Source organism: Afipia clevelandensis ATCC 49720, assembly GCF_000336555.1.
In the GTDB taxonomy this organism is placed as follows: Bacteria; Pseudomonadota; Alphaproteobacteria; order Rhizobiales; family Xanthobacteraceae; genus Afipia; species Afipia clevelandensis.
Map to the genome: position 1 here is coordinate 507,815 of NZ_KB375281.1, position 56,906 is coordinate 564,720.

The window sequence follows — 56,906 nt, forward strand, 5'->3', positions numbered from 1 at the left end:
GCAGAGCGGCGAGATCGATCTCCATGACGAGGAAGATTAACCGACTCGCGCCGCTCTCGCCGCACTGATTGTCTCATCGAGTCAATCAGCCGCAGACGCACGGCATGGCGGCGTGTCCGGCCTCGCACGCGTCTCACATGACCTGCTGCTTCGTCCCTATCTCGATACCGATGAAAGCCACGAGCTTTCGGCTTCTTTCGGTGAGCGTCGCAAGCCCGACACCAGCAAGTTCGGGAAGTGATGGCAGCCGCTCAGGCTTTAGGAAAGTAAAGTCATGTCTGTCGAACTGACGAAACTCGATGACTGTGCGTTGCTCCGGCTAAACCGGCCGGAAGCTCTGAACGCGTTGTCTTTCACCGTGCTGAACGAAATCGCGGCCGCGCTGGATGAGGTTGCTGGCTGGAAGGTCCGCGCGCTCATCGTGACTGGGGCAGGAAAAAAAGCGTTCTGCGCTGGTGCCGATATCAAGGAGCTGCGCGGCAGGTCGATGACAGCCCGAAAGCGCGGGGCAGAACTCGGGCAGGCGACATTCGCGAAGCTTGAGCGACTTCCGTTTCCCTCCGTTGCAGCCATCAATGGTTTTGCATTCGGAGGCGGGCTGGAATTTGCGCTTGCGTGCACGTTCCGGCTGGCGACGCGCAATGCAAAGTTGGGACTTCCGGAGATCAAGCTTGGCCTCATCCCCGGCTACGGCGGGACCCAGCGTCTGCCCCGAATTGTCGGCGAGGCAAGAGCCCTCGAAATGATCATGTTGGGGCGCACCGTAGCGGCCGAGGAGGCCGAGCGCATCGGGCTGGTCCATCGCCTCGTCGATGACAGCGCCGTGGATGGAGCTGTTAGCTTCGTCAAAGAGTTCTCAGCCTACAGCTTGCTTGCCTTGGGTCTGGCACGCGAGGCCGTCACACGTGCGCTCGATGTTCCAATTCATGAAGGACTGAAAATCGAGACAGACTTGTCGACGCTCGCATTCAGCACGGCGGATGCGGAAGAAGGCATGGCCGCATTTACGGAAAAACGGAAGGCGATGTTCAAAGATGAGTAATGGACAGATCATTGTCACCGGCGCGAGCCGGGGTATCGGTGAAGCGATTGCGATCGAATTGGACCGCCGGGGGTTTCAGGTCGCAGGCCTGTCGCGGAGTGGGTCGTGTTCGGTCGGGATCGGCATCGTTTGCGACATGACCGACGAGAGCTCGATCGCCAAAGCCATCGCCAAGGTCGCTGCAAACGGTCCGATCGTCGGATTGGTCAATAACGCCGGCGCGCATGAAGCGAAGCCGAGCGCTGAATTGTCGTTGTCCGAATTCGAGGCCGCCATGAGGTTGAATGCTTCGGCGGTTTTGGTGGGGTGCCGGGAAGCGTATCCTCATCTGAAGGAAACCGGTGACAGCCTCATCGTCAACATTGGATCGTTCTTCGACAAGCTCGCAGTCGCCGAGAATCTGGCGTACTGCGCCTCGAAAGCCGCCGTCGGTGCGATCACGCGCTGCCTTGCATCCGAGTGGGCAAAAGACGGTATCAAGGTGCTCGACATCGCGCCGGGCTACATCGAAACCGAACTGAATCGTGATTTCCTTGCCAATGAGAAAGTGAGGAGCTGGCTGAAGCGACGCATCCCGATGGGGCGACCGGGCACGGCCAGTGAAGTCGCCCGATTGGTAGGTGCTTTGTATTCCGAGAAGATCGGCTTCCTGACAGGGGAGACGATCTACATGGACGGTGGTCAAGGAGCCAACCTCTGATGAAGGTTTTCGAACAACTCGAACGCCGCCGGACATGGGAGCCTGATGAGCGTCTCCTGCTCGATCAGATCGACCGGCTGGCCGCGGATGTCATCGCGCCGAATGCCGCACGTATCGACGAGACCGGAGAATTTCCCTGGGCGAATGTCGAGGCGATCAACAAGCTTGGCCTGAATGCGATTTTCATTCCCGAATCCTATGGTGGAGCGCCGATGTCGTTCCGCCTCTATCTCGCGGTTGTAAGGCGGATCTCAGAGGCCTGCGCGTCGACAGGCATCATCTACGCCACGAACTTTCACGCCATGAAGCCTCTGATCGAGTTTGGTTCGGAAGAGCAAAAAGCCCGGCTGCTGCCTTGCATCGCGGAGGGAGGCCTCGCTTCGCTGGCGATCACGGAAGAAGCAGCTGGCTCCGACGCCACCGGTATGAAAACAAAATTTCGTCCGGACGGCGACGATATTGTCGTTGATGGTTCAAAGTTGTTTATCACGAGCGGTGACGTTGCCGATCGCATTTTGCTGTTCGGAAAGTACTCTGAAATCGACGATGCCAAGAAGGCGATCTCGGTGCTGGTTCTCGAGAAGGGTACGCCCGGCTTTGAAGTTGTCCGGCTTGAGGACAAGATGGGCCACCGGGGATCATCGACGGCGTCGCTGAGATTCAATGGCTGCCGTGTTCCGCGTGCAAACGTGATCGGAAATCCCGGTGACGGTCTCAGCATTCTGCTTGGGTCGTTGAACAGGTCGCGCCCGAGTGTGGCCGCGCACGCCATGGGCATCGCGATGGCGGCGTTCAAGGACATGACATCGTACATGAATGAGCGGCGGCAGTCCGACCGCAGGATTGTCGATTTTCAGGCCAATCAGTTCATGATTGCCGATCTGGCCACTGATCTTGCCATGGCCGATTGCTGGCTCGATTACCTCGCCGATCTGATCGAGGCCGGCGAGGATGACTTCGGGCTCGAGGCATCCATGGCCAAAATGCGCGCGTCGGATCTTGCGATGCGAGCCGCGACCGAAGCCGTTCAGATGCACGGCGGCTACGGCTATTGCCGCGACTACCGCGTTGAACGCCTGATGCGCGATGCAAAAATTACCCAGATCTGGGAAGGCACAAATCAGGTGCACCGCCAGCTCATCGGACGGAGTTTTGCGACAAAATGAAAAAGCAGATCAACACTGTCGGCGTCTGCGGCGCAGGCGGAACCATGGGAGCGGGCATCGCGCTCGTCGCAGCGCGCGCCGGCTTCCGCACCATCTCCTACGACATGAAAAACGACCCCCTCGAGCGAGCGGCAAACCAATCCGCTGCCTTTCTGGGCAAGTCCGTCGAGCGGGGAAAATTGAAAGCGGAGGAGCGCGACACGATCCTCTCCGCCATGAGCCACACCACGAAGATCGAGGATCTCTCGGTGTGCGACCTCGTGATCGAGGCCGTGTTTGAGGACCTCACGACCAAGCGCGATCTATTGAAGCGCCTCGATGCGGTCTGCGCCAAGGATACCATTTTCGCGTCGAACACATCGACCTTGTCGATCACCGAAATCGCTTCGGGGTCGAGCCATCCTGAGCGCGTTGTCGGGATGCACTTTTGCCTGCCGGCGCAGTTGATGAAGTTGATCGAGATGTCGCCCGGTATCCTGACATCGGATGAGACATTTCAGACCGCGTGGCAATGGACCGAAGCCTGCAAGCAGATCCCGGTGAAAACGCAGGACAAGCCCGGCTTCATTCTCAACGCACTGCTTGTTCCGTTCAACAACGATGCGATCCGCGCCGTCGAAGCGGGGGTTGCGGATGCCGAGAATGTCGATCGGGCGATCAAGGCCGCACTCGGTTACAAGATGGGACCGCTTGAGTTGATCGATCTTGTCGGCCTCGACACCCAAATCCGCCTCTGTGAGGCGTTTTATCCGATCACGTTGGATCCTCGCGCGGCGACGCCGCCGTTGCTCAGGCGGATGGTCGCCGCCGGATTGTTGGGACGCAAATCCGGCCGTGGCTTTTTCAGGTATGAAGGCAACGCAATGTTTGGAGCTTGAAGCCGATGCAATATGCGATCATCAAAAATGGGCAAAGTCTGTCATTTCCGGATGCAGACGGCTTCCACGCAAAAGCGTCGACTGCTGAAAATTCCGCCGTCGTCATCTACAGTGGCGTTGCTGTGAGACCGGATCAGGCGAAGACGGCCATTCTGGTCGAACTTGGCAACGAGTGTCTGGCCGAACATCTCGGCGGTATTGAGGAGAATGGTCAGATAAATATTCTCGGGTTTGCCAGATATCGCAACGGCAACGATTCGCCGTCCAATCTGGTCGAAGTGGTACGGCAGCCGAACGCCGGCGATGCTGCAATTGCGGCAGCGAAGAATTTATTTGAAAATGCCGGACTTCAGGTCGCCATTTCGGCTGACCAGATCGGTCGCATCATCAACCGTCTGGTCTTGCCGAAATACAATGCGGCTCTTCGGTTCCTGGACGAGGGGCTCGCCAGCCAGGCCGACATGGATTTAACGTGCAAGCTCGGTCTGGGCTATCCGGACGGTCCGATTGAGCGCGTGCTCAAAGGCGGTCTCGAACATCATTATGCGGTTACGAAAGCTCTGTTCGACACTTACGGCACGCCAGCTTATGCGCCGCCGCGTCGTGCAGTTGTCGCTTTCAATCGCGAGCACGCGGATGCCAAAAAACGCAGGTAACACGTTCTTCAGCGGAAGCGTGCCCCTGACTGTGGGGACGACTATCGAAAAATAAACACCGGATATGGTCCATGCTCGGATTCAAGGCGACCGTTCAGGTAGCTAGCTAGTATTCATTGCGGAATCTCAAAAAGGGCAGAGTCGAGCAAGTGAATTTTGATACTTTCCCGGTCATCCGCATGGATGATCCTCCTCGGTGACAGACGTCTACATCGTGCCGTCACTGCCGACACATTCCCACGCCGTGTCGGCAAGTCCAGCGTGCCACCGTTCGTACTGGCATTGACGAAGGAGATCTTTGCGGCAACTGGCAAGCGGGAATGTACTTCAGATCAGAAGGCAGCGGGAGAGCTGAGCAATTAGAGACGCAGTGACGCTTGGAGACGTCGCCGGAGTATTATCGATGTGACTGTCGTCATCCGCAGGGGAGCGAAGGTTGGCGGTATGCTGATTTTACTTGATCTTTTTGTCGTCAAACTGTCGGCTAGTTCTTCCCGCCGAGCATTGGGATCACCTGCGCACGACCAATCCCATCGAGAGCGTGTTCGCGAACGTGCGGACGATCACTGTCGTCAACAACCGCCAAGCTGATGGTATTCAAGCTGGTCATCGCCGCATCGAAAACCTGGCGACTGCTCAAAGCACAAATCAGTTGCTGATGGTGATTGCAGGTGTCAGATTCAACTACGGCATCGGGGTCATCCAAATGCCTGCAAACCGCGCCGCCCGCCTCGTCACCCAAAATCCCGCGTAGCTCGCCGCACCAATCATTCACGATCAGCGCCGTTGATCAAAATCCGTTCGATCTTCCTCATCGGCACAGAATCTCAGATTTGTGAACGTCCGTAAGCATCGGAACACTAGAGTATAGCACGCTGCTTGGCAGCCAATCGGTAAATGGAAGAAAGTTCGGGTTCTTGGGACGAGGTGGAAGTTTCATGAGCTTCCGTCCTCCCGTGGCGAGCTGAGCTATTCGATATCGTGATAATTTGTGATTTCTAGGCCGCGTCAGGTTTGTAGTGCCTTGTATCCGAGGGAAGCAGATAGGCGTTGCGCTGCTGTTGCAACGAGGCGGCCAAGCGCTCCATTCGGGCCCGCATCAATTCTGCCGGCTCTTCCGAAAATGGTCACAGCCATCCGAAGCGTGCCTGTCATGTCGAGGACTGGCGCGCTCACCGCACTGATGCCATCTCCACCGCCATTGCCAACAGAGGATAACCCCCGAGTCCGAGTTTGGTGAATAAGCTCAGCGAGTGCGGTGCGATTGTAGGGTGCGTTTGGACGCCCAACGACCCGGTTCTGCTCAAGTTCGCGCTTTATGGCATTGGCCGTCCTCGCCGGATCCTCAAATGTGCAGAATAGCAGACCGGTTGCAGAGTACGTGAGGGGGCAGGCGTGAGACGGGGCGACTGTCGCTGCGAATTCGTGACGTGCCTCTATAACACGGATCATCACAGGGCCACGCTCGCTCCATACGGCTAAGGCAACTGTTTCCCCCACTTCATCGACTAGCTGACGCATCATAGTCTCGGCCAGCCGTAGTGGTTCAAACCGCGTAAAGCCCTTTAATCCTAGCTGAAACGCAAATGAGCCTAAGTCATAGAGACCTGTTGTCGGATCCTGCGTAGCTAAGCCAATTCGGATGAGACTGACAAGATAGCGATGGGCCTTTGCCGACGGCATTCCCGCAGATCGGGCAAGCTCCGCAAGCTTAACTGGACCTTCTGATCTTAGCATTGCCTCGAGGAGGCCGCCTGCCACCTCCACTGACTGAATGCCAAACTGCTCGGTCCGTTCGAGTTCTTGAGCGGGCGATTTGATAGGCATCCTGATCCTTTATGCTTCCCTTAGAATATGTAGCGCCCATCGCACTTGACATTGATCGAAGAAGATGAATTTTGTTTACTACAGTGTAGCGCGTTATGCAATATATAACACGCTTACATGGGAACGCTACGCAGAACGGGAACGCCTATGGTTGCCTGGTAGGCCTATTCTGCGCAGCACTAAGTAAGGCAGCGTAGCTATGAATTTCAAAGCCCTTGAAGGACTTCTGGACGGAGACATCGCCGTCGTGACGGGCGCTGCCCAAGGAAACGGTGCCGCAATTGCGAGAGGTCTTGCCGCCTGCGGAGCTATCGTTGCCGTATCCGACCTGAATGGTGCCGGTGCCGAGGCGGTAGCCATGGAGATCAACGCAAGCGGAGGACGTGCCGTCGGTTTCCGGGTTGATGTAACCGACCGCGCTTACTGCAAGCAGGCTGCTGACGATATCCGCAGCCGTTTGGGACACGCATCGATCCTCGTTAACAACGCGGGCATCACACGCCGCACCCCGCCCGACGATAATGCTTTCCTTGACCACCTCGATGCACAGTTGCAGGTGAACCTGACCGGCACCGCAAACATGGTCGTCGCCTTTCTGCCGCATCTTCGCGAGACGAAAGGACGGATTGTCAATATTGGCTCAATTGCCTCATTTGTAGCCTATCGCAACTCATCAGCATATGCCGCGAGCAAGGGTGGTGTCCGCCAACTCACCAAGGGTCTCGCGGCAGATCTCGCGGAAACCGGCATTAGGGTCAACGCGATTGCTCCCGGTGTAATCGCTACACCTATGACAGAAACAACGCGCTCAAATCCTGACGCGATTGGCAGATTCCTCAGCCACACTCCTATGGGAAGGGTCGGCGAGCCAGACGAACTGATCGGGCCGGTCGTATTCCTTGCATCACGTCTGTCCAGTTATGTCACCGGTGTGACCGTACCCGTTGACGGCGGATATCTCACGGTTTGAATGGAGCATGTACTATTGACTGAGAATAAATCAGATCAAGCGGACATCGAAACGATCGAGTGCGATCTCCTGGTCGCCGGCTCCGGAGCTGCGGGCATGACAGCCGCTATTGTCGCTCGAAAGCAAGGCAAGCTCAAGGTCATTGTCGCCGAGAAAGAACCGGTATTCGGAGGAACGACCGCGCTGTCAGGGGGATATCTATGGATCCCCAACAATCCTTTGAGCCAGGCTGCAGGAATCAAGGATAGCGCCGACACTGCCCGCTCGTATATCCGTCATGAAGCAGGCAACCATTTTGACAAAAAACGCGTCGACGCATTTTTGCGCGATGGACCACATATGGTGACCTTCATGCACGAGCATACGGCGGTGCGCTTCGAGGCATCGCCCGCGTTCTCCGACTATCATCCCGATGCTCCAGGCGGACTTCCAGGGGGGCGGTCCATCCTGACACAGCCGACGGATGCGTCGATCCTTGGCCAAGATCTCGCGAAGCTCCGCCCACCGCGGCCAGAACTTACATTGTATGGTCTCGCCATCGGTTCGGGAAAGGAGTTGTGGCATTTCTACCGCGCAACCAAGCGCGTTGGATCTTTCGCTTACGTTGCGAAGCGTCTTGCCAAGCACGGCCTCGATGTGGCTTTACACGGTCGCGGAATGCTGCTGACCAACGGCAATGCCTTAGCCGCGCGCCTCTACCGGACTGCGAAAGATTCGGACATTCCGGTTTGGCTCGATAGCCCAGTCAAGCGCTTACTCGCCCGCGATGATGGCTCAGTTATTGGGGCAATTGTTCAAACACCATACGGTCTGAGGCGGGTCCTCACACGAAAGGGTGTTGTCCTCGCGTGCGGCGGCTTTTCGCATGATTTCGCCCGCCGCCAAGAGATTTACACGCATAACGCGAGCCCAAGCGAACACCACTCTGCTGCAAGCCCCGGTAACGTCGGTGATGGCATCAGGCTAGGCGAGGCCGTCGGAGCGCGCATCGCAGAAGGATATCCGAACGCGGGCGCATGGGCGCCGACGAGCCTTGTTCCCCGCAAGGATGGAACGAAGGGACCATTCCCTCACTTCATCGATCGGGGTAAGCCAGGTGTCATTGCGGTTACTCGCAGCGGACAACGCTTCGTAAACGAGGCCAACAGTTACCACGACTTCGTTCAAGGGATGATCCGAGCCTGCCCGAAGGGCGAGGCGGCCGAGGCTTTTCTTATCGCTGATCACCGGACCATCCGCCGCTACGGGCTCGGCCATGTGAAGCCTGCTCCGCTGCCGCTGAAATCATCACTCGAGTCCGGTTATCTGATCAAGGGTGGCACGATCGCTGAACTGGCCCGGAATGTGGGGATTGATCCTGCGGGCTTGGAGGCGACGATCCAGAAATGGAATGCGGACGTCGCCAAAGGTGAGGATAGTGCGTTCGGAAAGGGAAGCACAGCCTACAACCGCTTCCACGGCGACGCGGAGGTCAAGCCAAACCCGTGCCTCGCACCAATCAACAATGGACCTTTCTACGGGGTCCGCGTGGTGCCCGGTGACATTGGGACATTCGCCGGATTGCGTACCGATGAGAGCTCCCGCGTCCTTGACAGCTCCGGCGAGCCAATTCCCGGTCTCTATGCCGCCGGTAACGACATGGCGAGCATTCTGGGCGGGAACTACTCCGGCGGAGGTATTACGCTCGGGCCCGGAATGACCTTTGGCTTCATTGCGGGGCGCCATGCCGCCGGAGTGAATAACTGACCCTGACATTCAGGGGACAATCAAGGAGGAACATACCAATGAAGATGACACGCCGTTTAGTTGTGATGGCCGTCGGCTCGACTCTAAGTCTCGCAGCCGCCGCACCGGGCTGGACCCAAACGAAAGAAATCCGGATCGGAGCATTGATCGCTGCCTCCGGCCCGACAGCCTTTATTGGCGCGTCGCAAAAGAATGCCTTTGAGATGCTTGTCGAGCAAATCAATGCTCGCGGCGGAATTGAAGGGCACCAGATCAAGGCTGTTCTCTACGATACCGAAGGGAACAGCACCCTGGCTGCGCAGCAGTTCCAGCGTCTGGTGCAGTCGGACAATGTTGATGTTGTCATCGGCCCATCCTCGACTGGCGAGAGTTTGGCGCTACGCCCGCTTGCGAACGAGCTGAAGGTCCCACTCATCTCCTTTGCAGGAGCGGAGGTCGTCACCAATCCGCCCACACCGTACGTATTCAAGACCCCGCCGACGGACCGCATTGTCGCGGAGCATATACTCGGATTCATGAAATACAAAAACATCAAGTCGGTCGGTATACTCTCGTCCGCCGATGGTTTTGGTCAGGCTGGTGCCAGCACGGTCAAGCAGGTGGCTGAACAACTCGGTGTCAAGGTTGCGGCCGCCGAGGAGTTCGGTCCGCGTGATACGGACATGACGCCTCAACTCCTGAAGATCCGCGGGAGCGGTGCTGAGGCGCTTTTGATCTGGAGCGTCAATCCTGGTCCGACTATTATTCTCCGTAACGCCACAGCTATCGGCTTCAACAAGCCAATCTTCAATAGCTATGGTGCAGCGAGCAACCAGTTGATCCAACAGGCCGGCGCCGCTGCAGAGAAAACGTACGTTTCGTCGATGCGTTTGCTCGCGCCTGACAGCCTGCCAGCTGACGATCCCATGCGCGAGGTGGTGACGCGCTTGGCTAAGGACTACAAAGAGCGATTCAAGGCTGATGCTACAACGTTCGTCGCGCATCCCTATGATGCAATGGTCCTCGTTGAGAAGGCTGTGCAGAAGGCTGGCGGCAAGGTCGACCGTGAGGAAATCGCCAAGGCGATTAGGAGCGGGATTAGCTTTCCTGGTGCAAATGGCCTTTTCCGTTTCACTGAGCAGAACCACAATGGGCTCGACGGCTCGTCTCAATCGATGGTGATGCTTCAAGTACAGGGCGGACGTTTCACTGTAGCGAAGTAACCATACGTTAGCCGAGGACGTTCCATGGATTCCTTTCTACAGATCATCATCAGTGGCGTGGTAGTGGGCTGTATCTACGGCATGGCCGCCCTCGGCTTCACGATCGTCTTCAATGCCACAAAGCTCATCAATTTCGCTAATGGTGAGTTTCTCATGCTTGGTGGGGTAATTCTTGCTGGTCTGGCTACGGGGAGCGGCTTCCCGCTCCCCGTAGCCCTGCTTCTGGCAGTCGGCGCAACTTCTCTTGTCGGGTCCGTTCTACAAGGTCTTATTCTAGACCAAGCGAAGAGCCGCGATCCATTGACGCTGGTCATGCTCACCATTGGCGCTGCTCTTGCTCTGAGGGGCATGGCGTCGCTCATCTTTGGACGGGATGTGAACTTCGTGCCTGAATTTGGGGTGATGCCGATCATTTTGATCGGCAACGTTTACGTTCCCAGCCAAGGCCTCTGGATCATGCTCGTTCTGGCGGCCGTAAGTCTGGCTCTTTGGTTTCTCTACTCGAAGACGGCATTCGGAAAGGCAATGCGTGCTGCCAGTCAGGAGCCAAGAGCAGCCGCCCTGTGCGGTATTGAGCCGAGAACGACAGGCATCATCGCCTTTGCGCTTGCCGCGGGCATTGGTGGCCTAGCAGGAGCGCTCGTCGCCCCTATAGCGGCGGCGTTCTACGAGAACGGCATTTTCCTTGGTTTAAAGGGATTCGCTGCGGCTGTCGTCGGCGGGCTGGGTAATCCTCTCGGCGCGGTTGTGGGAGGTCTGCTCATCGGCGTGATCGAGAGTATCTCTGCCGGATATATTTCGTCCGGCTACAAGGATGCCATCTCGTTCCTCACGTTGATCATAGTACTCATCGTACGGCCTGCAGGCCTGATCGGCCGCGCCGTCGTAACTCGGGTATGATCCAATGAAATCTGTCAACATTGGTCTTCGACGGGATGCCTTTCTGATTTGTGGATTGGCGACTGTGCTTATCCTGGCCGAACTCGTTATCACAAGCCAATTCCACCGCAGCATTCTGACGCTCTCCGTAATCTATAGCATTGCTGCGATCGGACTGAGCCTTTTGCTCGGCTATGCTGGCCAAGTGTCAATCGGGCAAGGCGCCTTCATGGGGTTGGGAGCATATGCGGCCGCCTTCTGTATCCAAAAGATTGGATTGCCGGTCCCTTTGACGATCATCGTCGCAACCTTGCTCTCGGCGACGTTCGGCTACTTCTTGGCGCGCCCCATCCTGCGCCTTTCAGGGCATAACCTGGCCCTTGCAACACTTGCTTTAGGCGCGGTCTTTTTCGTCTTCGCCTCGCAATGGCGGGAGGTCACTGGCGGCTTGGATCCCGGCATTATCGACTTGCCGTCCTTGGAAATTGGAGGTTTTACGCACGGTCGCGTTGTCCTCTGGCTTGCCGAAACTTTCCTGGTCGTGTGTGCCGCGTTGGCGGTGACGGTCGTTGGCGGACGCTTCGGACGAGCGTTGAAGACGTTGAGAACGTCTGAAGTCGTGGCCGCATGCATGGGTATCGACGTTGCTCGAACGAAGGCTGCCGTATTTGCGATTGCCGCCGGCTTCGCGGGGCTGTCTGGCTGCCTGTTTGCCCTGTACCTTCGATCGTTCAATGCCGGGGCATTTGGCGTTGGTCTGTCGATCGAGCTCCTGATGATGGTCATCATAGGATCCCTTTCGACAATCTGGGGCGCCATTTTCGGCGCCTTTGCCATTGTCCTCCTCCCGAACCTGCTCGAGGGATTCGATCACGCCAAGCACCTGATCTACGGACTGACAATGGTCGGGATCATGATGTTTGCCCCCAACGGTCTTGGTGAGGCCATTGCTCGGCTTCTACTGCGCCGCAGGAGGTCTGCATGAAGGTCACTCCAGTTCTGTCCACGAACGGCCTCTGTAAGCAGTTTGGCGGCGTCGCTGCAGTCTCCGGCGTCGGCCTAAACCTTCTGCCAGGCACCGTGACCGCTCTGATCGGACCAAACGGCGCGGGGAAGACGACGCTGATCAATCTGCTGACCGGCGTGCTTCGGCCCGACGGAGGCACGATCACCCTCAAGGGAGAGGAGATTACGAGAGCGCCGATACACACCCGGGCCCGTCTCGGGATGGCGCGAACCTACCAGACCCCGCAGATGATTCACAGCTTGTCGGCGATGGCCAACGTCATGGCCGGCGCGTATCGCTTCGGGGTCGGCGGCTTGTTCAAATCGATCCTCCGGCCATGGACGGTCGCCATTGAGAACGAAGCCTTGGCCGAACGTGCGGCAATGGCTCTGCGCCAGGCTGATGTGCCGGAGAAATGGTGGGATCGCTCCGCGTTGGAGCTTCCTTACGGAATTCAACGTCGTGTCGAAATCGCACGGGCGCTGGCCCAGGATCCTGAGGTCCTGCTCCTTGACGAACCGGCAGCTGGCTTGAACCCTAGCGAAACAACAGAACTCGCTGCATTGTTGCAATCGATTGCTCGCGACGGCCGCGCCGTTCTGCTTGTGGAGCACGATATGCCAATGGTGATGTCGATCTCATCCCACATCGTTGTGGTGAACTTTGGCAAAAAGATCGCGGATGGGAGCCCAGCCGAGATTTCGTCAAACCCGGACGTAATTGCCGCTTATCTCGGAACCGACGCGGATCACGTTGAGGAGTGTTAGATGATCAAGCCGTTGCTCCTCGTAAAAAACCTATCTGCGGGATATGGAACGGTTGAGGTTCTTCATGGTCTATCGCTTGCGGTCGGCCGTGGTGAGATCGTCGCTCTTGTTGGCGCAAACGGCGCTGGGAAGTCGACGCTCCTGAACACGATTTCAGGCTTCGTGAAAGCTCGATCAGGAGAAATCAACTTCAACGCGCAGCCGATCGTGGGACAACGGCCGGCCTCAATCTCCAGAGCTGGGCTGTCGCATGTGCCGGAGGGGCGGCGTGTGTTCGCTGAACTGAGCGTCGACGACAACCTCCATCTCGGAGGGTATGGCCGCCCCCGCGCCCAGGTTGAAGAAAGACTGCAGCGAATGAGGCACCTATTTCCTCGGCTTGCGGAGCGCCGCTGGCAGGCTGCGGGGACGATGTCAGGAGGCGAGCAGCAAATGCTCGCGATCGGCCGTGCCATCGCATCAGGACCAAGCTTGCTCATGATGGATGAGCCCTCAATGGGTCTGGCACCACTGGTGGTCGCGGAGGTTTTCCGGTTGATCGGTCGCTTACGGGATGAATTTGGAATGGGAATCCTTCTCGTTGAACAGAATGCTCGTGCGGCGCTGCGCATCGCGGATCGTGCATACGTTCTCTCCCTCGGCAGGGTCGAACTTGAGGGAACAGGGACGGAATTGCTGAATGATCCCGCAGTCACCGAAGCCTTCCTCGGTGGTGCAAGTCACGTATCTCCCCTCCGTCGCCCATAAGCTCGGTTGATGCTGAAGGATCAACAACAATGAGCCGATATTATCAATCACTCATCATGCCGTATCGTGCCTCCCCCCGACCAGTGGAGTGTGCATCCCGTCCGTCATCCTGTCGTGGTTGTCGGAGCCGGACCAGTGGTTGTAATGTAAGCGCACTTATGAGACACCTCGGCGTTCTGGGTTTTCTGGCCTTTGATATTCTGGACCGGAATTTCTTCATCCTCATCGTGCAGATCGAGCAATTGCGTGGGGGTGATGGCCTATGCGATGATGGGTGGCATCATCGTCGGTCCGGTTCTCACCCTGCTGTCCTTGCCCGCGCTCTACGTGGCTTGGTTCCGCATCGCCACAATCCGCATCAACCTGACCGGCAACGTTGGTAAATCGACGCTGCCGGCCAGAGGCAATTTATTTTTGTGATTCAGACTTTGCGTAATCCGCTGATTGTTCTTTTACGACGCTCCAGACGTCGTCTTGAAAGCCTGCTATCCAGTCAGTTTGCGGTACCCATTTGCTGCCGTCCCACATCTCAATACGGGTTTTTCCGCCGCCCCCATGATCTTCGGCCGTGACCGTGATAGGAGCGATCAAGCCGTTAGCATCGTAATTCTTCAGACTCTCAAGACCAATCCTAATTTTGTCGGGTGTGAGCGGCCAGCCGTTATTCTTGATCGCGAGGCGGGCGCCTTCGAATGCGATCGAGTAGATCGCAAGGCCGGTGTTGTAATAGACGTCCTCGGTGAATTTGCGGTCACCATTGCCTTTTCCCTTGTCGTAAAGCTCTTTGATAATCTGCTGAACCAGTGGTTGATTTGAACCGCCGGCAACGTTGGTGCCGCGTTTCAATCCCTTGGCAACATCAGGTCCAATATTCTTTATATCGACTTCGTTGAGCCAGTTAACGGCTATATATTTTTCAATCGGGATCCCATTGCGCTTCATCTCGCGCGACGCGATCACATGCATGTTCGACAGGCTCCAACTGATGATCCAGTCAGGGTTAAAGCGGCGCATTTGCGTCCATGCCGACGCCTGATCGTTGCCGGGCAGTGGATACGGAAACAGCTGCAGATCAAAACCTTCCTTAGCCGCCAGCGTCTTGATGATGCCAAGTGGCTCCTGTCCGAAAGGGTAATCAACGTAAAGGAATGCGACTTTAACGCCTTTCAACTTACCGCCGGATTTCTGCTTGATGTACTCGATGTCGTTGGCGGCCTGACCCCAATAGGTTGGACCGACCGGGAACACCCATTTGAACACGTTGCCGTCAACCGCGTCCCCGCGGCCGACTAGTGATTGGATTAGGATGTTGCCATCCTTCATAATGCGCGGAAGGATGGCGCGCGACACGGGAGTCGACAAGGTGTCGAACACCATCACACCTTCACGCTTTAGCCGCTCATAGCATTCGATACCGCGCTGAGGCTCGTTGCCATGATCCTGGACGATAATTTCGATCGGATGGCCTTCAAGTCCGCCCTTCAAATTTAGCAGGTCGGCATAGTCTTTGGCGGCCTGAGCGATCTGCGGAGTGACGAACGTATAGGCCTTGGAAAGATCGTAGCAGAGCCCGAAACGCACCGGATCGGCAGCTGCCGCGGGCAAGATACTGAGCGCCGTCCATGCCAGACCGGCAATGATAGAAAGTTGCTTCATTTTCATTTTAGGTTCTCCCTTGATTGAGCTAGGTTGTCATCAACTGTCGTTAAATTCTTTTGTCGCGAGCACCTTTTTTATTGCTTAGGTCAGCCAGCGCTTCCTTCGCCTGTAATGTTTGATGTCATGGAAATTCTGGCCTTTCGTTCCTCCCAGATAAAATTCCTGGATGTCCGGGTTTTTCTTCAATGCATCTGCCGTATCGTGCATCACGATGCGGCCACTCTCGATTAAATAGCCGTGGGAGACGATCTCTAGCGCTGCGACCGCGTTTTGCTCCACCAAGAGAACCGATAATCCTTCGTCCCGGTTGATCTGGCGGATAATCTGGAAAATTTCCGCCACCAAGAATGGCGCAAGGCCGAGACTTGGTTCATCCAACATCAAGAGTTTAGGTTGGGTCATCAAGGCGCGCCCAATCGCGAGCATTTGCTGTTCGCCGCCGGAGAGATAACCAGACGAAACGGCACGGCGTTCGTAAAGGCGAGGGAAATAACCGTAAACTCGGTCTTTGTTGCGGGCGACATCGTGACGGCTGCGCACCGCAGACGCGGCGATTAGATTTTCATCGGGTGTGAGATGCTCGAACACCCGTCGCCCCTCAAGCACATGGGCAATTCCTAGCTTGACCCGGTCCTGCGGCGGTAGCTCGCTTATGCTGCGGCCCAGAAAGTGTAACTCACCTCGCCTGACTTCACCGCGTTCGGCGACCAACAGGCCGCTTATCGATTTCAGCGTCGTGCTCTTGCCAGAGCCGTTGGCGCCCAGCAGCGCCACCATTCCGCCCACGGGAACGTCGAGCGACACGCCCTTAATCGCGAGCGAAACGTGGTCGTACACCACCTCGATATTATTCAGCGATAACGCGTTTTCATCGGTGCGCGCGTTCATGGCATCCATCTTCCACTATTTCTTGACGTAGCCGAAAGGCCAGACCAGAAGGTAGTCGCGTATGTTGTTGTAGATTTTCCCCAACCCCAACGGCTCGACCAGTAGAAAGCCGATGATCAGTGCGCCATAGAGCGCTTGGGGAAGATGAGCCAGCGTCTCTATGCCGAGCGAAAATCCAAACTTTGCCGCCGCCCATGAAATGAAGGTGTTCATGGCGCCCGGCATCAACAGAATGAACGCGGCGCCAAAATAGCTACCAATGATGCTGCCGAGCCCCCCCACAATCACCATGGCCAACGCCTGGATTGAGACATCGACGGAAAACTGCTCCGGCGTGACGGCATGGTAGAAGGTGCCGATAAGTATCGCACCGCTTACGCCGCCGATGAACGACGACGTCGCGAACGCCACCAGCTTGAAATAGAAACTGTTCACGCCGATCACAGCAGCGGCGTAGTCTTTTTCCCGAACCGCGATAAGTGCACGGCCAAGCGCGGTGCGGTTGAGATTGAGCATGAAGGACGTCACCATGACGCACCAGACCAAGGCGATATAGTATAATCCGCCATCGGAGGTGATCGGCCAGCCCAAGAGCCGAATGTCTGGAGCCTGCAAAGTCGCCTGAGTGCCGCCGCTGATCGCCGGGACGTGCGAGATGGTCCAATCCATGACGAACTGCAAGGCGAGGGTGCTCAGCGCCAGATAGAGTCCCTTCACGCGCAACGCGGCAAAAGCAAAGCCAACACCAATGATCGCGGCCATCAGTCCGCCTAGAACTACGGCAATTTCCCAGGGAACGCCGGCCCGTGTTGCATGAACTGCCGCATAAGCGCCAATACCCATCACCGCGGCGTAGCCGAGATGGAATTGTCCGGCCCATCCGAGAATCAGATTGAGGCCCAGGGCGCCTGCGGTCCATACCAACCAGGGCAGTAGATAACTACTGAGATAAAGCGAATTCAGATAAAGCGGCGCAGTGAAACCGAATAACAGCAAGATCCCAATCATCCAACGGTCGGCATTGATCGGAAACAATGCCCGGTCGGCGGAGTAGTCCGTATGAAAGATACCGGCCTGCCGGAACAGCATGTGCTCAAATCCTCTCGATGTCGTGACGCCCGAACAAGCCGTGCGGTCGAACCAGAATGGTCAGTATCAACATCGCGGCGTCGACGAGTTCGCGGCTGGCTCCGCCCAGCAGCGGATCGAGATAGCTGGATGCGACGCCTTCCACCACACCGAGCAGTATGCCGGCGAGCAATGCACCGCCGATGCTGTCTAGTCCGCCAAGAACGGCGACGGTCACTCCCTTAAGAAGCAATTGCGCCAGCGACTGGTCGACGCCCTGCACCGATCCCCACAGCACGCCGGCGACAGTTGCCACCACTGCAGCCATCGCCCAAGACAACGCCACGCCGCGTTCGACGGAAATTCCGACCGACCATGCTGCGGTGTAGTCGTCGGAAATGGCGCGCAACACCACGCCCATCCGGGTGCGAAAGAAAAGCACGAACAGGCCGAACATGACGACCGCAACGGCGGCACCGATCGCATAGGCCCGATTGATCAGCATTGGGCCTATGAACAGCGGAGCATCGCTGATGCCGAGTGGCATCGGCCGTCCGGTACCGCCCGAGATGGTCATGGAGCCGGCACGGAGGAATATTTCCAGACCCAGCGTCATCATGAGGATCATGACGATTGGTCGGCCGGCAAGCCGGCGCAGCGCGATCCGCTCGATCCCCATGCCGACGCCGAACATCGTCACGACCCCGAGCGCGATCGCAAGCCAAATCGGCGCGCCGGCATTGTTGGCAAATGCCAACACCACATAGGCACCCACCATCGTCATAGCGCCCTGCGCCAGATTGGGCACCGAGGAGGATTTGTAGATCAGCACGATGCCCATCGCGACCAGCGAATACATTAGGCCGACGAGGGCGCCATTGACGGCGGATTCGGACAGCAACTCCCAATCCATCGGTCAGGTCTCCTGTACCGACAGAGTACGCTCGATCACGCCGACTTCACCCGACTCGTAACTGATCTGCGCTTTCATCAGCACCGTGCTCTGGCGATCGTAGATGGCGTCGATGATCGGCTTGTAGCGCTCCTCGACCACGTTGCGTCGAATCTTGCGCGTGCGCGTGATCTCGCCGTCGTCGGCATCGAATTCCTTGTGAAGGCACACAAATTGTCGCAATTGCAATCCTTCGGGCAGCGTGGTGTTGACGTGCTTTACCGCCGCGGTCACGAGATCGATGACTTCCTGCTTCTGCGATAGATCGGCATAGGAGATATAAGAGATGCCGCGCAGCTCGGCCCACAGGCCGACCGCCTCCTTGTCGATGCAGACGATGGCCGCCAGCGTATCGCGCTCGCGTCCGAGCACCGCAGCGTCCTTGACATAAGGGCTGAACTTTAGGCGGTTCTCGATGTAGTTGGGAATATAGCGTTCGCCCTTGGCGGTGTGCACCACATCGGACAGGCGCCCCAGCACCACCAGATGACCGTCGGGTTCGACGTAACCGGCGTCGCCAGTATGCAACCAGCCGTCTTCGAGACTCTCGCGCGTCGCCTCTTCCTGGTTGAAGTATCCGCTGAACACGCTGCCGGAGCGAACCAGGATTTCGCCGGCGTCGCTGATACTGAGCTCTACGCCTGGCAGTGGGCGACCGACTGTGTGCAGCCGCACCTCGTCGAGGCTCTGGATCGCGTTATAAGCGCTGCTTTCGGTCTGGCCGTAGAGTTGGCGCAGTTTGATTCCGAGCGCGCGGTAGAACACGAAGGTATCCTCGCCCATCGCTTCGCCGCCGGTGAAAGCGCCGTACAATCGGGTCAGGCCGAGCTGGTCCTTAATCGGCCCGTAAACAAGCCACTCGCCGAGCGGGCTCAACAGCCGCTGCTTGAGAGTGGGCGGCTTGCCTTCGAGCTTTCGTTTCTCGGCGGCAATGGCCGACGCCATGAAAAAGCGGTAGGTCAGTTTTTTCAGCCAGGAGGAGTCTTCGATCCGCACCTGTATAGTTGTTAGGAGATTGTCCCAGCTGCGCGGCGCAGCGAGATAGAATGTTGGCGCGATCTCGCGCAGGTTTTGCAGGACGGTCTCCTGGCGTTCGGGAATATTGATGGTGAAGTGCAGGGCTATTGCCGCACCCATCGTCACAGCGAAGTCGCCGACCCAGGCCATCGGCAAATAGGCCAGAATGCTTTCGCCGAACCGAAACGCGTCGCCCTGATAGGCGTTGCGCACGCCAGCCAACAGATTGCTGTGCGAAAGCACCACCCCCTTGGGTTTCCCGGTACTGCCGGATGAATGCACGAACACCGCCGGCCCTTCGGGCTGGGCGCGGTCGATCAAACGCTGCCGTGCCGCGTTGTCTGTGGCAAAGGATTGGGCACCCTTGGCCTGAAGCGCGTCCCATGAAATCTGTCCGGGACTGCCGTAGGCCGCCAATCCGCGCGGATCGTCGTAGATGATGTGGTCGATCACCGCGCCCTGCTCACGCAACTCAAGCATCTTGTCGACCTGCTCCTGGTCTTCGGCCAACATGAAGCGCGCACCCGCCTCATGAACGAAGTGCCTGATTTCATCGAGCGTCGCATCCGGATAGGCCGGCATCGCGTATCCACCGAGTGCACCGGCGGCCAGCATCCCCGCATAAAGCCGCGGCCGGTTGTCGCCTAGCACCAGCATGACTTCGCCCGCCTTGAAGCCCAACGCTTCGAGGCCCGCGGAGCAGCACATCACGCTGTCCAGCAGTTGCCGCCAGGTGGTTTCTTTCCAGATGCCCTTGCTCTTCTCCCGCATCGCCACGCGGTCGGGGAACACTTCGGCGTTCCGCGCCAGCACGCGGATCAGCGTGGTATCGGTTTCGAAATTCCAGGCCGAGGTCGGCTCAGCGGACGGCATGCGTCCCCCCGATATAGGCCTCGACGACCTTGGGATCGGCGACGACGTCGGCCGGAATACCGCTGCCGATCATGGCGCCGTAATTCAGCGCCAGCATGCGATCGCAAATGCCGGTGATGACGTCCATGTGGTGTTCGATCAGCAGCACGGTCACTCCACGCTCGTCGCGTGCATCGAGGATGAAACGCGCCATGTATTCCTTCTCCTCCTGGTTCATTCCCGCCATCGGCTCGTCGAGAACGAGGAAGCTTGGCTCGGCAGCCAGCGCGCGCGCCAATTCGACCCTTTTCTTAAGGCCGATCGGAATCCCATCGACCATTTCGTCGCGCACGCTTTCAAGCTGCAGGAAATCAATCACATCTTCGACTGCGGCGCGATTCAACGTCTCGTCGCTGCGTGCAAGCCACCAGTAAAGTGCAGTGCGCGCCACACTGGGTTTCATATGGATGTGACGACCGAGAAGAATGTTGTCGAGCACGGTCATGCCGTTGAAGAGTGCCAAGTTCTGGAAAGTACGCGCGACGCCCAGGGTTGCGATATAATGAGGTGCTAAGCCTGTGATATCCCGCCCGTTGAGCAAGATGCGCCCGCGCTGAGGCGGATAAAAACCGGTAATCGCGTTGGTCAGGGTGGTCTTCCCGCACCCGTTAGGCCCGACTAGCCCGAATATCTCGCCACGCTGAATCTGCATATCGATGCCGTTCAACGCGACGATGCCGCCAAAACGACGCTCGACTGATCGGCATTCGAGTACTGGGGCGTCGCCGCCACGATCCTTCAAGGTCACCTTCGCTCCCATCTAGGCGCATTTTACTGTGCAGGTTATTTTTGCGTGAAACCTAACAGGTGTTAGGTAGTAGCTGCAAGTGCCGAAACGACCGTACGAGCGTCACTGCGCGAGATAGGCGCCCCGCCCACTGGCTACGAGAACATGGCCACCATCGGTCACGCGTACGTCGGCAGTACTTATCCGGCGCCCCAGTTTAACCACAGTACCGCGCGCATGAACCGTCCCGCGTGTGGCTGGTCGATGATAATCGACGCGAAGATCTGCCGTGGCATTTACAATACCTCCGGCCGCGCGAATCGCATAAAGGCCCGTCAAATCGATTAGGGCAGCCAGGACACCACCGTGAGTTGCTTCGATCGCGGTATTCGCAACAAATTCCTCGCGCCAAGGCAGGGCAATTTCGATCTGTTCACGAGTGACCATGATGGCTTTCAATCCCAGCCATCGATGGAAAGGCGAGATCATCAAAGCCTTTTGAAATTCGGCGATAAAATCTTCGTTGTAGGGTCCGATCATTCGCTCGTTCTTTTACTGCATATTCTTTCAGATCTTATTGACCAACTACCATCTGATTTCATCGGCTCAGTTCCTACGACAAAGCTCTCGTAAATCGGTCGGCCATGATCGCGCGACTAAACGTCGCGCGGAGAACCGTTACGTGATGGTATTTGCGGCCCTCGAAAGAAATTGACGACGGCTTCGCTAAATGCATCATTTCGATCGCCAACGACCATATGACCTGCGCCAGCAATATCGGTGTATGCAGAGTGGGGAGCAAGTCGAAGAAACGATTGCGCAGCATCCACGCTTACCAAATTGCTTGAGCCACCGCGTATCAGGTGGACCGGCAGCTCAAGTTTTTCGGCGGCGTCCGTCAGTCGGCTGTCTGACTGGCCAACTTTATCATTTGTCATGGAACTTATAAATCGTGGATCCCAGTGCCAGCGAAGACGTCCGTCATCGCATCGTCTCAAATAGCGGTCGAGACCCTCCGAACGTTTCCGCCGCTCACGATCGGGCAAATAGTTGGCGATCGCATCGGCAGCTTCATCAGGCGAGGCGAAGCCGTCTGCTAAGTGCGCCCTCATGAAATCCAAGACATGCGCAACGCCGGCTGGCTCCATATTTGGCGTAATATCTACAAGCGTAAGCGAAGTGAAAGATCCCAATCGAAGTTCGCCTTCGGCTATCAAGCCTGCAAGGCCGCCAAGGGAGGCGCCGACGAGAGCTGGTTTCTCGCCAAGTTGATCAGATATCGCAAGGAGATCCATCGCAAAGTCGTCGAGTTGGTAAGAGCCGGACGAGGACCATGCGCTCTCTCCGTGGCCACGCAGATCCATCGCAATCGCACTATACCCTGCCTCCTCTAGTGCTTTTGCAGTACGCGTCCACGCCAAGCGGGTTTGGCCTCCACCATGCGCCAGCAAGATTGGAGGACCCTCACCAAACACATCGGCTATAATTGTGTGGCCCTGGTCGCCAGAAAAAGTCTTTTGTCTTTTCACTTCGGTCCTCAACTATCTTCACGCCGTGTTCAAGTTGTTCCTCATTGAAAACGGCGTTGTTAATACCGCCCCACGCTCGGCGACCGCAAAATCCTGTTTAAGAGTTTTCGGATTTGACTGAGGCGCGATCAAAAGCACCGTTTTCGGTCTTCGGCAGTTGATCGACGAAAACAACGTGCTTTGGTTTCTTGTAGCGTGCGATTAGTCCAGCGACGAAGTCGATTATCTCGTCTGCGGTAACATTTGAGCCTGGTCGTCGCACGCAGATCGCTTTGATGGCTTCGCTCCACTGGGGATCTGGCACGCCTATAACCGCGACATCGGCAATATCCGCATGTTGCCGAATCGCGTTTTCGACTTCTGCCGGATAAACATTCTCGCCACCCGTCTTAATCAATTCTTTCTCTGGAGCACGACCGGTGTACCAGAGATATCCATCGGCATCGAAATAACCGATGTCACCGGTATGATGCCAGCCATTGCGGAAGGTGTGCGCGGTCTCGCCGTCGTTATCCCAATAACCTAAGAATACAGTGGGGCCGCGCACTACGATCTCGCCGACTTGTCCGGTCGGCTTTTCCTTGTCGGCGCCATCGACGACCGCAACGGTGTGCCAGAAAAGGGGGCGCCCGGCGGATCCTGGCCTGTCGCGGTAGGGCGATAGCGTTGCAAAGCCTGAAGTCTCGGACTGTCCAAACGCTGTCCAGAAAACAGAATGGGGGCAGTCCTTCTCGAAGCGTTCAATTGTTACCGGGGTATCCAGTCCCGTCACAGCGCGCAACGTCGTCAACTCGCCGCCTTTGGCCTGATCCATCAAACTTGCAAGCATCGGCGCGAATTCCGCCATCACCGTCACGCTTTCTGCGGCGATATCGCGAACCGCTTCCTGCGGATCAAATTTAGAAGTGATGACACTAGCGCCGCCGGCCTGCTGCACGGTCAGCATCAGGCCAAGGCCGGCGACGTGAAACAGCGGCAACACACCAAGATTGACGTCACGCTCGGTCAGGCTCCAAGCCAGCATTAGCGAGCTGTGTGCCGCTAAAAGGTTAGTTTGCGACAACAGCGCGCCGCGCGGCCGCCCACCCACAGCGGCGGTGTAAATAATTATGAAACCATCATTGCCACTGAAATGAACGTGAGACATCGACGCGTCCGAAGCCGGAAGAGCTGCGTAAGGCGCAAATGGCGCCGTGTGCTTGCTAATGCCGAAATAGCTACGGACCGAAGGGAGTGACTTTGTTAGGGCTGCAATAACTTCCTGGTATTCCGCACCCGCGACAATTAGAACTGGCGCGCCATCGGCGAGGACGTAGCCGATCTCTTCGGCATTAAGTCGGAAGTTGACCGGCAGCAAAACGGCGCCAAGCCACGCGACTGCACCGATCAAATCGATCATTTCGAGAGAGTTTTGCGAAAGGATGGCGACGCGATCACCGGATTTTACACCTTCGCGTGCAAGGCCGGCCGCCAACCGCTCGACCCTTTCAAGATATTCACGATGGGTGACGCGCTGACTTCCAAAAATGAACGCGGTGCGGTCTGGGAAAAACTCCGCATTTCGGCGATACACGTCGATTAATGTAAATTCTCTGAGGGACATCGATTCCTCGATATTATGCACAATCCACGATTGCGAAGTGCTCTTTCAAATATTGTTCTTTGACACCGAGGTTGGGGCGTTTATTAGCTCTCAAACTTTGCCTCGCGTTTTTCGAGGAAAGCAGCGATCCCTTCCTTTGCGTCTTGATGCATGAATAGAAGCGGAAAGCCATCGATTGCGTGCCGCATCTCGTCACCGCCGAGGCCGCGATTGTAGAACGATTTGGCCATCTGCACTGCGAGCTTCGGTTTCGATGCAATTCGTTCGGCGAATTCCAAAGCGGCCTTGAGAAGATCGCCATGTGAAACTACTTTTAGTACGAGGCCTAGTCTCAATGCTTCATCCGCGGTGATTGGATCGCCAAGAACACTCATCTCTTTAGCTTTGGCGCGGCCGACAATATCGTGCAGACGCACGACAGCGAAACCCGGTAGCAGTCCGAGATTGATCTCTGGCACCGCAAAGCGCGCGCGGTCAGATGCAATGATAAAGTCCGAAGCGATCGCGAGTTCAAAGCCACCGCCGAAAGCAATACCATTGACGGCGGAGATGACCGGTTTGCGGCAATTTTCCGGTGCGGCTAGTACCGCTAAAACCTCGATCATGAACTGGCGTACTTTGTGTGGATCGAAATTAAATCCACTAATGTCGGCGCCGGCGCAAAATGCCTTGTCGCCATTGCCGGTGATGATGGCAACGCGAATATTGTCGTCTTCATTTACTTTCTGTAGGCCATCCAGAATACCGTCGCGGATGCCCGTGCTGAGCGCGTTGAGCTTGCCCGGATCGTCCAGCGTGAGGATGGCGATCTTTCCCTTAGTTTCATAGTTGACGCTGCCCAGTCTCATCGCGGTCTTCCTTACCCTATTGCGTCAGACCTTTAGTGAACGCTCAAATCTGAATTTCGATTTTCGCAGAATCTTTTATCGCCGGCGGCTCCAATGACGCGCTTCTGACGCCGAATGCTCGCTCGCCGATTGGCGGTGATGGTCGCGACGAAGTCTTTGGCGTCATGAATGATCTCTTCTTAGGTACGATCAAACGGAGCTCCGTTTTGGCGAAATTGACAGCTGATTTCAGCCAATCATGGTGTACCCGCCCGAGACCGACAGAACTTGGCCGGTGACATGACCGGCAGCGGCGGACGAGAGGAACGTCACGGCGTTGGCGATATCGTTCGGGCGACCGAGCTTGCGCAGAGGCAGCGCCTTGGCAACTTTCTCGAATTGCTCGGCTGTGAACATTGAATCGGGCTTTGTCCACATGCTGTTGGTACCAACTTCTTCCGTATCTACGGGCACAGTGACACCAGGGCAAACGACGTTGCAGCGGATCCCGTATCGGCCGTTCTCTTTAGCAATGGTCTTCATAAAAGAATTGATAGCGGCCTTCACCCCACCATAAACCGCCTCGCGCGGTTCGCCAGAGCGGCTTGCGTCGGAACTGATTGACACGATAGCACCGGTGTTCTTCGGAATCATGATATCTAGCGCGCACTTGGTGCAGTTGAGCACGCCAACATAATTGATCTGGATGATCTTCTGCCAGAACTCGGGCGTTGTCTGAGTGAAGAACATTAGTTGATCCCAGCCAACGTTGTTGACGAGCACATCGACCGTGCCATGCTTCTCCGTCGCGGCCTTGAACATGGCTTTCACCTGATCGAAATCGGTCACGTCGGTTTTGACCACCTGAACGCTGGCGGCGCCATTCTTCCGCGCAAGTTCGGCAACTTTTTCAGCCTGCGACTGGTCGAGATCGCCAATTGTAATATTGGCACCCTCGGCCGCAAACCCGAGCACAATAGCTCTGCCGATGTTCGAACCACCGCCAGTGACGACGACCGATTTTCCCTTAAGGTCAAGAATCATATCAATCACTCCCAATTTTATACTGATTACAGCTGCTGTTCCGGTTCTACGACCACGACGACCGCGTTGCGCTCGACGGTCTCGCCCGGCCGGCAGTCGACTGCCCTCACCACGCCGTCAACTTCGCTGACGATACGTAGTTCCATCTTCATGGATTCCAGAATCGCCGCAACATCGCCTGCCTTGACCTTGTCACCAACCGAGACATTTACCTTGAGAATCATGCCCATCATCGGCGCTCGTAGTTCACCGCTGGTTGCGACGGACGCGCTGATGTAGCTGAGATAGGGGATCGCCTTCAATGTGTGAACGCCACGATGATCGTGGACGAAGATCGTCTGGTCCGCCTGATAAATCCGCACCACCTCGCGGCGCCCGCCGATAATAGCCGTAAAGCGTTCATCACTGATTGGGATTAGCTTGACAGGCAGTTGCTCGTCATTGATGCCGACAATCATCGTGTCATCGGGCTTCAGCGGCGCGAACCTGATCCCAGCGCTCGCCTTGTCAGTTTCGAGGTGCAAGATCGGAATCGGCGACAATCCTTCGCCGCCTGCAGACATCTGCCATCCGGTCGTGGCGAGCGACTGCCATGGACCGTTCACGGCGGGCTGGCGTTGCCTGATCATCCAGTAGTAGGCGCCGAGCGCCAGCGCTTCAGTGTCCGTATCGGTGCCCTTGTCGAGCAACTCTTTCATCTGCTCATCAATCAGTCGGGTGTAGAAGGTAGCGCTCCGCGTCGCGGGGAGCGCTATCAATCGCTTGAGAAATTTCAGATTGGTAGTGATTCCGAAAATCGAGGTTTCGTCGAGCGCGCGGTCAAGCTTGTCGAGCGCCTCGTCGCGCGTCTCGGCATAAGCGATGAGTTTTGCCAGCATGGAGTCGTAATACGGCGTGACGGTGGAGCCGCTCTCGATTCCAGTTTCGACGCGAACGCCGTCAGCCGGAAATCGCACGTAAACAATGTCACCCGTGCAGGGTAGAAAATCATTAACGGGGTCTTCGGCGCAAATGCGCGCTTCGACCGCATGGCCGCTGCATGTCACGTCCTTCTGGGCAACAGGCAATCCCTCGCCGGCGGCGATGCGCAGCATCAACTCCACGATATCGATACCTGTGATCATCTCGGTGACGGGATGCTCGACCTGGAGGCGCGGGTTCACCTCCAGAAAATAGTAGGTTTCGCCGCGCAAGATGAATTCGACGGTGCCGACGCCACGATAATTCAACTGCTTGCCGAGCCGGACCGCATCGGCAGCGATCTTGTCGCGAAGCGCTGCGGGGAGATTGGCTGCTGGAGCTTCTTCAATAATCTTTTGATGCCGTCGCTGCAGCGAACATTCGCGCTCGAACAGATGAATCACGTTCCCTTTGCCATCGCCGACGATCTGAACTTCGATGTGGCGACCGTGCTCGATTAACTTCTCGACGATTAATCCCGCATAACCAAACGAATTCTTAGCCTCGCGCATGGCTGCTTCGATTTCGCCCACAAGACCGTCGAACGATGAGACTGCGCGCATACCCTTACCACCGCCGCCTGCCGCAGCCTTCAGCATCACCGGGAGCCCGACATCTTGGACGATCCGGGCGATCTCTGCGGCATCCTCGGTCGGCGTCTTACTGCCGGGTACGATCGGCACATTGGCGGCTTCGGCTTCATTTTTTGCAGAGGCCTTGTCGCCAAGTCTTTCGATCACTTCGGGCGTCGGTCCGATGAAAACCAGACCGGCGCCCTCGACGGCGCGAGCGAAAGTTGCATTCTCAGCGAGAAAGCCGAATCCGGGATGGATAGCCTGCGCGTTGCTCGCCTTCGCCGCGGCTATGACCGCGTCGATCCGCAGATAGCTATCCGATGCAGTCGCGCCGCCGATCTCGATGGATTCGCCGATCGTCTTCACGTGCAGTGCATCGGCATCGGCCGAGGAGTGGACGCCAGCGACTGCGACGCCGAGGCGCTGGCAGGTTCGCGCGATCCGACAGGCTATCTCTCCGCGATTGGCGATCAGAATTTTCTTGAACACTTAACGCTTTCCTCCGCCATCACATCCTGAATACGCCGAAATCCGTATCCTGCTGCGGCAGACGACCGGCAAGGTCAAATAGCAACGCCATCACATTGCGGGTCTCGAGCGGATCGATCACCATGTCGCACCAAGTATTGCGTGCGAAGCTGTAGGCGTTGGCAAACTCTTCGAACGTCTTGCGTACAGGCGATCGGTAAGCCTCGCGCTCTTCGTCGGTCCAAGTGGTGCCATCCCGTTTGTGGATATCGTCCCTGACCATGGCGAGCGTGTTTGCGGCTTGATCCGGCCCCATGATCGCCGACCGGCCGTGCGGCCACATCATCATCGCATTTGGCTTGAAAGCGCGGCCGCACATCGCAAGGTAGCCGGCGCCATATGAGTTGCCGATGATCAAGGTGTATTTGGGCACGTTGGCGCTCGCCATCGCTGTGATCATCTTAGCACCGTGCTTGGCGATGCCACCTTCTTCGGCCTCGCGCCCGACCATGAACCCAGTGACATCGGCCATAAACAGGAGGGGAATATTTCGCTTGCAGCAAAGGTCGATGAAGTGGGTCGCCTTCAGCGCGCATTCGGAAAACAGGACGCCGTTGTTACAAAGAATTCCGATTTCAAACCCCATGATACGCGCAAACCCGGTGATCAGGGTCTCGCCATATAGCGGCTTGAACTCGTGAAACTCGCTGCCATCGACCAGCCGCGCAACAATCTCTCGATTGTTGGTCGGAATACGTGGGTCCGCGCTAATCAGCCCATAAATGTCCTTGGGGTCGAAGAGCGGCTCACGCGGTGACGCCAAGTTCCACCGTTGTACGGGAATGTCGCCGAGATTAGCGACGATATCGCGGGTAATCGCAATCGCGTGGCTGTCACTTTCCGCCAGATGGTCAGTAACACCGCTGACGCGACTATGCATTTCACCGCCGCCGAGCGCTTCTACGCCGACCTCTTCCTTGGTCGCGGCATAGACGAGTTGCGGCCCGCCCAGAAACATCGCGCCCTGATTGCGAACAATGACGGTCTCGTCGCAGAGCGCCGGCATGTAAGCGCCGCCTGCGGTCGAGGGGCCGTGAACGATTGCGATCTGTGCGATACCCTCGCTCGACATCCGGACCTGATTGTAAAAGATCGATCCGAACTGGCCGTCGTCGGGAAAAATGTTGGGTTGATCCGGCAGGTTCGCACCGCCTGATTGCACCATGGTGACGCAAGGCAGTCGATGCTGCCAGGCGAACTTCTGTGCACGAACGTGTTTCTTGCAGGTTATGCCGTAATAAGTGCCGCCTTTCACCGTGGCGTCGTTGGCGATTATCATGCAGGCCCGGCCCGATATCATCCCGACGCCAGTGATAATGCCGCCGCCGGGCGGCACGCCTTCGTACATGCCTTCGCCCGCAAGTTGGCAAAATTCAAGGAACGGCGAGCCGGGATCGAGCAAAGCGGCGATACGTTCGCGCGGCAGCAACTGCTTGCGCTCCTTGTGCAATTGACGCGCACGTTCGGGCCCGCCCAACCGTGCCGCTGCGCGGCGCTCGTGCAAATCGGCGATTCTCACGCCGTAGGCGTCGCGGTTGCGGCGATAATCTTCGCTCGCAACAGACACATCGGACTTCATAAGAGACATCGCAGACAACTTTCCTGATTGAGCGCTCTCGGTTTTCTGGGTCGTACCTCAATAGCTGCGCGGCAACCCCATCACATGCTCGCCGATGTAATTGAGAATCATTTCGCGGTTGAGCGGGGCGGTCTTCAGCAGTCGCACCAACGGATAAATATCGAAGATACCGTACTCTTTGGTAAAGCCGTTGCCGCCGAAGCACTGCAGCGCAGTATCAACGGCCTTGATACCAGCATCAGCGGCAGCAAGCTTAGCCATGTTGGAAAATTCACCGGCTTCGCGACCCTGATCGAAGATCCAAGCGGCCTTCAACGTCATCAGCGACGCCAACTCAACATCGGTGCGAGCGCTTGCAAGCGGATGTTGCAAGCCCTGGTAAGATCCGATCGGTACATTGTTAAAAACCCGTCGTTCTTTAGTGTATTCGACTGCACGGTTCAGGGCATAGCGGCCGAGACCGCAGGAAATCGAACCGACCAGAATGCGCTCAGGATTGAGGCTTTTGAACAAAATGCCGAATCCCTTGTCGACTTCGCCGACAATGTCGTCTGGCCCAAGATCGACGTCATCGAAGAAAATCTGCCATTGTGTTTCCGGCGCCGGGATACTTACTGGAATGTATTGCTTCTGCACTCCCTTGGCTTTCAGATCGACCACAAACAGGGTGAAGCCATCGGTCTTCTTTTGAACCTCGGTATGTGCCGTTGTTCGCGTTACCACCAATGCGAAATCGGCGCCGTCCGCATCGGTAATAAATGTCTTCTGACCGCTCATGGCGAAGCGATTGCCGCGTTTCTTTGCAATCGTAGAAGTGCGGATCGTGTTTGTCCCGGCGTCAGGCTCAGTAATTGCAAAGCAGAAGCGCGTCTTGCCGCCGCACGCGTCGGGAAGATAGCGCATCTTCTGCGCCTCACTGCCGTATTTGGCAATAAACCCCAAACTCATCGCGGCGCCCACAACAAGATTGAGCAGGGGGATGCCGTTGTTCGACAATCCTTCAAGGAACAGGTGCATCTCGACCATGCCCTGTCCCGAGCCGCCGTACTCTTCAGGCACCATCGTTCCGACGAAGCCATCCTCCGCAACCTTGCTGTAAAGGGCTTGAGGGAATACGTGCTTGTCAGCGCACTCCATCCAGTATTTGCGATCAAATTGCTTCGCAACCATATCGCCATATTCGTAAATCTGCCGCTGCTCGTGCGTAAGATCAAAGTCCATGTCGGAACTCCGTCGCCGGTTGAAACCTGCGTTGTCCGTGTTGATGTGAGACTGCTAGCGGTAAGCAGCATCAATTTCGTTCTATCTTTTAAGCAGGGGTGCCCAACATTTCAACCTAACATTTGTTCGAAAATGAACAAATGTTACAAATCTTGGAAACAACGAAGTCAGAGCTTCTTAATCTGCGTTCAGTTTTGGGGACAACTAATTGGCTGAGATAAAATTCGATCTTGGCAATCGCGTTGCGCTTCACATGTTGCCCGGCCAAAAGGTGCCGTGGCAGTTTCATTATTTCGCTCGCCGTTTCTCTAGTTCGGGCAGCTTGAGGCGAGAGATGTCGGACTGCACCGGGCGCGACGATGTTTACGGGTTTTGGAGAATTCCGCGGACGCGGGCGCAGGCTCACTGTCAGTAAAGCCACTGTTAGCCGGATCATGAGTCAGGTCTGTCTGAAGCGGGGCAGTGTGATCTCGTCATTGACCTTTTCGCACACGAGCATGACCTCCATGTCGAACACGACATCATCGGGCTTGCCGCCTGTGTAGGTACTGATTATTCGCGGTCCTTCTTCAAGTTCGACCAACAAGACCGCATAAGGAACGTCGGCTTTGAATGCCGGTCCTGGCGCTCGATGCACGACGCTGAAGGAATGCACTTTGCCGCGCCCGCTCGCCCCGCGATGCGCAAGATTTTCACCGCCACATTTGCGGCAAATCGCTTGCTGATAATATTGCACGTTGCCGCAATCGCCGCAGTGTTGAAGCAGTAATTCGCCGTCGCGCATGCCGCGCCAGAAGGTCGCAGAATCAGCGTCGGGCGCGGGCATCGGTTTCTTCATGGCGTCTTCAGGCGAGATCACAGCGTCTTCTCCGTCCCTAGGATGGTAGTGGCGTTAGTAGCAAAACCTGCACCCAGGCTATGAACCAGCCCGAGTTGGGCATCCGGCACCTGACGCTCGCCACACTCGCCGCGTAGCTGCGCGATCACCTCATGAAAATGAAACAGCGATCCGGGCATCCCCGAATGCGCGAATGACAACAATCCGCCATGGGTGTTCGACGGTATTTGGCCGCCATAGGTCATCTGTCCGTCTTCGACGAAGCGGCCGCCTTCGCCCTTGGGGCAGAAGCCGAGATCTTCGAGCATCATCACAACTGTGCCGGTGAAGCAGTCGTAAATGCCAGCAACGTTCATATCTTTCGGGCCATATCCCGCCATTTGGTAGGCCCTGCGGCTCGACTCGACCGCGCCGGTAGTCGTCAGCGATGGCATCAGGAAAATATGTTCGTGCGTGTAACATTCGCCACCGCCAAGAATATAGATCGGCGCCGCGATTCCGAGTGCTACTGCACGTTCTGCTGACGTGAGAATGAATGCAGCGCCACCATCCGAAATCAACGAGCAGTCAAGCTTGTGGTAGGGTGTCGTGACCATGCCGGAATTGAGCACATCTTCCACAGTGATCGGCCTGGTTTGTTGTGCTCCCGGGGTGCGCATCGCGTGACGCCGCTGGATTACAGCGACCTCCGCCAACTGTTCCGGTGTGGTGCCGAAATCCTTCATATGCCGATGTGCGGTCATGGCAAAGGTGTTCGCGACCGGAATGCCGAACGGCATCTCGTATTGCTGATCACGGCTTTCCGTCATCGAGCGCAGCGCGAGATCCGGTGTCAAACCGGTCAGTAGGCTGTCGCCGCCAACCACGAGTACGACCTCGGCGAGCCCGCCATGAATGGCAGCAGCGCCGATGTTGAACATCGTTGCCGCCGTGGCACCGGACACCTGAAGCGTGTTCGAAAAGGTTGGCTGAATACCAAAATATTCGCTGAACGCGACGCTGAATCGGTGGAAGGGAGAGGCGAAGGCATGGCTCGACAGCACGCCATCGATCTCGTTTTTCTTAATGCCGGCATCGGCCAACGCCTGCTTGGCCGCGTCGGCGGCGAGCCATAGCGGGCTCTTTCCCGGCACCTTGCCGACCGGCGACATTCCGATCCCGATCACCGCGACCTTACCGCGTAGCGAATCTTTGCGAATTGAAGGCATTTAGTCTCCGCTCAAGGTATTAAGTGAAGTTAGTTTTCGACCGCCGCGCGTTAGTCGGTGGACGTGCGACTGTTGGAAAGCCCCAGGAACTTGGCTTGGTTGTCGAAAGGCACCAGTCTGGTGACGGGTTTGTTCTCGCTCGCCGCCGTATGCTTTTCACCCGCGACGCATTTGTTCTCCCATTGGCAAGCACTCACATCCTTTCGCCTGCCAGCCTAGATTCGAGTACATGGCGCTGAACCTTGCCGCTGGTGGACCGGGGAAACTCCAAAAAATCGATAAAGCGAAACTGCCGGGGACATTTATATGCGGCAAGATCGCGCCGGCACAGGGCCAGCAAATCGGCCTCGGTGACTGAGCTGTCACCGCGTGACACGAATGCCACTGGGACTTCGCCCCATTTCGCGTCTGGGACACGCACGATCGCGGCCTCGGTGATCCGCATGTCGCTCATCAAAACTCGTTCTATCTCGGCGGGGTACACATTTTCACCGCCAGTCTTGATCATGTATTTGGCGCGATCTACGAAATCGAGGGAGCCGTCATCATTGCGTCGAAAAACGTCGCCCATGTGAAACCATCCGCCGCGAAAATCGCGCGCGTTGGTGTCATCAGCTTTCCAATAACCGGAGAACAAAGTCGGACTGCGAATGGCGAGTTCTCCCGGTGTCCCCGTTGCGACCTCGTTGTCGGCAGAATCGACAAGCTTGATTTCACAGAATGCGCTCTGTCGTTTCGCTAGGCTGCTGGGGACCTCGCCCACCGGGATTAATGATCTGGTTGCCGGAGGTAAACCGGTTTCGGTCGAACCAAAACTGTTGAGGTAAGGAGCCTGCAGCAGGCCAGTTACCTCGGCGATGACGTGCGGAGGAACGAGGTCTGCCATAGCTCCACAAAGACCAACGCCTTTTAAGGTCATTTTCTGCGCCTTAAAAGCCGTGATGAATAATTCAATCATACCCGGGATCAGAACAAGCCAGCCAATCCGATGACACTTCAAAGCGGACAATAACGACTCAATCTGAAAACCATCGATGATGACGACTGTTCCGCCGCGTAACAATGTCGCAAGACTGTGATCTGTGGATGCCATGTGAAACAGCGGCGCCCAAGCCACAAAGGTATCGTGATGAGCGATGTTCAGCTCGGAACTGAACACCAGTGCCCGCATGATCATCGCCCGATGAGATATCACGGCGCCTTTGGGGAGGCCGGTCGTTCCGCTGGTGTAAAGAATGACTAGACCGTCTTCAGGGTCCGCAGCAATAGGAAGCGCGCGATTGCTATGTTCCTTCAAGAGATTTTCATATTCCAAACCGATCTCGATCACTTCGCGGCCTTCAACTGGAAGACTTACAGAATTGCCAACGAGTTCCTTCTCAATGATCAAGAGCTTCGGCGAAACCAGTTCGATGCAATAGGAGAGTTCACGTTGCGACAACCGCCAGTTCAGGCAAGCCGTCATGACACCGAGATTGGCTGCCGCTAGTTCTATTTCGAGATACTCCGGTCTGTTACGCGAGAGTAGTGCTACGCGGTCGCCTCGGCGCAGGCCCTTGCTTGCCAGCATCGAAGTCGCACGATGCACACGGTCAAGGAGTTGCCCATAGCTGACATGTCTTCCCTGATATTCGATCGCGATCGACGATTTATTCATTAGCGCGCTCGCGCAAAACACTTCGCCAATCGTGGGGCTCGCGCCCGCCCTCGTTGCCAGAGCGTTTTTGTGCCCGTGCGTCACTGCAAATCCTCCGAGTCTTGCTTTCGCCAGCCCCGCCAGCGAACTCAATTAAAAAGTATGAGCTTGCAGCGGGTCCCGATCGGCCTTAAAATTCTAACATCCGTTCGAATGAATTCATAGGGAGGTTCGCTGCGAAGCTTATCGGAAGCAAGAGAATCTTCCGATTGCGATATGCAGCGTGATCGCCGTAAGGATCAATCCGACCAATCGAGTCAACCAAGCGTTCAGAAGGGAAGCCGATGTCCAATCGTTATGCTGCTTATACTAAATTGAAGCTCGACTATCCGGCCAAGCGGGTTCTCCGGCTCACCTTTGACCGGCCCGAAACCTACAATTCGGTCGACGCTGAGACCCACACTCAGCTCACGAATATCTGGCGTGACATCAACGACGACCCTGACATTAACGCAATCATCGTCACCGGGGCGGGAAAAGCATTTTCGGCCGGCGGAGATTTTGAGCTGATCAAGAGTATTCTCGACAATCCTGTCTCACGTATGTCGACGTGGAAGGAGGCCAAGGACCTCGTTTATAATGTTATCAATTGCAACAAGCCGATTATCTCGGCCATCAACGGTGTCGCCGTCGGCGCAGGCTTGGTCGTCGGAATTCTTGCCGATATATCGATATGTGGAAAGTCCGCGCGTATTGTCGATGGTCACACAAGGCTTGGCGTAGCGGCGGGCGACGTCGCTTGTATCATTTGGCCTTTGTTGTGCGGCCTTGCCAAAGCGAAATATTACCTGCTCACCTGCAAGCCGCTGTCCGGCGAGGAAGCTGAGCGGATAGGCCTTGTGTCGCTGTGCGTCGAAGATGCAGAGTTGCAGAGGGTTGCGCTTGAGACGGCGGAGGAGCTTTCTAACGGGGCGCAAAGCGCGATCCGTTGGACCAAATACGCTCTCAATAACTGGCTGCGTGTTAATGGTCCGCTGTTCGATACCTCAACTGCGCTTGAGATTTTGGGTTTCACCGGCGCCGAGGCACGCGAGGGATTGGCATCGCATCTTGAAAAACGAAAGCCGGTTTTTCCACAAGATTGCCCAATCTAAGCATTGCGAGCGATGGCCTTTCCGAGATGGCGGCCGGGATTGCGTCCGACCTCCTTCTTGAGAAGGGCCGTCGGCTTCTGCTTCGATTAAGTGGCACCGAGTTTCTCGCGAAGCTTGTCAACTATTTCGGGATTGGCGAGTGCGGAAATATCGCCGGGATCGCGGCTTTCGAAGACTGCCCGCAATACCCGGCGCATGATCTTCATGTTGCGGGTTCGAGGCAGATCATCCACGAAAATTATCTTCTCCGGCCGATATGATGCGCCCATACCATTCACGATAGCGGCGGAGAGCTCGTTCGCAACATCACTCTCGATGTGCGCACCTGGCATGAGCACGCAGGCACAAACGATCGCTGAACCCTTTACTGGGTGCGGAATACCAAACACCGCCGCCTCGGAGACCTTGCCAGTATCTATCAAAAGACCTTCAAGCTCGGACGGCCCGGTTCGCTTGCCGGAAATCTTGATGGTGTCGTCGGAGCGCCCAAGGATATAGTAAAGACCATCACGGCCGCGCATCGCAAAATCGCCATGCACCCAAAGACCGTCAAGCGTGCTCCAGTAGCTCTCGATATAGCGCGCATCGGCTTTCCATAAGCTCTTGGTCAGTCCGATCGAAGCATGACGCAGCACCAGTTCACCGACTTCGCCCGGCGGCAAACTCTTGCCTGAAATATCCACGATGTCCGCGCCGACGCCGAGCGCCGGACGCGAGAACGAACCGGGGTTCATTGGATGGTTCGGCGTCCCCGTGAAGATGCAGCCTCCAACTTCGGTGCCACCGGAAATATTTATAATCGGAATTTTTCTCTTGCAGACATGGTCAAAGAACCACTGCCATGGTGCGCTGGTCCATGCCTCGCCGCCCGACACTGTCATACGCAGGGTCGACAGGTCGTAGCGCTTCACGTCCTGCGTTCCGTAGCGCATCAAACCACGGACAATGGTGGGCGATACTCCGAGATAGCTGACGCGATGATTTTGGATTAACCGCCAGAATCGGCCAGTGTCGGGGAAATCCGGCGTACCTTCCGCGATCAGAAGGCTTGCTCCGGCAAAACTGGGAATACAGGCGCACATCGCCCCGACCATCCAGCCCATGTCACTGAGAAAGAAAAACCGGTCCGACGATTTGAAATCGGCGCAAATGACCATATCGCGCGTGACCATAGAGCCGATAAATCCGATATGGGTCCAAACGCAACCCTTCGGCTCGCCGGTGGTCCCCGAAGTGTAAAGCAGAATCGCAGGGTCTTCGGCATTCATCTCGACTGTCGCGATTGTGCTATCTTTTCCGGCGACGATATTATGCCACCAGAGATCTCGCCCCTCCCGCATCGGCGTTTCAATCTCAAGGCCTTTGCGTTCGACCACGATCACGTGCTGCACCGTCGGCGAGGAAACGAGCGCAACGTCGAGGATGGATTTAAGCTGTGCCGCCGCGCCGCGCCGCCATGTCCCGCTCGCAGTGATGACAGCTTTGGCGCCGCCATGGTTGAGCCGGGTTTGCATGGGTGCCGGACCAAAGCCTGAGAAAAGGGGCATTAGGATCGCGCCCAACTTCAATACTGCGAAAAAAGCAACAAAGGTTTCCGGCACGTTCGGCATGTATAGTGCAACCACGTCGCCCTTGCCGATGCCGAGATCGGTCAACGCGCGCGCAAGCTGTCCAATATCGTGGTCGATTTCTCGATATGAGAGGTTCCGCAGTTCGAGTTTGTCTTCGCTCTCCCAGACGAGAAACGTTTGATCCCAGAGGTGGGTGTCGCGATGTTTATCAATACAGTTCAGGACGATGTTGGTAGTGCCGCCAATACACCAGCGTGCCCATGGCTGCCCGCGCGACAAATCGAGCATGCGATCGTAAGGGCGATAAAACCTGACGCCGCAGAACTTGAAAACCTCTTCCATAAGCCATGCGGGATCGGAGTCAGCCTTTATTGAGAGGCTATCGTAATCGCCGTATCCGGTCGCGCGCAGGAACGCGGTCAGGTTGCTCTCTGCAATTAGTTCGGGCGGAGGTGTCCATACATAGGACGTTGGATTGCTCATCAACTACGCTTCCTGATTTACGGGCATCAATCCAGACTAATTTAGCGGCCGATAGACATGTGTACCTTTCAAACAAAGACAGGCGTATTCATCCCGTCCGCTCAATGCTAACGCTCTCGGTATGTGGGTTCAATCAATTCTAACGATCGTTTGGAACTATCGCCCATAGAAAAGTTTTGAAGCCTACTGCAGTTGACTTGCTACAATTTCTAACGTTTGTTAGGTGAATGGCATTACCGCTCGAGGCGTAAGTGACATTGAAGCCGGACCTCGCGAAATTTCTCGCTCCAACGCACTACGTGGATTGCGGTGCACCTGCGATTAAAGATTTTGTCTCCCGTGTGGTTGGCAACGAAAAAGGACAGTCGACAACTGAGAAGGCAATCCTCTTATTTAATGCGGTACGTGATCAGATCAGATATGATCCCTACGCGGTGAGTTTGTTTGAAGCCGATTATCGGGCAAGCCAGATTCTCAAAAAGCCTTCGGCGTTTTGCGTTCCGAAAGCAATAGTTTTGACGGCGGCCATGCGCGCAGCGGGGATCCCCGCTGCGATTGGCTTTGCGGACGTTCGCAACCATTTGAATTCCCCCAAGCTGACGGAGTTGATGGGAACCGATCTTTTCATCTATCACGGCTACGCCGCGATTTGGCTTGACGGCAAGATGTTCAAAATTACGCCCGCGTTTAACATGGAGCTATGCGAACGGTTTGGAGTTCGACCTCTTATCTTCAACGGTACAGCCGACGCCTTATTTCACGAGTTTGACACCAGCGATCACCGTCATATGGAATATGTGAATGATAGAGGCTGGTTCACCGACCCTCCTGTAAAAACGATGCTTGAGGACTTCCGCGTTGCCTATCCAGCGTTAGTGACTTTGAATAATCGGGGTGGCTCAATCGACGACGCTGCGTTCGAGCGTCTCGATTAGAAGATGGGCGGAGCGATCGAAAACACTGAATCTGGAAACCCTGTTAAGATGCGGTCGGAATCATCTATTGGACCAGGGAAAACCCACGCACGGCCACCCAGGTTTCGCCGCAGTATGGCAGCGGCGATAGCTTGTTCATTCAAAGGTCTGCTCCAATTTGGAGGGCTGTTTGGCGTATTGAACAGCGACACGACCGACCTTTTCGCGTGCGATAACAAGTTTCTGAATTTGTGCGGTCCCGTCACCGATTTGTAGGCCCATGACATCGAGGTAACGCTGATGAAATGGCAAATCCGTCGTGTAACCGTAATGGCCGTGGGTGAGGAGGCACTGGTGGATGACTTCGCAGGTTACCTTTGGTACATACCATTTACACATCGCAGCTTCCGCTGTGTGCGGAAGCCTGCGATCTCTTAGTGAAAGCGTATAGTAGCAAAGCTGCCGCATCATCGTTAGCTGAGTCTCCGCTTCTGCGAGCGGAAAGCTCACGCCTTGAAACTGGGCGATCGGCCGTTCGAAGGCGGTGCGTTCAGTTGAGTATTTCCATGCTTCATCGACCGAAGCCTGCGCCGGTCCAATGCACTCAAGGCCGATCAATGCACGGCTGTAGTCGAAGCCCGACATGATTTTGGAGAAGCCTTTATTCTCCTCTGCCATCAGGCACTCTGCCGGAACGAAAACATCGTCGAAGAACACTGAGCCGCGGCCCACAGGTTTCGTGCCGATGTCGTCAAAGTGAGTGCGCGTAATGCCGCTCTGCGCTAGATCGACAAAGAATGCGCTAACGCCGCGCGCACCATCCTTGACCTTTCCAGTACGGGCGAAGACGACCGCAGCGTCGCATTGGTTCGAAAAGCTCATGGAAGTTTTTTCGCCATTAAGCCGGAAGCCATTACCGGATTTTTCGGCCCGCAAAACGAGGTTGGCGGCGTCCGAACCGCCTCTTGGCTCTGTCAGGCCTAGGCCGATGATCTTCTCACCGCGGGCCACTTGCGGTAGCCAATCCTGCGCAATCTCGGGTGAGGCGTGCTCTGCAAGCATCCCGCCGAGCAATGACGCCAGTAGCTGGACGTAGCTAGCGTTGAAGTCTCCATACGCGATCTGCTCGACAATAATGCCCGCCGTCACGCTGCTCTCTCCAAGGCCGCCGTATTTTTCAGGTAGATCGGCACCGATCAGGCCGAGTGACCCCATTTCTTTCAACATGGCACGGTCAATGCGGTGCTCACTTGCCCGCCGCTGATAGTGGGGCTTCAGCTTGTCAATTGCGAAGCGCTTAGCGGCTTCCTGGAAAGCCAGCTGTTGCTCGCTAAGCGCGTAATCCATCGCGACCTCTCCTATCCAAATGATCTTGAAATTCTTGCATTCAGTCTAACAACTGTTAGAAATTAAACAACCAACTGCGGAGCCAAATCATGCTGACGCCAGCTCGCTCGGGACCGTCGCGCTATCCCCATTTGCTTTCGCCCTTGAAAATCGGCCGAACCACGCTGCGTAACCGCTTGATAATGGGGTCGATGCATACCCGTCTCGATATGGAGGAGAATGGCGTGCACAAAATGGCGGTTTTTCTTGCTGAGCGTGCCAAGGGGGAGGTCGGGCTTATTATTACTGGTGGCTATGCGCCTAACACCTCGGGTCTGCTTGAGCCTAGCGGGCCGATTCTAACCGAACCTGCGCAAGGTCGCGAACTTCGCCGCATCACCGATGCCGTGCATCAGCACGGTGGCAAAATCTGCCTGCAGGTTTTGCATTCGGGTCGATATTCCAAGCAACAAGACTGCGTCGGTCCTTCGGACATCCCAACCCGCATCAATCGATTTCTCCCGCGCGCAATGACTGGCGCGGAAGTTGAACAGACGATCTCGGATTACGTCCGCTGCGCGCTTCTTGCCAAAGAGGCAGGATTCGACGGCATTGAGATCATGGGATCCGAAGGTTATCTCATTAATCAGTTCGCGGTGCTTCGTACCAACAACCGCAGCGACGAGTGGGGCGGATCGGAGGAAAATCGTCATAGGCTCGCAGTGGAAATAGTCAAGCGCTCACGGGCCGCCACCGGCGCCGACTTCATCATTGTCTACCGAATTTCTGCGTTGGACCTCGTCGAGGGCGGCGCAACGGGCGAGGAGATTGACCGGCTTGCCCAACGGGTAGAAGCCGCGGGCGCCGACATTCTCAACACCGGTATCGGTTGGCATGAAGCGCGCGTTCCCACGATTGCTTACGTCATCCCGCGCGGCGCATGGCGTTTTGCGGCCTCACGGTTGAAGAAGGCGGTGGGAATTCCCGTCGTGGCATCAAACCGCATCAATACGCCCGATGGGGCCGAGGAAATTCTGGCGGCTGGCGACAGCGATCTCATATCGATGGCCCGTCCGATGCTGGCCGATCCCCACTTCGCAAAGAAGGTGCGTGAGGGTAATGCCGCAAAAATAAACATCTGCATCGCCTGCAACCAAGCCTGTCTTGATCTTATCTTTTCCGAGCGAACCGCGAGTTGCCTGGTTAATCCGCGCGCCTGCCATGAGACGGAATTCGAAGACGGTCCAGCTGCGACCTCGCGCAAGGTAGCAGTGATCGGCGCAGGCGCAGGCGGACTAGCCGCTGCGGCGGAAGCTAGGCGACGCGGGCACAAGGTAACCTTGTTTGAGGCCGCTGATAGCATAGGCGGGCAGATTAACCTCGCCCGAGCAGTCCCGGGCAAAGTCGAGTTCGATGAGCTTTTGAATTATTACAACGGCCAGATTGCCGATAGCGGCGTCGATCTCAGACTGAATTCGGCGCCAACAGTCATTGAACTGAACGACGCCCGATTTGATGCCGTCGTAGTCGCCTGTGGTGTTCATCCACGCGTGCCGGAGATTGAGGGCATCAATCATTCGAAGGTAGTGTTCTACAACGACCTATTGAGCGGAAGGCGTCACGCTGGAAGGCGGGTTGCCATCATCGGTGCCGGAGGCATCGGTTTCGATGTTGCTGAATATCTCTGCCATTCGCAGCCTGATGAATCACCGAAATCACGAGCGATGGATATTCGTGAGTTTCAGCAGGAATGGAATATCGATGCCAGCCTTATGAAGGCCGGTGGACTTTCTGGCGATCCGCTGGCTTCAAAGCCAAGTCCACGCGAAATTACAATCTTGCAGCGCAAGAAAACACGACCAGGATTAGGCCTCGGCGTCTCGACCGGTTGGATCCTGCGCAGCAGTCTAGAAAAGCGCGGAGTCAAGCTGATCGGAGGAGTTAGCTATCAGCTAATCGACGACCAAGGTCTACATTTCGCCGTCGAGGGCGACACGCGTACGCTTGCCGTAGACACGATCGTGATTTGCGCCGGTCAAGAGTCTAACCGCGTCATGTTTGATGATTTGCGCGAGGCAGGAATAGAAGCGCATGTGATAGGTGGTGCGAAGGAAGCCACCGAACTCGACGCAATGCGCGCGATCCAGGAGGGTACGCGGGTCGCGCAATTGCTATGATGCAACCGGGAACCTGAGATGAGTTCGCAAAACGCCAACTGATCGCTGATATCCAGTCCGCAATCTATTCACTTGTCCGACTTTTTCCGAAGCCGGGATCGGTGGCCTGCCGGATTTCCGGAGTTTTCGCATCTAACCCATCGTAACGATTATAACTACTACGACAATCCTGCGTCGCCGCGCTCGCGTTTGGCAAATTTAACGGAGTCGATCATATCGCGGGCGTCGTGGGCCAGATGTAACGTCTCGCCACCATCAATGTACCATTCCTCACCGGTTACAAATTGACCGAGAGGCGAGGACAGAAAAATGATTGCCGCTGAGATATCCTCGACGCTGCCCATTCGTCCTAACACATTGCGGTTGCGCCTGACCCATTCGTCCGGCGCTATCGGATAGCGGCCAAGCGCCTCGGTTTTGATCGTTCCAGGTGCGATACAGTTCAGGCGAATACCAAATTCCGCCCACTCAAAGGCGAGCGTTCTCATCATCGCAGTAACCCCGCCGCGCGCGGCCGCGGTATGCACGAAGCCGCTTAGGCCGCTGCGGATACAGGCGGTTACGAACACAATCGATCCGCCGTTTGCCATCATGAAATGGTCCGCAACCGCCTTGGTTACTTGCCAAGAACCGATCAGGTTGTTGCGGATGACAGTCTCAAAGCCTTTGTTGGTGAGTTTGCTAGCTGGCGTCACGAATTGCCCGCCGGCATTATTAACGAGGATATTCAAGCCGCCGTACTCGGCTTTGATCTTCTGCATCGCGTGCTCAATCAGGTCCGGCTCACGAATATCCGCCGATACAGCAAATGCTTCGCCACCCGCGTCGCGGATTATCTTTGCGGTGCTCTCTATCGGATCAATGCGACGACCGAGAAGGGCGATGCGGGCCCCGCAGCACGCCATTTCAATTGCCGTGGCGCGGCCCATGCCAGTGCCGCCGCCGGTGACGAGTGCTACCTGACCCCTGAGAAGGTCCAGCGCGAAGCGCGTTTTTGAAGGACTGTCGTGCATCACCGATCCCATGCCTGAAATTCCTTTGTGTTCGATCAAGCTTGATGTATTCTAACATATGTTAGAATATACTAGAAGGCTGATCGATGTCAGAAGTTGAACCTATTCATTACTCGGTCAAAGATAACATCGCGACCATTACAATTGATCGGCCGGCGCGTAAGAACGCTTTGTCGGTTGAGGCAATGAACGGTTTGACTAATGCTTGGGAGCGTGTCGAACAGGATTCACACGCGAGGGTGGTAATCCTGACTTCAGCTGACTGCGGAGTATTTTCCGCCGGTCTGGATCTTAAGCAGGCAGCCGAGATAAAGGCGCGTGACGGCGTCGATATATTGACGTTGATGCGCGATCCGATGCAAACGGCCATGCGGGCTGTTTCAAAGCCAATTATCGCGGCGATGACCGGCTCGTTGATGGCTGGCGGGATGCTGTTGGCGCTGAAGTGCGATCTTAGAATAGGCTTACGGGGAACACGCGTCGGTATTACCGAGGTCAAGATGGGGAGGGGATCGCCGTGGGCGGTACCGCTGCTCTGGATGTTACCGCAACCGGTTCTGATGGAGCTTGTTCTTATCGGCGAAACCCTGCCGATCGAACGGCTCGCGGGATACGGCTTCGTCAATTATCTTGAAGAAACACCCGACGATGTTCGCGCTCGCGCATTGCAGCTTGCGCTTAAAATTGTAGAAGGCGCACCATTGTCGGTTAGGGCGGCCAAGGCCAGCGTATTAGCCGCAATGGACCTTGGCTGTGAGAAGGGACTTGTTGAGGCCAACAAACTCCACGTTGAGACGTACGGAAGCCTCGATGCCGTTGAAGGCCCGCGAGCCTTTGCTGAGAAACGCAAACCGATTTGGCAAGGTAAATAAAGGGAGACAGATCACAATTTGCCGAACGATGTCCCGCCTTTCAGGCCATAGCGGAATTCAATCCCACTGAGGCTTGTCAAAACTGGAAACGCTAACGCGGAATAATGCCGTTGAAGATTAAATACGAAGTCCGCTCTGCTAATTCTTGGACCGAATTACTTTTTCTTGCGTCGAACCACTCGACTGTCCAGTTCATAGCACCAAGTATGAATCTCCGCAGAGGAACAATTAATATCTCCGAACGGATTTCGCCTGCACGTTGGGCATCCGCCAACATGTCATCCCAATATTTGCCATAAGCGCGGCGTAGGGGTCGATGCCGTTTCTTTATGCGCTCGGGCAATTGACCGTAAACACGCATATTTGCAGATGTATAGTCACTCTCTTGCAGCAGAGTAACGAGATGTGCTTTGATCGCGGCTCCGATCTTTTTGCGGTGTCCTCCCTTGCCAATGTTGTTCGCGCTCGCCTTTACCGCATGGAATATGCGCTGCACTCCGAGCTCTAGGATTTCGTCCAATATCGCGGTTTTCGAATCAAAGTGGTAATAAATACTTCCCGCCTTCATTCCCGCCTTGTCGGCGATCTGTCGAAGCGTCGTGGCAGAATAGCCCTGCTGCCGGAAAAGCTGGGCTGCCACCCGAAGAATAACTTCACGCGAAATTTGCGATTTCTGCGGAGCAGCTGGTTCGATTTTTTTACGATTGGAATCGCGCTTGGCAACCCGCTTTGTTTTTGATGAAGACTTCAAATTTTGCTCGTTTCAATCCAAATCGCATCACCGTTCAAAGTTCAGCATATGCACGAGAGGAGGCAAATAGTCTTCTAGTAGACCATGAAATCCGTTCGGGCAACATTCCGAAACTCGAAAACTTGCAGCTTGTTGCGATCCTTCATGTGGAAAAAATCAGTGGCAACTGCGTCGCCGCTCACTTAGACGGCCAGATGTTCTTCTTATTGCTCGGGTTGATGATCGATCGACTAAGATAATTGACTATATTTTGGTTCCATTGCTTTTCTTACCCAATGAAAATTGGCTTACGATCACTAAGCGGAGGCTTGAAAAAATGAGCTTCCATCAAATGACTACACTGGATCGGCTGTTTTCGCTATGTGAGAGAAGAGAATTGGGAGCGGCGTCGTGACAATAAAACGTGAACATTTGGCACAACGAGCACAGCTTCGACGTAACATTGCGAAGAAAGAAGCCGAACAACAACAGGCTGCCCGGCGGATGCATATTTCGGAAATTCTAGATCAAGTAAGGGAGATAATCGTTAACAAAGAAATTATTGAACTCTTAGCCACGCAAAAAATCAAAAGCGCACCCGATTGTTTGTTTAAGCATCGGCATTTGCCACCCCAATCAATGACGCATGCCCAGATCTCGGATGAGATTCTTATTTTTGTGGCTGCATGGAAGTTTCTATTTCCGGCAATCGGAAATCCCAAGATCGGCGATTGTCTTGAACGGACATGGCCAGGGTTCATAATCGATTTCAAAGATACCTTTATTACACTGGTAATGGACGGCCCCTTTCCTGGTGAAAGAAGAACTCCATTTCGTCCAACACATTTTAGCTAACTTGCCCTCCGGTCAATCGACGATAGATGGAAGACCTATGTGCTTTTTACGTATTTTTGGTTCGGTATTTTTCGTAACTTTGATTGCATTCTCTCGGGAGAGTAACGCCATCACCGGCAGCCGCTCGGCGCCGTCCGAGGCTGTCGCACGTTCTGTCGTCACCATCATCGGCTCGCGCGGCACGGTCTGCACCGGGACGCTGATCGCGCCGAACATCGTGCTCACCGCAGGTCATTGCGTGGCACCCGGCACGAACTATCGAGTGATCGACCTGAGCACGCAGCCGCCGAAACTCATCACCGCGCAGAAGGCCGTGACGCATCCGCAATTCAACATGCAGACGATGCTGGCGCATCGCGCTACCGCCGATGTCGCGCTGTTGCTGCTGCCTTCATCCGTGCCGAACAAATCTGCGGCGATACTCGGCATGCCGAAAATTCCGATTCAGCCGGGCTCGCGGTTCACGGTCGCTGGCGTCGGCGTCACGACATCGGGCGGCGACGACGGCGTCGGCACGGTGCGGGCGGCTAATCTTGTCGTCACCGGAAATCCCGGCACGCTGCAAATTCGCCTGGTCGATCCCGGCACGCAAAACAAAAGCGCGGGCATGGGCGCATGCACCGGAGATTCCGGGGCGCCTGCATTCCAGGATCAGGACGGCAAATCTGTACTCGCCGGCGTCGTGAGCTGGTCCACCGGACCGAACAACGCCGACGGCTGCGGCGGCCTCACAGGCGTGACGCCGCTGACGATCTACCGTGACTGGATTTTAAAAACCGCGCGCGAATGGGGCGCGGCTCTTTAGCCTAGTCAGTGGCCATGACGCCGCCACACCCGATGCCGCCACTTGCGGCCCGGATAGACCGCAGGCGGCGTCGTGTAAGCGCGCTGATAATCCTGACGCGATTCCTGCAGCCTGCGCTGATAGCCGGGAGAACTCATCAGGTTCGCAGCACCACCGCGCGCGAATGCGGGCGCTAGATTTGAGAGTTCGACGGTCGCAAAAACCACGAGCAGAACTGCGGCGAATTTCATCTGTCTTGTCATGGCTCGGCCCCTGCATCCACACCAACTCTATCCCGCGCTGTGGCAGCGCTGAACCCGCTTTCGATCACGTTCTATTGTGGAGACAACGCCAAATCCGATTGAACCATTGCCGCGACGAATAGACGGAATTCGTGGTTGAGCAGTTCCATCGATAAGAAGATCGCGACCAAAGACATGAAAGCTGACCGCGTGAGCGCCGGTTTACCGCACAAAGCTGATCGCCCCAATTACACGCATCACTGATCTCCCCAGACCCGCTGCTTCCAAGCGCAACCTATGAGGGAGGGGGCAAGGTCAGTCATCGCAAAATAGGGTCTGTGTGCCTCAGGGAAGGGGCCTCAGGAGCCATCCAACGTGCGCGCAGTGCGATACATTTCCAAGGTCCAGGAAATCGCTGCGGCGCCGTAAGCGTCAATTCCTTACACGTGGGCTTAGTGGAGGGTGTTGGAAGGCCGCCAATTCCAGGGCAGGATTTCGTCGAGCCGGTTCATCGGATACCCGTTGGACATGCGCTCGAGCACATCCTTGAGATAGGCGAATGGCTCGACATTGTTGAGCTTGGCGGTGGTGATGAGCGAGCAGACCGTCGCCCAGCGTGCTGCGCCGCCATCGGATCCGGCAAACAGATGGTTCTTGCGGCCGAGGGTAACGGGACGGATCGCGCGTTCGACCGTGTTGGTGTCGAGTTCAATGCGGCCGTCGTCGAGGAAGCAGCAAAGCGCGTCCCAGCGGCTCAAGGCGTAGCGGATGGCATCGGCGAGGCCGCCGCGGGGTGGGAGTCGAGCGAGCTGCTGGTCGAGCCAGGCCTTCAGCGCAGCAACCAGTGGTCTGGTCGCTGATTGGCGCATGGTCTGCCGCGCAGCGGCGGTTTGGCCGCGGATGGATGTCTCGATCGCATACAGTTCAGCGATGCGTCGCAGCGCCTCGGCTGCGACCGGCGACGCGGTCGCCTGTTGCACCTCGTAGAACTTTCTCCTGGCGTGAGCCCAGCAGCCGGCGAGTTCGATGCGGCCACCTTCGCGGAGCCGATCGAAGCCGGGGTATCCGTCAACCTGCACGACGCCACTGAACGCCGCCAGATGCGAGGCGGGACGCTCCGCCTTCCGATCGGGGCTGTAAAGATAGAGAGCGGCCGGCGGATCAGGTCCATTCCAGGGCCGGTCATCGCGAGCGTACACCCACAGTCGGCCTGTCTTGGTGCGCCCACGGCCAGGATCGAGCACCGGGATCGGCGTGTCGTCAGCGAACAGCTTTTGCGAGTTGAAGACGTGCTCGGCGAGCCTTGCCTGCAATGGCTCCAGCCACCAGCAGGCGCCGCCGACCCAGTTCGCCAGGGTCGAACGATCCAACTCGACACCCTGCCGGGCAAAGATCTGGCTCTGTCGATACAGGGGAAGATGATCGCAGTATTTGGAGACAATCACGTGAGCCAGAAGAGCCGCCGTCGCGAGGCCCTTGGCGATCGGGCGCTCCGGAGCCGGTGCCTGGTGGATGGTCCCGCAGGCCCGGCAGCCGTAGCGCGGCCGGCAAATGCGAATGACCCGCAGCCGTGCTGGTACGTGGTCGAGCATCTCGCTCGTGGTCTCGCCGATCAGATGGAGATTGCCCCCACAGCAACGGCAGGTCTGATGATCGAGGTCGAGCCGAACATCTTCGCGCTCAAGATGGGAGGGCAGGCTCGCCCGCTCGCCCTGTGTCTTCGTCGTCTTGCCCTGGGCGGGCGATGGCGGAAGCCTGGCTTCCGTCCGTGCAAGATCGACATTGAGATCCTCCAAACTGAGCCGCAGCTGATCGTCATCAAGCTGCTCGGCCCGCCGGCCGAACTGGCTACGCTGGAGCTTCTTGATGATGAGGTTGAGCCGTTTGATCTCGGCCTGCGCTTCGCTGAGGCTGGTGCGCTCTGCGGCAAGCGAGCGCACCAGCTTCTGCAGTGTCCCCACATCGTTCGGCAGAGCGGCGAGATCGATCTCCATGACGAGGAAGATTAACCGACTCGCGCCGCTCTCGCCGCACTGATTGTCTCATCGAGTCAATCAGCCGCAGCGTCAGCCCGCGATTGCCGGACGCCATCGTTGCTCCGGCGCGCGCCAGTCGACGCCTTCGATCAGTAGCGACAACTGGGCCGAGGTCAGCGACAGCGTCTCGTCCACCTTCATGCTCGGCGGCCACAGGAACATGCCTTGCTCGAGCCTCTTGGTGAAGAGACAAAAGCCGGTGCCGTCCCAGTAGATAATCTTGATCAGGTTGGCCCGGGTGCGTCCACGGAACACGAACAAGTGGCCCGTGAACGGATCCTGGTGCAGCACGCCCTGCACCAGCATGGCGAGGCCGTCGATGCCCTTCCTCATGTCGATGAAGCCTAGGGCCAGATGGACCTTCACATTTGGCGGGAGCATGGTCGTCATGACAGCGCCTCCATATCGGCAGATGCCGGGCGGGACAGCGGGTCATCGCTAATCCGCACGGTGACAAACGCCGGCGCTGCCAGATCTTGCTTCCATCGGCGCAGAACGCGACGATCGATGCCATAGCGACGCGCCACATTGGCGCTCGCCCCTGGTCGCGCGGCCTCTGCCAGGATCGAGGCCTTGTCTGCCTCGCTGAACCGGCGGCGATGCCCCTCGCGTGGCCGCGGAACAATGGGCGTTCTGACCGCGAGGAGGGATAAGTCCCCCGGACTTAAAGGCGGACCAACGGGGGGACTTAGGGGAGGACTTAAGGGGCGCCGCCGGTAGAGCAACTTGCGTTGCAACGGCTCCGGTTCGGCTTTGAACTTCTGGCGCCAGTTCTCGAATGCCTTCTGTGGCAGATTATGAAACTCGCAATATTGCCGCTGATTCAAGTCGCTACGCTTCCACGCCTCATGGTGTGCCCGCCAGAAGTCCTCGCCCTGACGTCTCCACACCCGCTTGTCGTTCGACATCTCGCTCTCCTCATCTACAAATCGAGAGCGAGAACAGATCGCGTCCGCAATAGCCTATTCAAGCGTGTCAGAATTCAGCGCTTACGCGGCGCCTGAAGACCTTTATTGCGAATTCCCTGATACAGCGTCGCAATAGCCTGATGCATCGAAAGAATTTCCCTGTTAATTTCAGGTACGAATATAGCTAAACTGCTGTGGGACAGGGGTTTCTTGTCGATTTAGAGGCACTCATTGCGCAAAAATCGCTGGATTACCCTGTAAAATTCCCTGTTAGCAGGGAATTCGATTGGAGACGGGCGCGAACGCCACTGGGTCGCCAGCCAGTTTGACCCTGCATCGATAAAATCGCGCCGTTCAACTCGCCGCTGCAGCGACGAGGTGCGCGTCTCTCATGCCCGGGCCGGCGTGAGCGGCCAGTGGTGGACGATCGTGAATCGGGTCGTCGCACCGTCCTGACGCAAGAGCGCCAGACGGTCGATCGCGATCGTTTCAAGGTTCAGCGCGGCGAACCTGTCCCGAAGGATAGCGGTGACGGATTCCAGCCGGTCTGCCGGAAGCGAGCCCGCCAGGGTCATGTGGAAGCGGAAGTCGTCCATCACATAGGGATAGCCCCAGCGGTCGAGATGCGCGATCTGCCGCCCCGAGAGCACAGACGCGTTGCGGCGTTCGCGATCTGCAGCCGTCAGCGGCGCACGGAAGCCGTCGAATGCCGTCACGCAATCCCGCGCGAAGGCTTGAAGGGCTTCGCAAGGTGGGTCCGGGACAACGGCGATGAAACTGCTGATGCTGCGAACGGTTGGAGTAATCACCGGTATTGCGCGCGGTGTTCGCGCAAACGCGGCCATCGCCGAAATCAAGTCACCCTCTGTCCGGTTCGCGGCGAGCGCGATCGGCGCCTTCAGCGTGGCATGAAATCCGTACTTGCGGGGATCGCCGGTGAAACGCGCCCAGCCGTCAACTTCGCTTTCGATGTTCGGGGCGAAAGCCAGCGGTTGGCCCGCATAGGCGTCGTATCCAATCAGGCTCGCGCCGAACCGATACAGGACGCTGTCGGCTGCGGGGACGAAGTAGATGGCGTAACGGGGATATTGCGACATGCGGATCTGAGTAGCCGTCCGGTCAGGCCGGTTCAACCTGCCGCATTGCTGCAGACGCCGATAAAACGCGCTGCGGTTCTGTCAGATGGACGATGCGCCCTTCGGTCATGGCCGCGATCACGCGGGGCCTGAGCGGCTCCTGCGCGTCGACCAGGATAATGTCAGCGCGTTTTCCCGGAGCGATTTCGCCGCGGTCGCGCAGCCCGGTCGCGGCGGCAGGTGCGCCCGATACCAGCGACCATGCTTGCTCAAGCGGCAGGATGTTATCGGCGGCCAGCATGAAGGCGGCGAGCAGGGGAGCGGGATAGTAATAGTCCGATGCCAGGATCGAGCACAGGCCCTTGCTCACCATGTCCGAAGCGCTGGTCCATCCGGTATGGCTTCCGCCGCGCACCACATTCGGCGCGCCGAACACGGTGAAGTCTCCGGCATCGGCCGCCGCCCGCGCCGTTTCCTCGTTGATTGGAAACTCGGCGAGACGGACACCCATGGCCCGGAACTCAGCGCGCTGTTCGGGCGACTTGTCGTCATGGGACAGCAGGGGGATCCCGTAGTCATTTGCAATGGCGGCGAGCCGGGCAATGGACGCGGGAACGCTCTGCGCGCCGGCCAGAACGCGCTCGACCAGCTTGTCGAATTCGCTTTCGCTGAGACCGGCCCGTTCCACCATGCGCATCCGCTTCTTCGGATTGCTCATGGATGCGCTGGTCATGTCCATGTGGTCGTTGAAAGCGAGGAGATGGACGCGGCCGGTGACCAGCCATTCGGCAATCGTTGGCTCGGCGTCAAGGTTGTAGGTCTCCTGCCGCAGGTGAAAACGGGTGTCGGCGGCGAGTTGAGGCTGCATGGCCTCGATCGCGTCGAGAAGACGGTGTGCATTCTCCGTCCCGCGCAGGCCGGGCTCCCAGGACCAGGTGGTGGCATGAAATACGGTGGTGATGCCGTTGGCAATCGCCTGCCGGTCGCTGTCGAGCAGCGCAACGTCGATGGGAAAGCCGACGCCCGGGCGCGGCATCATCTGGCGCTCGAACGCATCGCCGTGCATGTCAACGATACCGGGAAGCGCGAGGAGGCCGCGGCCATCGAGGCGCAACGCCTTCGCTGCGCTTCGCGATGACGTCTCTGCGATCTCGCCGCCCTCGATATGGATGGAAGCGTCAACGAACTCATGCCCGATGAGCGCCTTGCCGCCTTCAATCAGAATGTCAGTCATGTACCAGCTCTTTCAAGGCGCGATCCGTTGATTCGGCGTTGCGATACTTCTCGATAAAGCCTTCAACCGGAAGGGTCCGGAAGTCCGGCAAGGCCTGTCGCAGGCGCTCATGGTCCCAGTCCCACCACGCCAGCGCTAACAGTTCTTGCGCGATGCGCTCGGGAAACCGCCGCCGGATCGGCTTGGCGGGATTGCCGGCAACGATCGTGTAGGCGGGGACATCCTTCGTCACCACGGCGCCCGCTGCGATGACGGCGCCGCTGCCGATACTGCGGCCGGGCAGCACGATGGCGCCGTGGCCGACCCAGACATCGTGCCCGAATGTCACATGATGAGCGCGCCGCCAGTCGAAGAATGCCGCCTCGTCCGTTTCACCCGCAAAGTAGGCGCTGGCGCGATACGTAAAATGTGCCTGCGATGCGCGGTGCATCGGGTGATTGCCGGGATTGATCCGCGTCATCGCGGCGATCGAGCAGAATTTTCCGATCGTTGCGTAGGCAATCTGGCTGTCGTTGACGACGTAGGAATAGTCGCCGAGGTTCACTTCGTGCAGGACGGTGCGGGCGCCGATTTCGCAATAGGCTCCGGCGCTGCTGTCGCGAAGCATTGCCGTCGGGTCGATGAAGGGTTGAGCCGACAGAATCTTTCCGGCCATGACAATGATTCCGGTAACTGGGAGAGACAACGTCTCTTCACGGCATTTCGTGACAGCATCATGAAGCCTGGATGACGGCAAACAATTTCGCGCAGCAGGCGCATTGTCTGCGGAAAAGACTGCCCGCCAGCACGAGCGTCACACAACTGTAGAAAACCCGCGTTAGCGAGGGAGGGTGACTGCAACGGAGTCGGCGCATGCTTGAAGTGGACGGACTAACGTGCCGGTTTGGTGCGAAGACAGCCGTTGATAATGCGTCGTTCGCGATCGAGCCGGGCCGTTTTGTCGGCGTAATCGGCCGCTCGGGCGCTGGCAAGTCGACGCTGCTCCGCATGATCAATCGCCTCGAAAACCCGACCGCAGGACGCATCCTGTTTGAGGGGGTGGACGTCACGGCGCTACAGGGCCGGGATCTACGCCGCTGGCGCGCGCGCTCGGCGATGATCTTCCAGCAATTCAATCTGGTCGGGCGTCTCGACGTGCTGACCAATGTTCTGATGGGACGCCTTGCCGGTATGCCGTTCTGGCGGTCGGTGACGCAGCTTTGGCCCCACGACGACAAGGCCATGGCGATTTCGGCGCTCGAACAGTTCGACATGATGCCGATGGCGGCGCAGCGCGCCGATCAGCTCTCGGGCGGACAACAGCAGCGCGTGGCCATCGCCCGCGCACTGGTTCAGCAGCCCGACATCATTCTCGCCGACGAGCCGATTGCATCGCTCGATCCGCGCAACACGCGCATCGTGATGGATGCGCTGCTGCGGATCAACAAGCACTTCGGCATCACCGTGATCTGCAATCTTCACTCTCTGGAACTCGCGCGAAACTATTGTGATCGCCTGATCGGAATGTCCGCCGGCCGGGTCGTGTTCGACGGTGCGCCGGCTGCGTTGACCGACAGCATCGCGCGCGAGCTCTACGATCTCGAAGCTGGAGAAGTGATGGGAGAGGTTCCGGACTTCGCGCCGGGAGAACTGACACCTGCACTTGGAAATGCCGTGGCGGCCTAGTTTGTCGCCCAATGAACTTACCGACTGACCCCAAGAGGATATCATGATCAATCGTCGCATCGTCATTGCGGGCGCCGCCGCGCTCGCCCTCAGCACTACCGCAGCATCGGCCCAGGACTGGAAGTCGAAGTATCCAGAGCTAACCTTCGCCGTGGTGCCGGCCGAAAATGCGTCCGGCGTCACTGAGCGCTGGGCGCCGTTCATTTCCTATCTGAGCAAGGAACTCGGCGTGAAGGTGAACCTGCGTATCGCCAACGACTATGCTGCCGTCATCGAAGGCCAGCGCTCGGGCGCGATTCATATCGCGAGCTATGGCTCGGCTTCCTTCGCCCGTGCTCGCATGACCGGCGTCAAGACGGAAGCTTTTGCCAACGACCGCAACATCGATGGCACCACGGGCTATTACTCGATGTTCTTCGTGCTCGCGAAAAGCCCGTACAAGACCATCGACGATGTGAAGGGCAAGAACCTCGGTCTTGTCGATCCCAATTCGACCTCGGGCAACAATGTTCCGCGTTTCGAACTGAACAAGATGCAGATCACCGATGCTGAATCCTATTTCAGCAAGGTGGTCTTCACCGGCAGCCATGAAAACGCGCTTCTTGCGCTTGCCCAGGGCACTGTCGACGTGGCCGCCAATCAGTGGACTACCGAGAACGACTCGACGTTGTCGCAGATGCTGACCAAGGGCATGCTGAAGAATGCGGACGGATCGGTGATGAAGAAGGACGACTTCCGCATCATCCACAAGTCTGCGCCGATCCTGAACGGCCCGTATGCGGTTCTCGAAGACATGCCTGCGGGCCTCAAGACCAGCATCGAGAAGGCCTTCTTCGATGCGCCGGTCAAGGACAAGGCAGCCTTTGACCGTTTGTCCGACGGGCAGAAGAAGGACTTCCATCCTGCGACCACGAAGGACTGGGACGGCATGATCGAACTGATCAAGTTCGTCGACAGCCTCCGCAAGAGGAAGGCGTCCTGATTCACTTCGATTGAACAGAGGGCCGGGGATCGAACTCCGGCCCTTCCTCCATGATCAGAGCTGTGACTTGACGACCAGCCTCTCCAGCTATCCGCCCCAGCAGATCGCCGCACTTGAAGCCGCTTACAAGGCGGCCGTCTTCACTAAGCGGGTGCGATTTTTGGCGGGGCTTTCCCTGTTTGTCGCGTTGTTGATCCTTGCGGGATTAGGGGCTGAAGTTGCGCCGAAAACCTTTGTCGACAAGATCGGAAACTTTGTCAGCTATTTCGACCGCATCCTGAATCTCGATACTGGAAAGCGGGTCTGGACCGATCCCTCCGAGTGGTTTTGGGGCTGGCAGAAATGGCTGAAGCTGCTCGCCGAAACACTGCTGCTCAGTTATGTCGGGACCACGATGGGTGCGACCGGCGCATTCGTTCTGAATTTCTTCGCCGCTGCAAACCTCTCGCCACATCCAGCCTTGCGGTTTGTGGTGCGCAGGCTGCTGGAGTTCTGCCGGACGGTTCCGAGCATCGTATTCGCACTGATCTTTGTGATCGCCTTCGGTCTCGGCCCGATGGCGGGTGTGCTTGCGATTGGCATTCATTCGATCGGTGCGCTCGGCAAGCTCTATTCGGAGCAGGCCGAGAGCATTGATATGAAACCGCTCGAAGGAGTCCGGTCCACGGGCGCAAGCTGGCTGTCGTCGATCCGCTTTGCGGTGTTGCCTCAGGTGATGCCGGGCTTTGCCAGCTACACGCTGCTGCGGTTCGAGATCAATGTGCGTGAAGCGTCCGTGATGGGGTTTGTCGGCGCAGGCGGCATCGGTCAGGAGCTTGTTGTTGCCGTGCGCAAGTTCTTCTATTCCGACGTCAGCGCGATCCTGCTGATGATCATTGTCACGGTTTTCGTCATCGACATTTGCACGGGATGGCTGCGCGCGCGATTGTTCGGCGTGGAGCAGCGCGCATGACGCTGGCAACCCGCGATCCGGACCGGTTGGTGGCGCAGTATCCCGAACTGTTTCGGGCTGCGCAGAACTCGCGGTTGAAGGCTGTTGCGCTTGGGCTGGCAGCGCTCGGGCTGTTTCTGTTCGGCTGCTGGTATCTCGAGTTCTCACTAGACCGGCTGATAACGGGCTTCCGTCAGCTCGGCTGGTTCGTCATGCTGATGATCCCGCCCGATCCCGGAACGTCTTTGCCGACGTATCTTGTCGCGATAGGCGAGACGCTGTCGATTGCGTTTCTCGGCACGCTGCTGGCCGCCGTCTTCGCATTGCCGGTGAGCCTTCTGGCGGCGCGCAACATCATCCCGTCGGTGTTCCTGCGGTTTCCTGTCCGGCGCTTTCTGGACTCGATCCGCGGTATTGACACGCTGATCTGGGCGCTGGTCTGGATCAATGTCGTCGGGCTCGGGCCGTTCGCGGGCGTGCTCGCGATAGCGACATCTGATTTTGGCGCATTCGGAAAACTGTTTTCCGAAGCCATCGAGGGCGCGGACAGCAAGCAGGTGGAAGGGATCCGCGCTGCCGGCGGCAACAAGCTGCATGAAGTCCGGTTCGGATTGATGCCGCAGGTGCTTCCGGTGATCGCCGGGCAGATTCTCTATTTCATCGAATCCAACACCCGATCGGCCACCATCATCGGCATCGTCGGCGCAGGTGGTATCGGCCTACAACTCGCGGAACAAATTCGCGTGCTGGAGTGGCAGAAGGTGTCGAGCCTGATTCTGATGATCCTGATCGCGGTCGCAGTGATCGACTTCATTTCAAACAGGCTGCGCTTTGCCATTATCGGCCGGGCGGGCGAGGTGCGCGCCTGATCGTTACTGGTTCTCGATCACAAATTGCACCCGTTCCGCGGCAAAGCGCGAGCGTGAGGTGAGAAGCGGACTTCCGTCCGGCTCCACATCAAGACTGTCGACCACCAGAACAGGCCGTCCCAACGCGAGATCGAGCCTCGCGGCATCGCCAGCCTCAGCGATGGCCGCGGTGACCTTGGTCCATTCGCGGCGATAGTCCCGCACACCGAACTGCGAGAGCAGTTTGGTGGTGGATTTCAGCTTCTCGTAAATCCGGGCGCCATCGGCAAAACGGTCCGCGCTCATCCACTTCGTTCCGATGCAAATCGGAATCCGGTCGGCGGTGCGCAGGGCGTCGATCCGCAGCAGCGGAGCGCCGGTCTTGAGGGCGAGCCTCTTCGCCAGATCCGGCGAAGCCGCTTCGATGGACGAGTGCAGCAGCTTGCCATCGGCCTCGTGTCCGCCGGCGCCGACAATCTCCGAAAATCGTGTGCGTGACCGCAAAGGATAAGCGATGCGGGGAGCTTCGACATAGGTGCCGCTGCCGCGCTCCGCGCGCACCAGCCCGCGCTCGGCCAAGGCCGCCAGCGCACGGCGGACGGTGTGACGGTTGACGCGATGGATTTCCGCAATCTCAAGCTCGCCGGGCAGGCGCGTGTCATGCGGATAGGTTCCGTCGGCGATTGCCTGTTCGATGGAATCAGCGACCCGGCGCCACAGCGCGACGCCGGTGTTCGGCGGCTCCGTC

Annotated in this window: 55 protein-coding genes (1 of these 55 cut by a window edge); 25 read left to right on the top strand and 30 right to left on the bottom strand. The window is 57.1% G+C overall.

Going from position 1 to position 56,906, the window contains the following annotated elements:
* Positions 1–112: 112 nt before the first annotated feature.
* The 7 genes from HMPREF9696_RS22100 to HMPREF9696_RS02245 all read left to right on the top strand — a co-directional run bounded on the left by HMPREF9696_RS22100 (position 113) and on the right by HMPREF9696_RS02245 (position 5,196).
* A complete protein-coding gene (locus HMPREF9696_RS22100; RefSeq protein ID WP_283805002.1) occupies positions 113–241 on the top strand; it encodes a hypothetical protein in 129 nt (42 codons plus the stop codon).
* Between the two features lie 33 nt (positions 242–274).
* Positions 275–1,042: an enoyl-CoA hydratase/isomerase family protein gene (locus HMPREF9696_RS02220; protein ID WP_002711315.1), complete on the top strand. Its 768-nt coding sequence runs from the start codon at positions 275–277 to the stop codon at positions 1,040–1,042.
* On the top strand, positions 1,035–1,742 hold the full coding sequence (locus HMPREF9696_RS02225; RefSeq protein WP_002711316.1) for an SDR family NAD(P)-dependent oxidoreductase: 708 nt from the start codon (positions 1,035–1,037) through the stop codon (positions 1,740–1,742). Before HMPREF9696_RS02220 ends, HMPREF9696_RS02225 begins: the two co-directional genes overlap by 8 nt.
* Positions 1,742–2,908, top strand: a complete 1,167-nt coding sequence (locus HMPREF9696_RS02230) for an acyl-CoA dehydrogenase family protein (RefSeq protein ID WP_002711317.1) — start codon at positions 1,742–1,744, stop codon at positions 2,906–2,908. The genes HMPREF9696_RS02225 and HMPREF9696_RS02230 overlap by 1 nt, the downstream gene beginning before the upstream one ends.
* Positions 2,905–3,786 (top strand): 3-hydroxyacyl-CoA dehydrogenase family protein, encoded by an 882-nt coding sequence (locus tag HMPREF9696_RS02235; RefSeq protein ID WP_002711318.1) that lies wholly within the window; start codon positions 2,905–2,907, stop codon positions 3,784–3,786. Before HMPREF9696_RS02230 ends, HMPREF9696_RS02235 begins: the two co-directional genes overlap by 4 nt.
* Before the next feature lie 5 nt (positions 3,787–3,791).
* Positions 3,792–4,442, top strand: a complete 651-nt coding sequence (locus HMPREF9696_RS02240) for a 3-hydroxyacyl-CoA dehydrogenase family protein (protein ID WP_002711319.1) — start codon at positions 3,792–3,794, stop codon at positions 4,440–4,442.
* Between the two features lie 457 nt (positions 4,443–4,899).
* Positions 4,900–5,196: a hypothetical protein gene (locus HMPREF9696_RS02245; protein WP_430642325.1), complete on the top strand. Its 297-nt coding sequence runs from the start codon at positions 4,900–4,902 to the stop codon at positions 5,194–5,196.
* Between the two features lie 254 nt (positions 5,197–5,450).
* On the opposite strand, the gene HMPREF9696_RS22190 is transcribed toward HMPREF9696_RS02245, so the two are convergent.
* Entirely contained in the window at positions 5,451–6,269 is an 819-nt protein-coding gene (locus HMPREF9696_RS22190; protein WP_002711320.1) for an IclR family transcriptional regulator, read from the bottom strand.
* 199 nt (positions 6,270–6,468) lie between these two features.
* On the opposite strand from HMPREF9696_RS22190, the gene HMPREF9696_RS02255 reads away from it, so the two are divergent.
* The 8 genes from HMPREF9696_RS02255 to HMPREF9696_RS21535 all read left to right on the top strand — a co-directional run bounded on the left by HMPREF9696_RS02255 (position 6,469) and on the right by HMPREF9696_RS21535 (position 14,006).
* The gene (locus HMPREF9696_RS02255) at positions 6,469–7,239 is read left to right on the top strand and encodes an SDR family NAD(P)-dependent oxidoreductase (RefSeq protein WP_040301093.1); all 771 of its coding nucleotides are present in this window, start codon (positions 6,469–6,471) and stop codon (positions 7,237–7,239) included.
* Positions 7,240–7,254: 15 nt separating this feature from the next.
* The gene (locus tag HMPREF9696_RS02260; protein WP_002711322.1) at positions 7,255–8,985 is read left to right on the top strand and encodes an FAD-dependent oxidoreductase; all 1,731 of its coding nucleotides are present in this window, start codon (positions 7,255–7,257) and stop codon (positions 8,983–8,985) included.
* A gap of 38 nt (positions 8,986–9,023) precedes the next feature.
* Positions 9,024–10,187, top strand: coding sequence for an ABC transporter substrate-binding protein (locus tag HMPREF9696_RS02265; RefSeq protein WP_002711323.1), 1,164 nt, complete (start codon positions 9,024–9,026; stop codon positions 10,185–10,187).
* 24 nt (positions 10,188–10,211) lie between these two features.
* Entirely contained in the window at positions 10,212–11,087 is an 876-nt protein-coding gene (locus HMPREF9696_RS02270) for a branched-chain amino acid ABC transporter permease (RefSeq protein WP_002711324.1), read from the top strand.
* A gap of 4 nt (positions 11,088–11,091) precedes the next feature.
* A complete protein-coding gene (locus HMPREF9696_RS02275; RefSeq protein WP_081602380.1) occupies positions 11,092–12,051 on the top strand; it encodes a branched-chain amino acid ABC transporter permease in 960 nt (319 codons plus the stop codon).
* The gene (locus HMPREF9696_RS02280; RefSeq protein ID WP_002711326.1) at positions 12,048–12,839 is read left to right on the top strand and encodes an ABC transporter ATP-binding protein; all 792 of its coding nucleotides are present in this window, start codon (positions 12,048–12,050) and stop codon (positions 12,837–12,839) included. The genes HMPREF9696_RS02275 and HMPREF9696_RS02280 overlap by 4 nt, the downstream gene beginning before the upstream one ends.
* 12 nt (positions 12,840–12,851) lie before the next feature.
* A complete protein-coding gene (locus HMPREF9696_RS02285; RefSeq protein ID WP_040301761.1) occupies positions 12,852–13,586 on the top strand; it encodes an ABC transporter ATP-binding protein in 735 nt (244 codons plus the stop codon).
* Between the two features lie 255 nt (positions 13,587–13,841).
* Positions 13,842–14,006 (top strand): hypothetical protein, encoded by a 165-nt coding sequence (locus tag HMPREF9696_RS21535; protein WP_002711328.1) that lies wholly within the window; start codon positions 13,842–13,844, stop codon positions 14,004–14,006.
* Here HMPREF9696_RS21535 and HMPREF9696_RS02290 read toward each other — a convergent pair.
* The 17 genes from HMPREF9696_RS02290 to HMPREF9696_RS02375 all read right to left on the bottom strand — a co-directional run bounded on the left by HMPREF9696_RS02290 (position 13,995) and on the right by HMPREF9696_RS02375 (position 34,510).
* Complete coding sequence (locus tag HMPREF9696_RS02290; protein WP_002711329.1) at positions 13,995–15,248, bottom strand: ABC transporter substrate-binding protein; 1,254 nt, start codon at positions 15,246–15,248, stop codon at positions 13,995–13,997. The genes HMPREF9696_RS21535 and HMPREF9696_RS02290 overlap by 12 nt on opposite strands.
* A 78-nt stretch (positions 15,249–15,326) precedes the next feature.
* Entirely contained in the window at positions 15,327–16,133 is an 807-nt protein-coding gene (locus HMPREF9696_RS02295; RefSeq protein WP_002711330.1) for an ABC transporter ATP-binding protein, read from the bottom strand.
* A gap of 15 nt (positions 16,134–16,148) precedes the next feature.
* Positions 16,149–17,222 (bottom strand): branched-chain amino acid ABC transporter permease, encoded by a 1,074-nt coding sequence (locus HMPREF9696_RS02300; protein ID WP_002711331.1) that lies wholly within the window; start codon positions 17,220–17,222, stop codon positions 16,149–16,151.
* A 4-nt stretch (positions 17,223–17,226) separates the two neighbouring features.
* Positions 17,227–18,114, bottom strand: coding sequence for a branched-chain amino acid ABC transporter permease (locus HMPREF9696_RS02305; protein ID WP_002711332.1), 888 nt, complete (start codon positions 18,112–18,114; stop codon positions 17,227–17,229).
* A gap of 3 nt (positions 18,115–18,117) precedes the next feature.
* Complete coding sequence (locus tag HMPREF9696_RS02310) at positions 18,118–20,043, bottom strand: AMP-dependent synthetase/ligase (protein ID WP_002711333.1); 1,926 nt, start codon at positions 20,041–20,043, stop codon at positions 18,118–18,120.
* Entirely contained in the window at positions 20,030–20,830 is an 801-nt protein-coding gene (locus HMPREF9696_RS02315; protein WP_002711334.1) for an ABC transporter ATP-binding protein, read from the bottom strand. The genes HMPREF9696_RS02310 and HMPREF9696_RS02315 overlap by 14 nt, the downstream gene beginning before the upstream one ends.
* A 102-nt stretch (positions 20,831–20,932) precedes the next feature.
* Entirely contained in the window at positions 20,933–21,349 is a 417-nt protein-coding gene (locus HMPREF9696_RS02320; protein WP_051053204.1) for a PaaI family thioesterase, read from the bottom strand.
* 116 nt (positions 21,350–21,465) lie between these two features.
* Entirely contained in the window at positions 21,466–22,338 is an 873-nt protein-coding gene (locus tag HMPREF9696_RS21135) for an alpha/beta fold hydrolase (RefSeq protein ID WP_002711335.1), read from the bottom strand.
* A gap of 97 nt (positions 22,339–22,435) precedes the next feature.
* Positions 22,436–23,941, bottom strand: a complete 1,506-nt coding sequence (locus HMPREF9696_RS02335; RefSeq protein WP_002711336.1) for an AMP-binding protein — start codon at positions 23,939–23,941, stop codon at positions 22,436–22,438.
* A gap of 83 nt (positions 23,942–24,024) precedes the next feature.
* The gene (locus HMPREF9696_RS02340) at positions 24,025–24,789 is read right to left on the bottom strand and encodes an enoyl-CoA hydratase/isomerase family protein (protein ID WP_002711337.1); all 765 of its coding nucleotides are present in this window, start codon (positions 24,787–24,789) and stop codon (positions 24,025–24,027) included.
* Positions 24,790–25,017: 228 nt separating this feature from the next.
* A complete protein-coding gene (locus HMPREF9696_RS02345; RefSeq protein WP_002711338.1) occupies positions 25,018–25,812 on the bottom strand; it encodes an SDR family NAD(P)-dependent oxidoreductase in 795 nt (264 codons plus the stop codon).
* A gap of 26 nt (positions 25,813–25,838) precedes the next feature.
* A complete protein-coding gene (locus HMPREF9696_RS02350; RefSeq protein ID WP_002711339.1) occupies positions 25,839–27,836 on the bottom strand; it encodes a DUF2118 domain-containing protein in 1,998 nt (665 codons plus the stop codon).
* 19 nt (positions 27,837–27,855) lie between these two features.
* Complete coding sequence (locus tag HMPREF9696_RS02355; RefSeq protein ID WP_002711340.1) at positions 27,856–29,463, bottom strand: carboxyl transferase domain-containing protein; 1,608 nt, start codon at positions 29,461–29,463, stop codon at positions 27,856–27,858.
* Positions 29,464–29,511: 48 nt separating this feature from the next.
* On the bottom strand, positions 29,512–30,675 hold the full coding sequence (locus HMPREF9696_RS02360; protein ID WP_002711341.1) for an acyl-CoA dehydrogenase family protein: 1,164 nt from the start codon (positions 30,673–30,675) through the stop codon (positions 29,512–29,514).
* A 439-nt stretch (positions 30,676–31,114) separates the two neighbouring features.
* Positions 31,115–31,513, bottom strand: coding sequence for a Zn-ribbon domain-containing OB-fold protein (locus HMPREF9696_RS02365; protein ID WP_245259190.1), 399 nt, complete (start codon positions 31,511–31,513; stop codon positions 31,115–31,117).
* A 17-nt stretch (positions 31,514–31,530) separates the two neighbouring features.
* Positions 31,531–32,721, bottom strand: coding sequence for a thiolase C-terminal domain-containing protein (locus HMPREF9696_RS02370; protein ID WP_002711343.1), 1,191 nt, complete (start codon positions 32,719–32,721; stop codon positions 31,531–31,533).
* Between the two features lie 193 nt (positions 32,722–32,914).
* Positions 32,915–34,510, bottom strand: a complete 1,596-nt coding sequence (locus HMPREF9696_RS02375; protein ID WP_245259191.1) for a class I adenylate-forming enzyme family protein — start codon at positions 34,508–34,510, stop codon at positions 32,915–32,917.
* A 191-nt stretch (positions 34,511–34,701) separates the two neighbouring features.
* Between HMPREF9696_RS02375 and HMPREF9696_RS02380 the strand changes: the two genes are divergently transcribed.
* A complete protein-coding gene (locus HMPREF9696_RS02380; protein WP_002711345.1) occupies positions 34,702–35,511 on the top strand; it encodes an enoyl-CoA hydratase/isomerase family protein in 810 nt (269 codons plus the stop codon).
* A gap of 86 nt (positions 35,512–35,597) precedes the next feature.
* Here the strand turns inward: HMPREF9696_RS02380 and HMPREF9696_RS02385 are convergent, their stop codons facing one another.
* Entirely contained in the window at positions 35,598–37,565 is a 1,968-nt protein-coding gene (locus HMPREF9696_RS02385) for an AMP-binding protein (RefSeq protein WP_002711346.1), read from the bottom strand.
* A 251-nt stretch (positions 37,566–37,816) separates the two neighbouring features.
* On the opposite strand from HMPREF9696_RS02385, the gene HMPREF9696_RS02390 reads away from it, so the two are divergent.
* Complete coding sequence (locus tag HMPREF9696_RS02390) at positions 37,817–38,500, top strand: transglutaminase-like domain-containing protein (RefSeq protein ID WP_002711347.1); 684 nt, start codon at positions 37,817–37,819, stop codon at positions 38,498–38,500.
* Between the two features lie 135 nt (positions 38,501–38,635).
* Here HMPREF9696_RS02390 and HMPREF9696_RS02395 read toward each other — a convergent pair whose 3' ends face one another.
* Complete coding sequence (locus HMPREF9696_RS02395; protein WP_002711348.1) at positions 38,636–39,826, bottom strand: acyl-CoA dehydrogenase family protein; 1,191 nt, start codon at positions 39,824–39,826, stop codon at positions 38,636–38,638.
* A gap of 89 nt (positions 39,827–39,915) precedes the next feature.
* Between HMPREF9696_RS02395 and HMPREF9696_RS02400 the strand changes: the two genes are divergently transcribed.
* On the top strand, positions 39,916–41,982 hold the full coding sequence (locus HMPREF9696_RS02400) for an NADPH-dependent 2,4-dienoyl-CoA reductase (protein ID WP_002711349.1): 2,067 nt from the start codon (positions 39,916–39,918) through the stop codon (positions 41,980–41,982).
* Between the two features lie 158 nt (positions 41,983–42,140).
* Here the strand turns inward: HMPREF9696_RS02400 and HMPREF9696_RS02405 are convergent, their stop codons facing one another.
* A complete protein-coding gene (locus tag HMPREF9696_RS02405) occupies positions 42,141–43,007 on the bottom strand; it encodes an SDR family oxidoreductase (RefSeq protein WP_002711350.1) in 867 nt (288 codons plus the stop codon).
* A gap of 74 nt (positions 43,008–43,081) precedes the next feature.
* On the opposite strand from HMPREF9696_RS02405, the gene HMPREF9696_RS02410 reads away from it, so the two are divergent.
* Positions 43,082–43,867, top strand: coding sequence for an enoyl-CoA hydratase/isomerase family protein (locus HMPREF9696_RS02410; protein ID WP_002711351.1), 786 nt, complete (start codon positions 43,082–43,084; stop codon positions 43,865–43,867).
* A 91-nt stretch (positions 43,868–43,958) separates the two neighbouring features.
* Here HMPREF9696_RS02410 and HMPREF9696_RS02415 read toward each other — a convergent pair whose 3' ends face one another.
* Positions 43,959–44,618, bottom strand: coding sequence for a TetR/AcrR family transcriptional regulator (locus HMPREF9696_RS02415; protein WP_081602381.1), 660 nt, complete (start codon positions 44,616–44,618; stop codon positions 43,959–43,961).
* Between the two features lie 390 nt (positions 44,619–45,008).
* Between HMPREF9696_RS02415 and HMPREF9696_RS21540 the strand changes: the two genes are divergently transcribed.
* Entirely contained in the window at positions 45,009–45,452 is a 444-nt protein-coding gene (locus HMPREF9696_RS21540; RefSeq protein ID WP_157169990.1) for a hypothetical protein, read from the top strand.
* 37 nt (positions 45,453–45,489) lie between these two features.
* Positions 45,490–46,257, top strand: coding sequence for a S1 family peptidase (locus tag HMPREF9696_RS02420; RefSeq protein ID WP_002711353.1), 768 nt, complete (start codon positions 45,490–45,492; stop codon positions 46,255–46,257).
* Positions 46,258–46,262: 5 nt separating this feature from the next.
* On the opposite strand, the gene HMPREF9696_RS02425 is transcribed toward HMPREF9696_RS02420, so the two are convergent.
* From HMPREF9696_RS02425 to HMPREF9696_RS02455, 7 genes are all read right to left on the bottom strand, one after another.
* Positions 46,263–46,487, bottom strand: coding sequence for a hypothetical protein (locus tag HMPREF9696_RS02425; RefSeq protein WP_157169991.1), 225 nt, complete (start codon positions 46,485–46,487; stop codon positions 46,263–46,265).
* A 443-nt stretch (positions 46,488–46,930) separates the two neighbouring features.
* Entirely contained in the window at positions 46,931–48,472 is a 1,542-nt protein-coding gene (gene tnpC, locus HMPREF9696_RS02430; protein WP_002711355.1) for an IS66 family transposase, read from the bottom strand.
* Positions 48,473–48,544: 72 nt separating this feature from the next.
* Positions 48,545–48,904, bottom strand: coding sequence for an IS66 family insertion sequence element accessory protein TnpB (gene tnpB, locus HMPREF9696_RS02435; RefSeq protein ID WP_002711356.1), 360 nt, complete (start codon positions 48,902–48,904; stop codon positions 48,545–48,547).
* Positions 48,901–49,422: an IS66 family insertion sequence element accessory protein TnpA gene (tnpA, locus tag HMPREF9696_RS02440; RefSeq protein WP_002711357.1), complete on the bottom strand. Its 522-nt coding sequence runs from the start codon at positions 49,420–49,422 to the stop codon at positions 48,901–48,903. Before tnpA ends, tnpB begins: the two co-directional genes overlap by 4 nt.
* A gap of 389 nt (positions 49,423–49,811) precedes the next feature.
* On the bottom strand, positions 49,812–50,519 hold the full coding sequence (locus HMPREF9696_RS02445; RefSeq protein WP_002711358.1) for a DUF1045 domain-containing protein: 708 nt from the start codon (positions 50,517–50,519) through the stop codon (positions 49,812–49,814).
* Positions 50,520–50,541: 22 nt separating this feature from the next.
* Positions 50,542–51,732 (bottom strand): alpha-D-ribose 1-methylphosphonate 5-triphosphate diphosphatase, encoded by a 1,191-nt coding sequence (locus HMPREF9696_RS02450; protein WP_002711359.1) that lies wholly within the window; start codon positions 51,730–51,732, stop codon positions 50,542–50,544.
* The gene (locus tag HMPREF9696_RS02455; RefSeq protein WP_002711360.1) at positions 51,725–52,387 is read right to left on the bottom strand and encodes an LbetaH domain-containing protein; all 663 of its coding nucleotides are present in this window, start codon (positions 52,385–52,387) and stop codon (positions 51,725–51,727) included. Before HMPREF9696_RS02455 ends, HMPREF9696_RS02450 begins: the two co-directional genes overlap by 8 nt.
* A gap of 197 nt (positions 52,388–52,584) precedes the next feature.
* Here HMPREF9696_RS02455 and phnC point away from each other — a divergent pair, with 197 nt between their 5' ends.
* The 4 genes from phnC (at position 52,585) to phnE (HMPREF9696_RS02475) (ending at position 56,179) form a co-directional block, all read left to right on the top strand.
* Positions 52,585–53,397, top strand: a complete 813-nt coding sequence (gene phnC, locus HMPREF9696_RS02460; protein ID WP_002711361.1) for a phosphonate ABC transporter ATP-binding protein — start codon at positions 52,585–52,587, stop codon at positions 53,395–53,397.
* A gap of 43 nt (positions 53,398–53,440) precedes the next feature.
* The gene (gene phnD, locus HMPREF9696_RS02465; RefSeq protein WP_002711362.1) at positions 53,441–54,379 is read left to right on the top strand and encodes a phosphonate ABC transporter substrate-binding protein; all 939 of its coding nucleotides are present in this window, start codon (positions 53,441–53,443) and stop codon (positions 54,377–54,379) included.
* A gap of 67 nt (positions 54,380–54,446) precedes the next feature.
* A complete protein-coding gene (gene phnE / locus HMPREF9696_RS02470) occupies positions 54,447–55,331 on the top strand; it encodes a phosphonate ABC transporter, permease protein PhnE (RefSeq protein WP_002711363.1) in 885 nt (294 codons plus the stop codon).
* The gene (gene phnE / locus HMPREF9696_RS02475; RefSeq protein ID WP_002711364.1) at positions 55,328–56,179 is read left to right on the top strand and encodes a phosphonate ABC transporter, permease protein PhnE; all 852 of its coding nucleotides are present in this window, start codon (positions 55,328–55,330) and stop codon (positions 56,177–56,179) included. The genes phnE (HMPREF9696_RS02470) and phnE (HMPREF9696_RS02475) overlap by 4 nt, the downstream gene beginning before the upstream one ends.
* 3 nt (positions 56,180–56,182) lie before the next feature.
* Here the strand turns inward: phnE (HMPREF9696_RS02475) and phnF are convergent, their stop codons facing one another.
* On the bottom strand, positions 56,183–56,906 hold the 3' portion of the coding sequence (gene phnF, locus HMPREF9696_RS02480) for a phosphonate metabolism transcriptional regulator PhnF (protein WP_002711365.1). 8 nt of this gene lie beyond the right edge of the window; only the last 724 of its 732 coding nucleotides appear in the window; its start codon lies off the right edge, out of view — the gene reads right to left on this strand; the stop codon is at positions 56,183–56,185.

Excerpts from the sequence above, each read along its gene's own strand:
- HMPREF9696_RS02235 (WP_002711318.1), top strand. The coding sequence starts at position 2,905 with ATGAAAAAGCAGATCAACACTGTCGGCGTCTGCGGCGCAGGCGGAACC.
- HMPREF9696_RS02310 (WP_002711333.1), bottom strand. The coding sequence starts at position 20,043 with ATGCCGTCCGCTGAGCCGACCTCGGCCTGGAATTTCGAAACCGATACC.
- HMPREF9696_RS02230 (WP_002711317.1), top strand. The coding sequence starts at position 1,742 with ATGAAGGTTTTCGAACAACTCGAACGCCGCCGGACATGGGAGCCTGAT.
- HMPREF9696_RS02420 (WP_002711353.1), top strand. The coding sequence starts at position 45,490 with ATGTGCTTTTTACGTATTTTTGGTTCGGTATTTTTCGTAACTTTGATT.
- HMPREF9696_RS02405 (WP_002711350.1), bottom strand. The coding sequence starts at position 43,007 with ATGGGATCGGTGATGCACGACAGTCCTTCAAAAACGCGCTTCGCGCTG.
- HMPREF9696_RS02280 (WP_002711326.1), top strand. The coding sequence starts at position 12,048 with ATGAAGGTCACTCCAGTTCTGTCCACGAACGGCCTCTGTAAGCAGTTT.
- HMPREF9696_RS02270 (WP_002711324.1), top strand. The coding sequence starts at position 10,212 with ATGGATTCCTTTCTACAGATCATCATCAGTGGCGTGGTAGTGGGCTGT.
- HMPREF9696_RS02370 (WP_002711343.1), bottom strand. The coding sequence starts at position 32,721 with ATGCCTTCAATTCGCAAAGATTCGCTACGCGGTAAGGTCGCGGTGATC.
- HMPREF9696_RS02455 (WP_002711360.1), bottom strand. The coding sequence starts at position 52,387 with ATGGCCGGAAAGATTCTGTCGGCTCAACCCTTCATCGACCCGACGGCA.
- HMPREF9696_RS02320 (WP_051053204.1), bottom strand. The coding sequence starts at position 21,349 with ATGATCGGACCCTACAACGAAGATTTTATCGCCGAATTTCAAAAGGCT.
- HMPREF9696_RS02355 (WP_002711340.1), bottom strand. The coding sequence starts at position 29,463 with ATGTCTCTTATGAAGTCCGATGTGTCTGTTGCGAGCGAAGATTATCGC.
- HMPREF9696_RS02380 (WP_002711345.1), top strand. The coding sequence starts at position 34,702 with ATGTCCAATCGTTATGCTGCTTATACTAAATTGAAGCTCGACTATCCG.
- HMPREF9696_RS02295 (WP_002711330.1), bottom strand. The coding sequence starts at position 16,133 with ATGAACGCGCGCACCGATGAAAACGCGTTATCGCTGAATAATATCGAG.
- HMPREF9696_RS02220 (WP_002711315.1), top strand. The coding sequence starts at position 275 with ATGTCTGTCGAACTGACGAAACTCGATGACTGTGCGTTGCTCCGGCTA.
- HMPREF9696_RS02385 (WP_002711346.1), bottom strand. The coding sequence starts at position 37,565 with ATGAGCAATCCAACGTCCTATGTATGGACACCTCCGCCCGAACTAATT.
- HMPREF9696_RS02425 (WP_157169991.1), bottom strand. The coding sequence starts at position 46,487 with ATGAAATTCGCCGCAGTTCTGCTCGTGGTTTTTGCGACCGTCGAACTC.
- phnC (WP_002711361.1), top strand. The coding sequence starts at position 52,585 with ATGCTTGAAGTGGACGGACTAACGTGCCGGTTTGGTGCGAAGACAGCC.
- HMPREF9696_RS02225 (WP_002711316.1), top strand. The coding sequence starts at position 1,035 with ATGAGTAATGGACAGATCATTGTCACCGGCGCGAGCCGGGGTATCGGT.
- phnE (WP_002711364.1), top strand. The coding sequence starts at position 55,328 with ATGACGCTGGCAACCCGCGATCCGGACCGGTTGGTGGCGCAGTATCCC.
- HMPREF9696_RS02410 (WP_002711351.1), top strand. The coding sequence starts at position 43,082 with ATGTCAGAAGTTGAACCTATTCATTACTCGGTCAAAGATAACATCGCG.
- phnD (WP_002711362.1), top strand. The coding sequence starts at position 53,441 with ATGATCAATCGTCGCATCGTCATTGCGGGCGCCGCCGCGCTCGCCCTC.
- HMPREF9696_RS02395 (WP_002711348.1), bottom strand. The coding sequence starts at position 39,826 with ATGGATTACGCGCTTAGCGAGCAACAGCTGGCTTTCCAGGAAGCCGCT.
- HMPREF9696_RS02345 (WP_002711338.1), bottom strand. The coding sequence starts at position 25,812 with ATGATTCTTGACCTTAAGGGAAAATCGGTCGTCGTCACTGGCGGTGGT.
- HMPREF9696_RS02300 (WP_002711331.1), bottom strand. The coding sequence starts at position 17,222 with ATGCTGTTCCGGCAGGCCGGTATCTTTCATACGGACTACTCCGCCGAC.
- HMPREF9696_RS22190 (WP_002711320.1), bottom strand. The coding sequence starts at position 6,269 with ATGCCTATCAAATCGCCCGCTCAAGAACTCGAACGGACCGAGCAGTTT.
- HMPREF9696_RS02290 (WP_002711329.1), bottom strand. The coding sequence starts at position 15,248 with ATGAAAATGAAGCAACTTTCTATCATTGCCGGTCTGGCATGGACGGCG.
- HMPREF9696_RS02360 (WP_002711341.1), bottom strand. The coding sequence starts at position 30,675 with ATGGACTTTGATCTTACGCACGAGCAGCGGCAGATTTACGAATATGGC.
- HMPREF9696_RS21535 (WP_002711328.1), top strand. The coding sequence starts at position 13,842 with ATGGCCTATGCGATGATGGGTGGCATCATCGTCGGTCCGGTTCTCACC.
- tnpA (WP_002711357.1), bottom strand. The coding sequence starts at position 49,422 with ATGTCGAACGACAAGCGGGTGTGGAGACGTCAGGGCGAGGACTTCTGG.
- HMPREF9696_RS02365 (WP_245259190.1), bottom strand. The coding sequence starts at position 31,513 with ATGAAGAAACCGATGCCCGCGCCCGACGCTGATTCTGCGACCTTCTGG.
- HMPREF9696_RS02400 (WP_002711349.1), top strand. The coding sequence starts at position 39,916 with ATGCTGACGCCAGCTCGCTCGGGACCGTCGCGCTATCCCCATTTGCTT.
- HMPREF9696_RS02275 (WP_081602380.1), top strand. The coding sequence starts at position 11,092 with ATGAAATCTGTCAACATTGGTCTTCGACGGGATGCCTTTCTGATTTGT.
- HMPREF9696_RS02445 (WP_002711358.1), bottom strand. The coding sequence starts at position 50,519 with ATGTCGCAATATCCCCGTTACGCCATCTACTTCGTCCCCGCAGCCGAC.
- HMPREF9696_RS02265 (WP_002711323.1), top strand. The coding sequence starts at position 9,024 with ATGAAGATGACACGCCGTTTAGTTGTGATGGCCGTCGGCTCGACTCTA.
- HMPREF9696_RS02340 (WP_002711337.1), bottom strand. The coding sequence starts at position 24,789 with ATGAGACTGGGCAGCGTCAACTATGAAACTAAGGGAAAGATCGCCATC.
- HMPREF9696_RS02450 (WP_002711359.1), bottom strand. The coding sequence starts at position 51,732 with ATGACTGACATTCTGATTGAAGGCGGCAAGGCGCTCATCGGGCATGAG.
- tnpB (WP_002711356.1), bottom strand. The coding sequence starts at position 48,904 with ATGACGACCATGCTCCCGCCAAATGTGAAGGTCCATCTGGCCCTAGGC.
- HMPREF9696_RS02335 (WP_002711336.1), bottom strand. The coding sequence starts at position 23,941 with ATGTCCCTCAGAGAATTTACATTAATCGACGTGTATCGCCGAAATGCG.
- tnpC (WP_002711355.1), bottom strand. The coding sequence starts at position 48,472 with ATGGAGATCGATCTCGCCGCTCTGCCGAACGATGTGGGGACACTGCAG.
- HMPREF9696_RS02240 (WP_002711319.1), top strand. The coding sequence starts at position 3,792 with ATGCAATATGCGATCATCAAAAATGGGCAAAGTCTGTCATTTCCGGAT.
- HMPREF9696_RS02305 (WP_002711332.1), bottom strand. The coding sequence starts at position 18,114 with ATGGATTGGGAGTTGCTGTCCGAATCCGCCGTCAATGGCGCCCTCGTC.
- HMPREF9696_RS02255 (WP_040301093.1), top strand. The coding sequence starts at position 6,469 with ATGAATTTCAAAGCCCTTGAAGGACTTCTGGACGGAGACATCGCCGTC.